This is a genomic window from Limnohabitans sp. T6-5, from assembly GCF_003063315.1.
Taxonomy (GTDB): domain Bacteria; phylum Pseudomonadota; class Gammaproteobacteria; order Burkholderiales; family Burkholderiaceae_C; genus Limnohabitans_A.
Genome location: NZ_NERV01000004.1, coordinates 1 through 55495, shown reverse-complemented (window position 1 = coordinate 55495; position 55495 = coordinate 1). Strand labels below are relative to the sequence as shown.

Here is a 55495-nt window from a genome sequence, read left to right as displayed (position 1 = left end):
CAAACCACAAACGCCAGATGCCCCGAAAGCAAATGTCGGACTCTTCGAGTGCCGACCTACGGGGACTGTTGCCGCAAGCGTCTGCACATTGCCTTCGTAGGTCGGCGGTCGAAGACCCCGACATGCGGCATGCGCCACACCACAAACCCCGGATGCCCCGAAAGCACATGTCGGACGCTTCGAGTGCCGACCTACGGGAGCCGTGTCCGCTTGCAGCAGCGCGATGACCTTGTAGGTCGGCGGTCGAAGACTCCGACATGGAGCATGCGCCACACCACAAATGCCGGATGCCCCGAAAGCAAATGTCGGACGCTTCGAGTGCCGACCTACGGGGACCGATACGAATGCGGTGCTTGTCATGGCGCGGTTCTTGTGGTTTGCGTGCTGCGCTCATGGCAGGGCTCCAGACAAGGTCGGGCGTATCCAGTCCAGGGTCAAGGCGCCTGCGCCAGACGGGCCGGGCGGCAGCGTCAGGATCAGGCGCACGCCGTCGGGCGGCGTGCTGCTGGCTGTGGCGCTATTGGCAGGGCTGCTGGTTGGTGGGGGCGTGCCGGACGTGCTGCCGGACGAACTTGTGGATGAACCGGGCGTGACCGCATCACTCGACAGCGGGTTGGTCCAGCTGCCGCCCCGGTGCACAAACAGCTGCCAGCCGCTCAAGGGGTGGATGTTGACCTCGCCTGCCTGCGAGGCGGGCGTCGGCGTTTGGCTCCATTCCCGGGCCAGGTTCCAGGCGTTTTGCCAGTCGCTGCGCAGGTGCAAGGGCGCCGATTGCCAGCGCAGCCAGTCGCCGCCACCGGGGCGCCCCGGGTTGTTGCGCCAGGTCCAGGCCACCACCTGCACCTCGGCGTCCAGGGCCGCACGGCGCGTGAGCCGCAGCACCTTGCCGTCCCAGTCCCAGCTGGGCGTGCCGCCCAACTCTGCCAGTTGGTCCAGATCGGTTTGCCACTGCGCCAGACCCGCTTGCAAGGTGCGCACCTCGTCCGAACGCACCTGCAAGCTGCTTTGCGTGCGCAGCATCCCGTCCAGGCCGCGCCAGGCCATGAGGGACATTAAAGCCATGACGCTGATGGCCACCAGCACCTCAATCAGCGTGAAGCCGCCACAGACAGATGTCGGACTCTTCGAGTGCCGACCTACGGGGGCGGTGGTCGGCTGAGCGTGTGCAGTGCCTTCGTAGGTCGGCGGTCGAAGACCCCGACATTTTTCATTGCACAGGCTGAACGCAAGCCGTGCCATCAATTGCGACCCATCACGGTGGACAGCTGCAGCACATACTGGCCCTCGTCCAGCACGCGTGCATCCACCCGCCTGAAGTTGGGGTTGGGCGTGGGGCGCACCGACAGGTCCACCACCAACAAGCGGCCCACTTGCGGGCATTCAATTTGGGTGTTGCCGGTGTCGGGTAATTGGCGCAGCAGCCGCAAGCGGATCAATTCGTTCTCGGCGCAAATTTGCCCCAGCATGCTCACGTTCTGGCGCTCGGCGTTCTGGCTGAGCGAGCCGGTGGCCTTGAGCCCTGCCAGCAAAGCCACCGCCACAATGCTCAGCGCCACCAGCACCTCGATCAAGGTGAAGCCTGTTTGCGTTCTGGCCCGCTGATGGTGTAACGGTCTATGGGCGCTCGTGGCATCGCGCTCGCCCCATGTCGGGGTCTTCAACCGCCGACCTACCAAGGCACCACACACGCCAAGCTGGTCACGGCCTTCGTAGGTCGGTACTCGAAGAGTCCGACGTGGCTCGTGAACAGAGGCATTCGCATTGTCGGCATCGCGCACGCCCCATGTCGGGGTCTTCGACTGCCGACCTACCAAGGCACCGCACACGCCAAGCTGACCACGGCCTTCGTAGGTCGGTACTCGAAGAGTCCGACGTGGCTCGTGAACAGAGGCATTTGCATTGTCGGCATCGCGCAGGCCCCATGTCGGGGTCTTTGACCGCCGACCTACCAAGGCACCACACACGCCAAGCTGGTCACGGCCTCCGTAGGTCGGTACTCGAAGAGTCCAACGTGGCTCGTGAACAGAGGCATTCGCATTGTCGGCATCGCGCACGCCCCATGTCGGGGTCTTCGACCGCCGACCTACGAAGACATTGCTCAGCGGCATCTGGTCACGGCCTTTGTATGTCGGGGTCTTCGACCGCAGACCTACCAAGGCACCGCACACGCCAAGCTGGTCACGGCCTCTGTAGGTCGGTACTCGAAGAGTCCGACGTGGCTCGACCCACCCACTGCTCATGGCGTCAGCCCTGTGCGTGTGCTTTGGACCTTGAAGGGTCGCAGGCCGTCGGTGACGACCCACACGGTGCGCGTGGCCGTGGTGGTGTTCAAGGCAATGGCTTGGGGAGCGATCAAGGGTTCGGGTCCCAGCACAATCGGCTGCTCGGTTTGGGCGCGGGTGGTGTCCGACAGCCAACGTTTGGGCAAGCCCGGTGCGGGCAGGCCTTCAAACACAAAGCCTGAACCCTCTGCCCGCCACACCACGGCCAAGCCACTGGCGCGGGCCTGAGCACGGGCGGTTTCTAGCAAGGCGGCCAAGCGGTCGGCATCGCGTTCCAGGGCGCTGTCGGCGCTGTCACGCAAGCTCAGGCTGACACCGGCTGTGGCGATGGCGATCAGGGCCACCACGACCAGCAACTCCAGCAAGGTGAAGCCGCCCGAATGCGCGTGTGCAAGGCGGCGGGGCTTATTGCCAGCTGCCGATGTCGGCATTGTTGCCTTCGCCGCCGGGCTGTCCGTCAGCGCCAAAGGACATCACATCCACCTCGCCTTTGATGCCGGGGTTCATGTATTGGTAAGCGCGGCCCCAGGGGTCGTTGGGCAGTTTGTCCAGATAAGGCTTCCAGTTGCCAGGCACGGGCTCGGTGGTGGGCTTGGCAGTCAGGGCCTTGAGGCCTTGTTCGCCGCTGGGGTAGCGTTGGTTGTCCAGCTTGTAGAGCTTGAGCGCCTGCATCAAATTGCCCACATCGGTGCGGGCGGCCGTGATGCGTGCATCGTCTGCGCGACTGAGTACATTGGGCACGATGAGCGCGGCCAGCACGCCAATGATGGCCAGCACGACCATGAGTTCGATCAGGGTGAAACCGCGTTGGCGGCGGGGCATGTGTAGTGAGTTTGTAGACATAGCGTCCATCATAATCTGAGCATGCGCACCCTCCATGACATGTCCACCACCCCTTCAGCTTCAAAGCCCTTTTCACTGAATCGTTGGCCCTGGCGCTATGGCTTGACGCTGCTGGCGTGGTCAGCAGCTGCGGCCAGTCTGGTGTATTGGTTTTTGCAGTTCCCGGTGCAAGACGGCATGCTTCCAGCGTCCGAAACACTGACGGTGAGCCAGCGCACACAAGCACCAAGCGATGCCGGTCTGGGGCGAGCCTTGGGCGTGGTCACGGCAACAGCCGCAGCGCCCACACCACAAGCCGCACGCTTTCAGCTCATGGGCGTGATCGCCGCCAGTTCAGGCCAGGGCAGCGCGCTCATTGGCACCGACGGCCTGCCGCCCAAGGCCTATCGGGTGGGGCAGGTGGTGGCTGATGGCGTGGTGCTGCAAAGTCTGGAGCCACGACTGGCCCGGCTGGGCACCGGCCCCGCCAACGGCTGGACACTTCAATTGCCTGGGTCGGACAAAGCGCCTTGATCCAGCACAACACCACCAGTCCTGTTCGCGAGTGGGATGGTGGGGGGGGCGTGGGAAATCGCTTGCAGGGCAAGGCTCCTACAAAATGCTGGGATTCAAGCCCGCAAAAACAGCCGATAAACCGGGTTATCCGTCTCTTCCGCATACGGATAACCCAGCGCTTTGAGGAACTTGTCAAACGCCTTGTCGTCCTTGGGTGGTACTTGAATGCCCACCAGAATGCGGCCGTAGTCGGCCCCCTGGTTGCGGTAGTGGAAGAGGCTGATGTTCCAGCCCGGACGCATCAGGCTGAGGAACTTGAGCAAGGCACCTGGCCGCTCGGGGAACTCAAAGCGCAGCAGGCGCTCGTCTTGTGACAGCGCCGAGTGCCCGCCCACCATGTGGCGGATGTGTTCTTTGGCCAGTTCGTCGTGCGTCAGGTCCAGGGCCTTGAACTTGTGTTTGTTGAAGTTGGCTGTGATCTTGGTGCTCTCGCCCTTGCCCTGCGTGCTCAGGCCCAAAAACACATGGGCTTGGTCTGAATCGCTCATGCGGTAGTTGAACTCGGTCACGTTGCGGGGGCCGCCCGGCAAGCTGCCGATCAGCTCCAAAAAGCGCTTGAAGCTGCCGCGCTCTTCGGGGATGGTCACGGCAAACAGGGCTTCTTTTTCTTCGCCCACATCGGCGCGCTCGGCCACAAAGCGCAGGCGGTCAAAGTTCATGTTGGCGCCGCACAAAATGGCGGCGTAGGTCTGGCCTTTGGTCTTGTGCGTGGCCACATATTGTTTGATGGCCGCCACCGCCAGCGCGCCTGCGGGCTCCACGATGGAGCGGGTGTCCACAAAAATGTCCTTGATGGCCGCGCACACCGCGTCGGTGTCCACCGTCATGAATTCGTCCACCAGGCCCCGCGCCACGCGGAAAGTTTCTTCGCCGACCAGCTTGACGGCGGTGCCGTCCGAGAACAAGCCCACATCGGCCAAAGTCACGCGTTTTTTGGCAGCCACCGACTGCATCATCGCGTTGGAGTCGTTCATCTGCACCCCAATCACCTTGACCCCGGGCCGCACCGCCTTGATGTAGTTGGCCACGCCGCTGATGAGGCCGCCGCCGCCAATGGCCACGAATACGGCATCGAGCGGCCCCGTGTGTTGGCGCAGCATCTCCATGGCGATGGTGCCCTGGCCCGCGATCACATCCGGGTCGTCAAACGGATGCACAAAGCTCAGGCCCTGCTTTTTTTCCAGCAGCACTGAGTGGTTGTAGGCGTCGGAATAGCTGTCGCCAAACAGCACCACCTCGCCGCCCAGGTTCTTGACCGCGTCAATCTTGACTTGGGGGGTGGTGGTGGGCATGACGATGACGGCGCGGGCGCCCAGCTTGCTGGCGCCCAGCGCAACGCCTTGTGCATGGTTGCCAGCAGAGGCGCAGATCACGCCTTTTTTGAGCTGCGCTGGGGTCAGGTGCGCCAGCTTGTTGTAGGCCCCACGCAGCTTGAAGCTATGCACCGGTTGCTGGTCTTCACGCTTGAGCAGCACCTGGTTGTTCAGGCGACGCGACAGGTTTTTGGCGATCTCCAGGGCCGACTCGGTGGCCACGTCGTACACGCGGGCGTTGAGGATTTTGATCAGGTAATCGGCGGGTTTGAGGTGAGGGGTGGTCATGCGCAAGCGGTCGCACAAAGGGGAGCGACGGTCAAAAGGGTGAGCACCGATGATAACGGGCCAAAAAAAATGCCCCGAGCCTTGCGGTTCGGGGCAAATCCACCTTTTCAGAGGGTGGAGGAGACAAAGGGTCCGTGCAAAAAAGCACGACTGTTCGCAATTTTAGCGATATTTTTGCTGCGGTGCAGCAACCGGGTGTATCAATTTGCAAAATCTTGTAAAGACATGGGGCGGTACATCGTCGAAGCACAAGCCAACGACGGAGCATGGTCGTTTTGCCAACGCCGTCTTTCAGCGTGTAGGGCTGCCCGGTAGGTCGGCAGCTTCAGCTCCGACGTTCGTGGCTTTGACTCAGATCCATGTCGGGGCTGAAGCCGCCGACCTACAAGAGGCGGGGTTGTCATGGGGCGCGAGGCCAGGCTTTAACATATGAGCCGCTTGAACAGCACCTCAGAACAGATTGGGAATCACACAATGGAATGCACAGTTACCTGGACCGGCGCTGCCGGCACCCGCTCGGGCATGGGCTTTTTGGCCGAAACAGGCTCGGGCCACATGATCGCCATGGACGGCGCGCCCGATGCCGCCAAGCCTGAAAACGGTGGTCAAAACCTCGCACCCCGCCCCATGGAAACCTTGCTGGCCGGCACGGGCGGCTGCACCGCTTACGACGTGGTCCTCATCTTGAAGCGTGGCCGCCATGACGTGCGCGGTTGCAGCGTCAAACTGAGCAGCGAACGCGCCGAGGTAGACCCCAAGGTGTTCACCAAAATCAATATGCATTTCACCGTCACGGGCAAAGCCATCCCGGCCAGTGCCGTTGAGCGCGCCATTGCCATGAGCCACGACAAATACTGCTCGGCCAGCATCATGCTGGGCAAAACGGCCGAGATCACGACCAGTTTTGAGTTGGTGGAAGTGGTTTAAAATTCTGAAAAAATGGAATTACTTTCCATAAATTCAGGAAGTCATGCGCCTTCGCACACTCAGTCAAACCATACACACGATCAGCCAGAGCTTTCCGGTGCTGATGGTCACGGGTCCCCGCCAGGTGGGCAAAACCACTTTGTTGGACATGTGCAGCGAAGGCGCCAGGTCCTATGTCACCTTGGACGATCTGGAAATGCGACGTTTGGCGCAGCAAGATCCGGCGCTTTTTCTGCAAACATGGCCGGCGCCTGTGACGATTGATGAAGTGCAGTACGCGCCGCAACTCTTCAGCGCCATCAAAATGGTGGTGGACAGGGACTCAAGAAACGGCTTGTTTTGGCTCACAGGGTCTCAAAAATTTCAGCTCATGCAAGGTGTGACCGAGAGCCTTGCGGGCAGAGTGGCCATTTTGGATCTGCTCGGTTTGTCTCAGGCCGAGCAACAAGACCGAGCCCTCCAAGCGGTGCCATTTGTGCCTACGCCAGAATGGATTGGTCATGCGCGCAGCGCGGCCCAAGATATGCCCCTGAAGGCGCTTTATGAACAAATCTGGATGGGCTCATATCCGCGTTTGCTAAGCCAAGGCCCTCAAAGCCGCGATATTTTTTACCGCTCTTACGTTCAAACCTATGTGCAGCGTGATGTGCGCGATCTGCTCAAAGTTTCTGATCCCCTGAGTTTTCACCTTTTTTTAAGTGTGGTGGCAGCCAGAACAGGGCAACTGCTCAACTATGCCAATCTGGCCAATGAAGTAGACATCGACACCAAAACAGCCAAGGCCTGGTTGTCGGTGCTCGAAGCGTCGGGGCTGGTGTATTTGCTGCAGCCTTATCACCGCAATTTGACCAAGCGGATGATCAAGTCGCCCAAGCTGTATTTCCTGGACACAGGTTTAGCCGCTTATTTGACGAAATGGGGCTCCCCCGAGGCGCTGGAGGCAGGCAGTATGTCTGGCGCCATGCTCGAGACTTGGGCAGTCACCGAAATCCTTAAAAGCTATTGGCACAACGGAAAAGAAGCGCCAATTTACTTTTATCGAGATACAGAACAAAAAGAAATTGACCTGCTCATTGAGGTCAATGATGTGATCTATCCAGTAGAAATCAAGAAAACGGCAGCGCCGTCTGCGCAGATAGGGAAAGCATTTTTGGCCGCCGAGAATTTGGGCAAAACCTTAGGGCCTGGCGCCGTGCTGTGCCTGACGCCGCGCGATGTGCCCTTGTCCTCCACTGTGACAGCCATTCCAATGGCCTATCTGTGAGTCTCTGGCGCACATATCCAGCCGTGATGTTCAAACCCGGGGCGCCACCGTCGTCATCACCTTGGCGGCGACTTTCATCAGCCCTTTGACGGGTGCAGGCAACTCGACGGCCCCCGCTTGTTGCGCCATGTGGGCGTGCGCGATTTCATCTGTTTTCATTTGCGCCACGATGGCCCTTGAGGCCGCATCGGCCGCTGGCAGCCGGTCCATGTGGCTTTGCAGGTGGGCTTCGACTTGCCGCTCGGTTTCAACCACAAAGCCCAGACTGACACGGTCCCCGCCCAACTTGCCTGCCGCGTATCCAATGGCAAAAGCCCCCGCATACCAAAGAGGGTTGAGCAGCGACGGGCGGTCTTTCAATTCATTCAGGCGCTGCTGCGTCCAGGCCAGATGATCTGTTTCTTCGCGGCTGGCCTGCGCCAATTGCGCCCGCAAGGCGGGGTTGGTGCAGGCCAGCGCCTGGCCGGTGTACAGCGCCTGGGCGCAGACCTCACCCACATGGTTCACCCGCATCAAGGCTGCCGCCTCGCGCCGTTCGGCGTCGCTCAGCACCCCTTCGGGTGTGGTGGCAGTGGGTGTCGGGCGGCTGGCACGGGGCTCGGCCCACAAAGTGCGCAAAGCACTGTCAGCGGCCAGGATCAAAGCGTTCAAAGTCATGAGGGGAGTTTAAACAACTGGGTTGAACCATGCGTGATGCAGATCAGGTGATGATGTGCAATGGACCAAGTTACCAGATAAGAAAGCGTCAAAAACAGCTTGTTCAGCAATCTTTAAATGAGGATTTTTTGGAGAGAACTGTGATGCTTACAGTCCTTGAATCACCGCCCATACCGGTCGGTAAGATCAAGAGCATTGGACCTTTTGGGCCTCAGTATGAAGTCGGCCATGCAGTTCGTCAGCTGAGCGATGGTGACTGGTTGGTAGAGGTCACGATGGTTGATACGGGAGAAAAGGCGGAATACCGCCTGACTCATTTGGCCGATGATCGGGAGGCGCACTGAAGTATGCAGTGGCTTTTGATTTGGTTGTGGCCGACACTGAATTGAACCATCTGAAGGGGCATGACTTATTGATTCGGCCCGATGAAGTTTGCAAGAACGCTTTTTTGTGGGAGCGGCGCCCTCGCCGCGATTGAGCCTCGCAGACCACCACCCATCGCCCCGAGGGCGGGGCTCCCACACTGATCGCTGTGCCCAAGAAAAGCCGTTGACTTCAAACTTCACAGGGCCGGATCAATAGAAAAGTTGTCGATGCGCGTGGTGGCATGGCTTCTACTGCCGAGAAGGCGCATCTTTCTCGTGAGACCCTCTACCGAACGCTATCAACCCGTGGTAACCCGACGATCAGAACTCTCAACGCCGTGCTCAAGGCCACAGGCTTGAAATTCGCAGTCACGGCACACTGAAGCCGCCGCCCTACAACACATCCCTCGTAGGTCTGAGTTTCAGCGCCGACAACGCAGCCTTCGGCACAGGCCCCACGTCGGGGGGAGAATGCATACCCTCGCAAGCAAAACCATAATTTCATCCCGACCGCACCGTTGCCAGAGGCAAGAACAGCGTCTGCGGTGATTCAGGCAGACCCATCAAACCATGATGCAAACAAAAAACCTTTGGGCCATCGTTATTTGCATCCTCCATCAAGAAACTTGCTGCTAACCCTCAACGATTGCGACGACTGAGCGGATCAGCAAGCAGTGAAATGAATCAAAAGTGAGTATTTTTGGATGTATAAACGCCATAGAAAAAGCCCGCACAAGGCGGGCTTTTCTATCTATCGTACGTCCCTAGGGGGAGGCTTTCGCCCGCAAGTCCTAGTGGCTAGTCGGACAATTATAAGACACAAATTTGCATGTCACATACAGAACCTCTACAAACGATAAAGTCAATGCTGTCAGATGCGCGTCTTGCAACTTTTGAGGCGGCAATCCATTCGCCAGGGCCAATATTGCCGCGTGCATTGGCTTTGTATGCATGGAATGCGCAAATATCAGCAGCCTTACTTGCGCCTTTGCATGTCTGTGAGGTGGTCATCCGCAATGCGGTGTCAGATGCGTTGGCCGCTGTCTATGGGAGCCAATGGCCGTGGGAGAGCGTTTTCGAAAATAGCTTACCGAGTCCAAAAGTTGGCTTCAATCCGCGCCATGAACTTGTTCGTGCTCGCGCTCGTGAGCAAAGCACCGGCAAAGTCATCGCTGAACTCAAAATGGTTTTTTGGCAAAAAATGTTCACCGGACGGTTCGATACCCGATTGTGGAATGATCATCTGTTCAGCGTGCTGCCGCATTTGGATGCAACAAAATCTGTCCAAGAACTGCGTCGACTGATTCATGGAGACTTGGAACAGTTGCGCGCTTTACGAAATCGCATTGCGCACCACGAACCCATTTTCAAACGCCCCTTGAAAGATGACTTCGTCAAGATGCAAGAATTGATTGCATTTCGATGTCCAACAACGTCTTTATGGATGGCCAACAACCAACAGGCCACCTCGTTGATGACAGCTAAACCAGTGTGAACACCACCCCCAGCGTGTCAGAAACCTAAAAGTGATGATCACAAAATTCCATTTTTGGGGTTTCGGCGCTGCAAAGCGCGGTTTTTGGACCAGATTCGTTGATTTGAACTTAACGAGTGGTCGCCTGGAAGTTTTCACGATAAGTTAGGTTGCGCACCGTGGGACGAGATTTCAAAATTCTAGTGTGACGTATCGAACAGACACTTTTCAAAGGGATAAAAAAAACCGCAATTTTTTGGGGTTCTGAGAACCGATCCGAAGCGGCGGTTATTTCAGTCAAATTGGGTATTTGCAGAAGTTCCAATGAAGGTTTGTCAGAGCGAGTAACGTTCAATGCACCTGATAAGTTGTTGATTTGAATGATTAAATCGTCAAATTTGATATTGCCCATAAGGGTAAAACCGGGTGCATGTTGCACGATTGCAACGGAAAGCCCTTTTCTTTTTCAAAAACCTTGGAGAAGGCCAAAGGCTCTGGTGCAATACATCCAACCTTCCGGATTTGGAGGTTGGCTCTGAGTTTTGAGGGGTGATATCCACCCACCGAATTCAGAGCTCTTGTTTAACCTTGGAGAAACTTGCAATGAAAAAATCTCTGATTGCTCTGGCTACATTGGCTGCCGCTACTGGCGCTTTCGCTCAATCTTCTGTGACCATCTCCGGTCAACTGGACGCTGGTATCAGTTCCACTGAAGTCGGTGCAGGCGCAACAAAGTCTACTGCAACAACCATGGGCAGCGGCATTCACGGTGCTTCGCGCCTGCGTTTTGTAGGTGTGGAAGACCTGGGCGGCGGCACAAAAGCCAATTTCTGGTTGGAAATGCAACCTAGCTTCGCAGATGGTTCAACAAGCGCTAAGCTGTTCAACCGTGGTGCTTGGTTGGGCGCTTCCGGTGGCTGGGGAGAAGTTCGTTTGGGTCGCCAAGGCACCAACACGATCGGAGCAGTGTGCACAATCGATCAGCACGGCTGCTACTCTGGCTTCTCTGGTGGCGGCATCTTGTTCTCCGGCCAAGCAACACCTGGTTTGAATAATGCTGGCTGGATGTTGGCTAACCCCACTCGCGGGAATGCACAAGCTGCTTCGACCGATGTTACAGACTCCACACGTTACGTGAAGGCCGTTCGTTACAGCCTGCCTGAATTGGTTGCAGGCTTGGCAGTTAATGCAACTTATGCATACGGTACAGCTGCTTCTGCTGGTGTTGCTGCTTCTGGCAACAGCTCTGGCGTTGATGCAACATACACATCTGGCCCATTGGCTGTTGTGTTTGCTTACCAAAAAGCTGATGCTGACGCTACAGTCCAGAGCACGGGTACCCTGACTACTATTGGTGCTACGTACGACCTCGGCGTCGTGAAATTGGGTGCTGGCGTCCAAAGCGAAAAAGCAACTGCAGCAGGTACTGCTGTTGCATTCACAAAGGGTGATTCATATGCTCTGACAGCAACTGTGCCTATGGGCGCTTTGACACCTTACGTTAAGTATGGCGAGCACAAGTATGACAACGCAACCGGCACAAACGCCAAGATCGCTAACGTTGGCGTGCGTTACGCTTTGAGCAAGCGGAGCTTGGTGTATGTGGACTACGTCACCAACAGCGCTGCTCTGGTAAACACATCCACATCTGCTAAGTCCATGACATCTTTGGGCCTGCAGCACACTTTCTGATCTGACGCTGACGCAAGTCAGCTGAAATATTAGAAAAAGAAACCCACCGTGGCAACACGGTGGGTTTCTGCTTTATGACAATTTATAAATTATCAAAAATGAAAAATACTCAACTCTTCGCGCTCTCCGCTTTGGCCTTCATTTCTTCTGCAGCTTTCGCAGAAACAGGTGTCAACATCTATGGCCGCGGTAATGTGTCGCTCGAACGTCAAACAGTTGGCTCTGCTACTGAAAACGTGTTCGTGGACAACTCTTCACGTATCGGCGTGCGTGCCACCCGTGACATCGCTGGCGGCATGACCACAGGCGTGACACTGGAAGCAGGCACCAACTTGACCACCGGTTCGACCAACTCGACCTTCTTTGCTCGTGAAGCCACAGTGTCCTTGGGCGGCTCATTCGGTCAGGTCAAACTGGGGCGTTTGGCCGGTTCTGCCGCTTACTTTGCAACTGCTGACTACGTCAGCAACCACAACCACGACACAGGCACTTCTTCTGACGCTCTGTGGGATGCCGCTTCTGCATTCCAATTTGACCGCGCAGTGGCCTACACATCGCCCAAATTCAACAATATGGTCGTGGAAGCCCAATACGGCCTGAAAAAAGGCGCTGACGGCAATGGCATCACCAGCACCAAAGTGAGCCCGCTGTCTATGGCGGCCAACTATTCAATGGATGCCCTGCAATTGGGTCTGGGCTATGAGCGTGGTGCAAATGGCGATACAACAGACACTCTGAACGCCGTGACCGCACGCGCTTACTACACCATGGGCCCACTGGGTTTCGGTGGTTATGTTCAGAAAACGTCGGGCACTGGCGTTGACCGCACAGCTTTCCGCCTGTCAGCCATGTACACCATGGGCCAGAATGAATTCCATGTGAATTTCGGTCATGCTGGCAACCGTGGCAGCGAAGCCAAATCGGGCGCCGACCAGTTTACGCTGGGTTACAACTTCATCCTGGACAAGCAGACCAAAGTGTATGCCTTGTACACCAAGCTGGATAATCAGGCCAACGCAGCTTATGACCTCGCTCGTACCTTCGCTTCGACCAACGCAGGTCAAAGTGCATCGTCTTACGGCGTAGGCATTCGCTACAACTTCTGATTTAACGCTGGCGCAAGCCAGCTGAAGATTTGAAAGTCTAAAAACCCACCGTGGCAACACGGTGGTTTTTTTCTGGGAATAATTGGGGTCAGACTCGGATCTGACCCCAATTATCCACAGTGGACAATTTTTCCAGTTTTCAGGCGGTGGTTGGAATATCGTAGATGACAACCTCGACCGACATATCTTCCAGTTCAAAGATTTCCAGCGCTTGGTTGATCAAATCGTCCAATTCTTCCAGCTGGTTGAGGGCTATCTGAAACAAGTCGCGTTGCCGTTGCAGGTCCATGGTGTACTCAGAATTCAGGCATACAAGCCCTGCATGTATAGCTTGTTTGGCATGCTCTCCGCCAAGCATGCCAACTCCAGCACCTCTGAAGTCGATGGCGTTATGAGTAACCAGTGTGAAGTCGCCTGCAACGACATGCTCAATGAGCTTCCAGTCTTTGGTTCCTGACAGGCCGCGATCTCGCACACAGGTGGACTCGTTGTGGCCAGCTTTAACCGCCATCTGCACAAGCTCAGGTGATAAGCATTCGTCGATGAGAAACCGGAGTGTCATGCGCTGACTGTGCGCTTCGCCATATGAGTGATTCGGCGTGAAATCCCTGGATTGACATCAGCCATACGACGCGGCCTACCGCGACGAGGATGTACTGCTTCATAAACCTTGGCAGACTGAACATGTGCTTCCGTGAGAAAGGGGTATGACGCCTTCAGGCGGTCCATTGAGATGCCTTCAGCCAACGAGCCCAGCACAATACCGATAGACACCCGTGTGCCTGCGAATACAGGTAATCCGTTCATGATTTCCGGGTCGGTATTCACCAGCGCGTCGGCCTGGTCCACTTCATTGGCTCGATAAAAGGCTTCTTGCAAAAACGGCAAAACATCGACTTCAACAAACTTGCGCTCAACCTTCCAGCTCATGGAATCTAGCAACGTCAAAGCCAAAATTTGGTCTTTGACTTGCAGCCGGTTGACTCGGGCACTGAGTTCGTCAAGCACTTGCTTACGGGCACTGGCAAGCAGCAAGTCCTCGGTCGCAAAGTAAAACTTGGCGAAAGCAGCGCCCAGGCGAGTGAACAGGCGACTATTGCCTTGCTGTTTAAAGAAGGGCTCTGGCACGAGGTGCTCATCCACAATCCGATTCATTTGTCGGTCGGTTAAGCCTGCGATGAATGCAGCTTCTGCACTGGGAACAAAGAGTGTTGTGGACATGGCGATAAACCTCCGGTAATTCGGAAGTGTATATGCAAGTGACATCGCAAGCAACCACTGGGCTTGTCGCCTCATACCGTGTTGCAGGCTCTTAGCAATGCCAATTTCAGAGGGTAGATCACAGCATCTTCAGATGACACGGTCATTCATGCGATTGCAAAATAATTGCGGGTAGATCCCAAATACCTTGATTCTGCGGATACCAAAAAGATTCCTCTATGTAATTTAATGTTTAAAAATCCATCTTTAAGTTGTAAAATTTAGTCTATGAATGAATTTCTAGACTTTAATTTCTCGTCTGCCGACGAAATTGGAAAGACGCTGGCACACCGGTTGAAAGTGTTGCGGGTCCAAAAAGAAATCGCTCAAGCGGACATGGCGCAGCGAATGGGCGTGTCTCGCAGCACGCTCAACACGCTCGAAAATACCGGCAAGGGTTCGGTGACCTCCTGGATCAAACTGGTGCAGTGCCTCGGTCAAGAAGCGCAATTGCAGGCACTGTTCAAACCAGTGATCACATCCATTGCCGACATGGTGCAACAGCAACAACCCGCTCGTCAGCGTGTCACCCGCAAGCGCCCTCGTACCGAGGACAAGTTTTGAAAACAGTGCAAGTTCGCTACCAAGGTTGGGGAGAAAACTGGCCACTGGGCACACTGGCCGACGATGGTCAGCAACTGCTGTTCGAATACTCACCCCAAGCCTTGAATGAGGGTCTTGCTCTTTCACCTCGGCACTTGCCTTTGCAAAAGCAGGCCATGGGCCAATTCCCGTTGCATCAGTGGCGCTTGCCGGGTTTGTTTGCAGACTCTTTGCCCGATGGCTGGGGCATGCTGCTCATGGACAGACTGTTCAGAAAGCAAGGTATTCGGCCAGAACAGGTTTCACCACTGGACCGTTTGAGCTTCATTGGCCATCGTGGAATGGGCGCGCTCACCTATGAGCCCGACACGCAGGGAGATGTCCTGGCCGACACGATGGATCTGGTCGCTTTGGCCAATGAAACTGCTTTGGTCTTGCAGGGCGAAGACACCGAAACCCTGCAACGCTTGGCCTTGTTAGGTGGTTCGCCACAAGGGGCTAGGCCGAAGGTGCTGGTGTTTTACGAGCCGAAGACGGCCCATATCAGCACCGTGCCTATGCCATCCGGTTCTGGTTGGTTGGTTAAGTTTCAGGCTTTGGGCGAACACAAAGAGGTTTGTGCCATCGAGGCGTTTTATGCACAACTAGCCAGAGAATGCGGTTTGGCGGTGCCTGATACCCATGTATTTGAGTTGGGTGCCAAACAGGCTGCACTGGGCATTGAGCGCTTCGATCTGGCACAAGGCCAGCGGGTCCCTATCCATTCTTTGGCTGGTTTTCTGCACGCTGACTTCAGAATTCCATCGGCAGTGGACTACACAACTTTTTTGCGCGCCACACGCATGATCACGCGTGATGAACGTGAAGTGCAAAAAGCATTTGAGCGTGCCGTCTTCAATGTGCTGTTTCACAACCGGGATGATCACCCTAAAAATCTGGCCTACCGCATGGATGCGCAACGGCATTGGAAGCTGGCGCCGTGCTTTGACCTCACCTATAGCCAAGGCCCAGGTGGTGAACACCAAATGGACGTTTGTGGCGAGGGTTTGAATATTCAACGCAGGCATTTGATGCAATTGGCGCAGAGCGGCGGGCTGGATGTGCGTTGGGCCGAACAACGTCTGGATGGCATGCTGGGCGTGTTGGATCGATGGGCTGATTTGATCGGTGGATTCAGCATACGGCGGTCCACAGGTCAAGCCATTCTGCAAGCGGTACAGAAACAACGATCCCTTTTGCAATGACAGCCCCTGCGTGATGACTTCAGGGTCAAGCCCCAAGGCACTGGCCACCGCGTTCTTGGCTTCGTTGATCTGAAGTTTCAAGCCTGTGTACAGTTTCCTCGAGTACGTCATCACCCGTTTGTTCCCAAGCACTGCCTGAAAATTGGGAACCCAGAATCCATCGGCCAGCAAGTCGGCTTGACCTCATGTAGTGAATGACTATACTTTGCACTACATTGCAATCAACAGACTATGAACACCATGACTGCTTCCACAGTTCCTATGTCCATCCGCCTGGATGTGACCGCACGGGAAAAGCTCAAGGCGATAGCAGTGCGCCAAAAGCGCACCCCTCATGCGCTTGCTACCGAGGCTATCAATCAGCTCATCGCGCAGAAAGAGCGTGAATACGCATGGCACGAAAGCTGTGATGCGGCCCTCAAGCATTTCGACGAAACAGGACTACACGCCACCCATGATGAAGTCATAGTGTGGATGGACTCATGGGGCACGGATAAAGAATTACCTGCGCCCGTATGCCATCTATAAAGTATTCAGCCCAAGCTATCGCAGACCTCAAACGGCTTCATGACTTCCTGGCAACGCTAGACAAAGATGTTGCCAAGCGGGCAGTTTCGGTGATTCGTGACGCGCTCCAAAAAATTGCCATCATGCCCGAACGGTTCCGTCCAGTAGAGGACAAGATGTACCATCGAGAAGTGATCATTGATTTTGGTAGTAGCGGCTACATTGCTCGGTTCCGACATGTGTCTAATGGGGATATAACAATTGCCAGAATCAAGCATCAAAAAGAAGACGATTTCAGGTAAGTCATGGCCAAGAATTTCGCCCTGAAAGTCATGCTGAACGATGCGCAACCCCAAATGCTGTCCAGGTGTCTCCATCGCATGTGGGCACTGGCCACCGCGCTCTTGACTTCATTGATCTGAAGTTTCAGGCCCGTGTAGAGTTTCCTCAGGCAGGCCATCGCCTGTTCGCCAGCTTTCTTGCTGCCACGTAGACGTTTCAGGCGACTTCACAATGGTTACACATGCTTATTTCAATAAGTTCGTTTGCAGTTCTCAAGCCATGATCTGGTACTTGTCTGCCATCGCCACAGGGCGCACACGATGGTCCAATTTCTCCATGCGGACAAGACCATAGCTGCACATTGTTTTGAGTGTGCGAGATAAGTTGCCTTGTTTGCGACCGGTCAACAACGCCAGTTCTGTGATGGATTGCGGCTTGGACTCTCGCATGGCATTGAGCAAAGCCCTGTTCTCGTCACTGAGCACTTGCGACAAAGAACGCATCGAGGTGAACCAAATCTTTGGATCGGAAGGCTTTACTTTCAACTCGCCTTTCGCAATGGCCAAAAATCTCGATCGCATTTGTTCTTGAGAGGCGATTCCGATTTTTACTGTTGTCATGTTTTCAGGGGGCACACGTACTGTGCCTTATTCAAACAGCGTAACCACTTTGGCCAGCACCTCGTCCATGATCTCCTCTGGAAGGGTGTCCACCTTACGCGCATCGCGTGCGGCCAGGTCAACTACGCGTGGTTGATCGCAGCGAATGACACCAGTCGTCTTGATTCCAGACAAAGCGACTGCGAAGCCCACCCGACGAGCAAACTCCCCACCATTGGTAATCGGCAAAACAACTGGGAGCTTGGTGGCCTCGTTGAATTCGGTCGGCGACACCACCAAAACAGGACGACTTCCGCGTTGCTCACGTCCTGCTGTTGGGTCGATGGAGACCAGATAAATGTCACCACGCCTCATATCAGCTCACCACCCACCGCAGGTGCGTCAATCCATTCGCGATCTTGCGCTGACGGCGGTTGCGAATAATCAGATGCAGCCAGTAGCTCGGCAAGGGTGTATCGTGGTCGCGGCTTGGGTTGCACGACAAGGCAACCATGTTCGACCATCATGCCGACCATGGCGCCAGTTTGCAGGTGCAATTGTTCAAGAAAAGCTGGTGGGACGGCCAACATCACTGAGCCGCCAACTTTGCGCAGACTGGTGGTATGCATGAAGCACTCCTGTGTTTTGTTATATATAAGTATAACCGCCTGCCTCAACAGCAATGACTTCAAATGCTTGAATGTGCGCGCCAGTTATTTTTGCAATGCTGTGTTCGGTGTTTGAACAGGGTTGCAGGTTCACCATCTGCACAAGCTCTGGTGGCAGGTAGGCATTCATCGGTGAGAACCCGGAACGTTTGCACTGACTGTGCGCTTCGCCACGTTGAGTGGTTCGACGTGAAATACCAGATTGACATCAGCCATACGACGCGTCATACCGCGATGAGGATGTACCGCCTCGAAAACCTTGGCGGACTGAACATGTGCTTCTGCGAGGCAGGTATCTGACGCCTTCATGCTCAAGCTCACTGTGACCACTCGCAGCGGGGCTTGAATCCGCAGGTGTGCGCCCATGCTGGGCGCACCCGAAGAAAAAACCCACCGTGTTGCCACGGTGGGTTTTTAGACTTTTAAATCTTCAGCTGGCTTGTGCCAGCGTTGGATCAGAAGTTGTGTTGCACACCAACCAAAGTGGTTTTCACACCTTTAACAGAATCGGCGGCAGTTACGTTGTCGTTCTTTTCGTCAACATAACGAGCGTAAACGCTGGTGCGCTTGCTCAACAAATATTTTGCGCCAATGGCAAAAATCGATTTGTCTTTTGTAGATTCTTTGACATCCAATTTGGCATAGTTACCCAACAGGCTCAGGTTCGCGCTCAGAGGAACAACTGCAGCAACGTTGAAGCCGTCTTGCTTGACGCCGGTAGCCAGCTTTTCGTCAACGTAACCCAGTGTCAATTTGGCCAAGCCCAGATCGTACGAAGCATACGCGTTAGTTTGGGTGTTGCTGTTCAGGTCTGCACCCGTTTTGGCAACCGAGTAGAACGAAACGCCAGCAGCCACTGGGCCGTTAGCGTAGTTCAAACCGATATCAGTATGATCTGCGACTGCAGCAATTGTGGGTGCGGGATTTGTATCGGCATTGGTTTTGAATGCGTAACCAATGGCAGCGCTAAAACCGCTGAACACTGGGGTAGCGTAAACAACGGAGTTGCTATTGCGAACGTGTTTAGTGCCCAGTACACCACCAAAACCGGAACCAATTTTGGTACCAAAAGGCTGACGGCTAGCTTGTGCAGTCAAGGAGGGAGTGTTTGCACCGCCCAATTTGATCGAACCGAAAGAGCCTTCCAAACCTGTGTACATTTCGCCGCCAGCAGCATTCCAGCTACTGTCTTTGCCTGCATCGAAATCATTTTCGATCAAGAACGATGCCTTCAAACCACCGCCCAAGTCTTCCACACCAGTGAAAGTAACTTGAGAAGTACCTTGGCTGTTGTTACGAACCAGATTTTGGGTGACGCTTTTGCCACTACCGTAAGTAGTCTGCGCGTTCGCGATCGAAGGATCGAAAGTACCGAAAATGGTCACAGAAGATTGTGCGAAAGTAGCGCCAGCGGCTGCCAATGTAGCCAGAGCAATCAGATTGTTAAATAAGCAATTTTTCGCTCGTTATGGTCAAAAAGGCCATTTCAAACGTCGGCCTGGCCAGCTAAAGAGTCAAATTTGAAATGGCGTTTTCGCTGACTCACCCATGTCGGACTCTTTGAGTGCCAACCCACAGGGAAACTGTGAAGGGACCTGATCGCTCTTGGCGGATACCGCTACATCAGGCCCACTCGTTCAGGCGTCAAATCGTCAGCAGCAGCGGTCAGCTTCAGGGGTTCTGGGTTGTGATGATGGGGCGTGGGCCATCGAGGCGGATGTCGCCATACCAAGCTCGCACGTTGGTGCGTGTGTTGTCGCTGTCGGTCATGATGGCCAGGTTGACCAAGGCGCCGGGCGGCTCGCCAAAGGCTTTTTCAAAATCTGCGCGAATGTCCCGTTCGTACAGCAGCCATTGTTTGAGCCTGCTGGCGCCTGACTCGACCACCAGCTTGCGAATGCGGTCACTGCGTGGGTTGATGATCACGGATTCTGCCGGGCGTTGGTTGCACCACACGTACATCAAGGTTGCGTAAGGCAGCGGTTCACCGGTCAGGGCTTGGGTCAATTCGCTGAGCATGGCGTTCTTGGCAGAAAAGCGGCTGCGGTCGCCGTCAAATGCCAGGATCAGGCGCACGGGGGAGTCCTCGGCCTCTCGCACGGCCATGTCAGCGCCGTCCATCAGGTTTTCAACTTGCCACTGAAATTGCAATCGCCCCAACTGATCGGGCGCGAGGTTCAGGCGCTGTCTCAACATGCTGGCAGAGGATTGAGCGTGCGCTCGAAGCGCCGGGCGACGGTCATGTTTTTCAAGCTTGAAGGCGGTGCGCAGCTTGCCCGGCAACAACACGGGTTCCCAATGGGCGCTGTCTTCGGGTTTGAAGACCAGGGCGCCATGGACGGGATGCGGCAAAGCAGCGGCGGGTGACACAGGCGCATCGGTCGTGGCGCAACCACTGAGGCCCCACAAGATGAATGCGCACCCTGCCAAGCGTAGACCCAAACACCGTAAGCTCATGAATATCCTGCTGGTTGTTGCGTGTGAAAATGACAGCCTTATGCTCTTGCATTCTGTCATGCATCAGAGATTTTGTCGATTTTGAAAGATTTGAAATGATCAAGCGCCGCGATTGGATTCAAGCCATCTCTTTCGGATTGTTCACGCTGAACGCTGCGCAAGCACAAACGAATTTTCCAGTTAAACCGCTCAAGATCGTGGTGCCATTTGGCGCAGGCGGTGTGGCTGATCTCACGGCTCGCAGCGTTGCACAAAAGTTGGCTGAAGACCTGGGTCAAGCGGTGATCATTGACAACCGTCCTGGGGCTGGAGGCATCGTCGCTGCAGAGCTGGTGGCCAAGGCAGAGCCGGATGGTTACACGCTGCTGTTGATGTCCAACGGCACGGCGGTCAGCGCTGGCTTGTTCAAAAATTTGCCCTTCAATCCGCGCACCGATTTTGCGCCGGTGTCCTTGCTTGGGCTGTTTGACATGGCGGTGGTGGTGCCAGAGTCATCACCCCACAAAACCCTGGCGGAGCTGATGGCTTATGGCCGCGCCCACCCTGGCAAGCTCAATATCGGCACGATCAACATCGGCAGCACGCAGCATTTAGCGGCCGAATTGCTGCGCACGCAGGCCAATCTGGTGGCCCAGGTGATTCCGTTCAATGGCACTCCGGCCGTGTTGAATGCCTTGCGTGGAGGCCAAATCGATGCGGCGGTTGAAATTCTCGGCCCCCTCAAGCCCCAGATCAGCGCCAAAGCCGTGCGACTGTTGGGTGTGATGGGCGAGAGTCGGCCCAAAGACATGCCCTTGGTGCCCACCGTGCGCGAGTTGCCCGGCCTGAGTCAATTCAACGTGTCCTCTTGGAACGCGCTGGCCGCACCCAGCAAAACCCCCAAAGCCATTGTGGAGCTTTTGAACCTGGCGGTGGGCAAGGTGCTCTCGCAGCCCGATTTGATTCAGCGGATGGCCAGTTTCAATGTGCAAGCCAAATCCAGCACACCTGCCCAATTGGGGCAGTTGCTGGACAGTGACATCAAGCGCTGGAGTGAAGTGATTCAAAAGGCGGGCATTGCGCCGCAGTGATCACGCGCAGGCCATTGGATGGCAGTGCCCCGGCATTCAAAGATGCCTGCATCTGGCCTGTTCAGCGGTAGGGGTTTTTCAGGCCCAAACCCGCCAAAATCTCGATTTCATAAGCTTCCATCTCTTCGGCGTCGGCGTCGCTGGTTTCGTGGTCCCAGCCTTGGGCGTGCAAGCTGCCATGCACCAGCAGGTGGGCGTAGTGCGCTGCGAGCGTCTTGCCTTGTTCTTTGGCTTCTTTGGCCACGACCGGCGCGCACAGCACCAAGTCGGCCATCACCACGGGGTTTTGCGCATAGTCAAAGGTCAGCACGTTGGTGGCGTAGTCTTTTTTGCGGTAGCTTTTGTTGAGTTCACGGCCTTCTTCATCGCCCACGATGCGTACTGTGATTTCGGCATCGTCTGCCAATGCATGGCGAATGGCGCGGGTCACCGCATGGCGGGGCAGGGCTGCGCGGTGGCGTGCAGCATCGGGGATATCGCCAAATTGCAGCGACAGTTGGAGTTGTTTCAAGGCCATGGAGCGTTTTTTAATCTGAGTTCAATCGTCGGTGGGCAAGGGCTTGCGGCGGGTGGTGATGCCCGCTCTGAGCGCGGCGCTGCCTTGGGCGTCGTAGGCGTCCACAATGCGGGCCACCAGCGGGTGGCGCACCACGTCGGCACTTGAAAAGCGTGTGAAAGCGATACCTTTGACGCGTTTGAGCACGCGCTCGGCGTCAATCAGGCCGCTGAGCTGGCCTTTGGGCAGGTCGATCTGGCTCACATCGCCGGTGACCACGGCTTTGGCACCAAAGCCAATGCGGGTCAAGAACATCTTCATTTGCTCGGTGGAGGTGTTTTGTGCTTCGTCCAGGATCACAAACGCGTTGTTCAGGGTGCGCCCACGCATGAAGGCCAGCGGCGCGATCTCGATGGCGTTGCGCTCAAAGGCTTTTTGCACCTTGTCGTAGCCCATCAAGTCGTACAGCGCGTCGTACAGGGGGCGCAGGTAGGGGTCTACTTTTTGCGACAGATCGCCTGGCAAAAAGCCCAGCCGCTCACCCGCTTCCACCGCCGGGCGCGTCAGCACAATGCGCTGCACACTGCTGCGCTCCAGCGCGTCCACAGCACAGGCCACGGCCAGGTAGGTTTTGCCCGTGCCTGCCGGTCCAATGCCGAAAGTGATGTCGTGGGTGCTGATGTTGTCCAGGTAAGCCGCCTGCACCGGTGTTCGGGCCTTCAGGTCGGCGCGGCGGGTTTGCAGGGCAGGTTGGTCAGCGCCTTCTTCACCCGAGCTGTCGCCCACCAGCATGAGCTGCACCATGTCGGGGGCAATTGGACGATCGGCACGCTCGTACATGGCTTGCAGGATTTCCATGGCCAGCTGCGCGGGCGCCTTGGGGCCGTCCACCTTGAACTGCTCATGTCTGTGTGCAATGCTCACCTGGAGTCCGGCTTCGATGGAGCGCAGATGGGCGTCCATGGGGCCGCACAGGTTGGACAGGCGGGTGTTGTTGTGTGGCGTGAAGGTGTGTCTGACGATCAAGTGGATAATCCTGTCCGTGGTGGTTTCGCTGGGTGCTTTGCAGGCCGAGGAGCCCCGATTTTCCTCCAGATCACTGCAATTCAAAGGCCCCTTTCCATGATCGGCAAACTCACAGGCATCCTGAGCGACAAGAATCCCCCCGAAGTGATCGTGGACTGCCACGGCGTGGGCTACGAAGTGAATGTGCCCATGAGCACCTTCTATAACCTGCCTGCAACGGGTGAAAAAGTCAGTTTGGTCACGCACTTTGTGGTGCGCGAAGACGCCCAGATTCTCTATGGTTTTGCAACGCTGGCCGAGCGTGAAGCCTTTCGCCAACTCATCAAAATCTCCGGGGTCGGCCCACGCACAGCGCTCAGCGTGTTGTCGGGCATGAGCGTGACCGATCTGGCCCAAGCCATCACCACCCAAGAAGTCGGTCGATTGGTCAAAGTACCCGGCATCGGCAAAAAGACCGCCGAGCGTTTGTTGCTGGAACTCAAGGGTAAGCTGGGCGGCGACATCGGCGGCTTGTTCAGCCAGCATGTGGGCGATGCCCACGGTGACATTCAGCAGGCCTTGCTCGCACTCGGTTACAACGAGAAGGAAGCCGCCGCCGCCTTGAAGCTGTTGCCTGCGGATGTGGGTGTGAGCGAGGGCATCAAGTTGTCTCTGAAGGCGCTGACCAAATAACGCCGCGATGGCAATACTTTGAATTGAATTGATCCGATGAGCATCCGCACCGACGACTTCGTTCCACAGCCCGCGCCCCGGGTCATGACGGCAGCCCCCGTGTCCAACCAAGAGGAAGCACTGGAGCGCGCCTTGCGCCCCAAGCTGTTGGACGAATACGTCGGGCAGGTGAAGGTGCGCGAACAGCTGGAAATCTTCATCAGCGCCGCCAAAATGCGCGAAGAGCCGCTGGACCATGTGCTGCTGTTTGGCCCGCCCGGCCTGGGCAAGACGACGCTGAGCCACATCATTGCCGCCGAGCTGGGTGTGAACCTGCGCCAGACCAGCGGCCCCGTGCTCGAAAAGCCCAAGGACCTGGCTGCGCTGCTCACCAATCTGGAGCGCAACGATGTGCTCTTCATCGACGAGATTCACCGCCTGTCACCCGTGGTTGAAGAAATTTTGTACCCCGCGCTGGAGGACTACCAAATCGACATCATGATCGGCGAAGGCCCGGCGGCCCGCAGCATCAAGCTCGATTTGCAGCCCTTCACCTTGGTGGGTGCCACCACCCGCGCGGGCATGTTGACCAACCCGTTGCGCGACCGCTTTGGCATTGTGTCGCGGCTGGAGTTTTACACGCCTGAAGAGCTCACCCGCATCGTGACCCGCAGCAGCGGCCTGCTCAAGGCGCCCATCGACGCTGAAGGATCGTTCGAGATCGCCCGCCGCTCGCGCGGTACGCCGCGCATTGCCAACCGCCTGCTGCGCCGGGTGCGCGACTATGCCGACGTCAAAGGTGACGGCACCATCCACAAAGCCATCGCGCAAAAAGCCCTGACCATGCTCGACGTGGACCCCGAAGGCTTCGATCTGATGGACCGCAAGCTGCTCGAAGCGGTGATTCACCGTTTTGATGGCGGCCCGGTGGGTCTGGACAACATTGCGGCCAGCATCGGCGAGGAGCGCGACACGATCGAAGATGTGATCGAGCCGTATTTGATCCAGCAAGGTTATTTGCAGCGTACGCCACGCGGGCGCATTGCTACGCTGGCGGCTTTCAAGCATTTGGGCGTCACGCCGCCCAAGAATTTTGGGCAGTGACTGTTTGCGATATCGCCCGCAAAAACTCGGCAATTCAGCAAGCAATCGTGTGAGTCTTCGACCACCGACCACCGACCACCGACCACCGATCACCGACCTGCGAATGCAAGGAGGCTTCTTGTAGGTCGGTACTCGAAGAGTCCGAGGTTGCATGCAGCCCCTTTGAGCCAGAACAAAGCCAAGCCTTCAGCAAGCCAATGTCGGGGTCTTCGACCACCGACCTGCGAATGCAAGGAGGCTTCCTGTAGGTCGGTACTCGAAGAGTCCGACGTTGCATGCAGACCCTTTGGGTCAGAATAAAGCCAAGCCTTCAGCAAGCCAATGTCGGAGTCTTCGACCACCGACCTGCGAATGCAAGGAGGCTTCCTGTAGGTCGGTACTCGAAGAGTCCGACGTTGCATGCAGACCCTTTGGGTCAGAATAAAGCCAAGCCTTCAGCAAGCCAATGTCGGGGTCTTCGACCACCGACCTGCGAATGCAAGGAGGCTTCCTGTAGGTCGGCACTCGTAGAGTCCGACGTTGCATGCAGACCTTTTGAGCCAGAACAAAGCCAAGCCTTCAGCAAGCCAATGTCGGGGTCTTTGACCACCGACCTGCGAATGCAATGTGGCTTCTTGTAGGTCGGTACTCGAAGAGTCCGACGTTGCATGCAGCCCCTTTGGGTCAGAACAAAGCCAAGCCTTCAGCAAGCCAATGTCGGGGTTTTTGACCACAGACCTATAGACGAATGGTCCAAGCTCAGGTGGTGGTTTCGTCTTGCACCTGATCATCCAAATGCGAGGTGTCGCCCCAACCGACCAGGGACAGTCCTTGCGGCGTCCACAGCAGCCGGTTAACGGCCGTGTTGGTCAGTTGCCAGGTGCGCGGCGCTTGCAATTCGAGGCGGGTGGCTGCGCGGTAGAGGATGTCCAGCACACCACCGTGGGCAACGAGCACGATTTGCTGGCCTGGGTGCTGTGCAGCCAGTTCGTCCACTGTGCCGACAATCCGTTTGCGCAGCGTGACCAGCGATTCGCCGCCACTGGGGGGCGTCCATTCGGGCGTGCGTTTGCGCCAGTGCCAGGCATGTTCGGGCAATTCGGCTTCAATTTCGGCAAAGGTGCGCCCCTGAAACTCGCCAAAATGCCGTTCGCGCAGACCGGTATGGGCCGTCACCGTTTGGCCCATGGCCTGCGCAATGGCGCTGGCCGTGGTGTGCGCACGGGACAGGTCGCTGGCATAAATCGCATCAATGGCGTCACCCTGGGCCAGCGCACGGGCCAAGTTGTTCGCTTGGCGCAGTCCTTGTTCGTTGAGCGGAATGTCCAAATGCCCCTGAATGCGGGTGTCCACGTTCCAGGCCGTTTCTCCGTGGCGAATGGCCAAAATGCGGGTGGTTTGCATGCTTGCTTTCAGCGCGGAATTTCAATGTTCACCCGGCGTGGCCCTGCGGGAGGATGGGGAAAGTTGGCCAAGGCGGCTTGGAACAGTGTGCTGAAAATTTGAACACTGTCGCTCCACGGGCCATCGTGGCTGGCCCGTGTTTCATAGACCACTTGACCAGACTTCAGGTCGCGCATGATGAGGCTGACTTCGCGCAGGTATTGCGGGGGTGGCGGCAGACGCATGCCCATGCCTATGCCCAGACCGCCATACGATCCCAAGCCTCTGCCCATAAAAATGCTGCCATAAGGCGTCCAGCCTGGGTAAAAGCCTGGTGCTATCGGGCGTCCCCAAGGATCGGCAAAATATTTTGAGCCCGAAAATCCGACCAGCACGCTCAGTTGTGCCGCCGCGTCGTTGCGTACCAGACCCACAGCAGCCATGGCCGCTTGGGCTTGCTGTTCAGCCAGGCCGACTTCGGGGTTGTTGACTTGGGAGGGAAGGCGTTCAAAGCGGTAGGTGGCGCCTTGCAAATTCATGCCAGGGGGCGCTGCCGCCACCGACACCACATCGCTGTCTACGATGCGCATTGAAGAGCAGCCCGTCAACAACATCAAAGTCAACGCACCCAGAATCCACAAATAACGCATGACAACCTCCCTTGGGTTCAAACCGAGATCACTTGAATGCCGGGCAACTTGGCCTCAGTGAACTCTTCCTCGTCAAAAGCCTTGTCACCCGCCTCGTCGGCGATGCCGGTGATTTTCAGGTCCTTGAAGCCGTGCAGCTTGGCATCCATCAAGTGCGAGGGCACCACGTTTTGCAAAGCCGCAAACATGTTTTCAATGCGGCCGGGGTGCTTCTTTTGCCACTCGCGCAGCATGTTGCCCACCTGCAGGCGTTGCAGGTTTTCCTGGCTGCCACACAGGGTGCACGGGATGATGGGGAACTGTCGGTGCTCTGCCCAACGGATCAGGTCGGTTTCGGCCACATAGGCCAGTGGGCGGATCACCATGAACTCGCCGTTGTCGCTGACCAGCTTGGGGGGCATGCCCTTGAGCTTGCCGCCAAAGAACATGTTCAAGAAGAAGGTCTGCAGCATGTCGTCACGGTGGTGTCCGAGCGCCAGTTTGTTGCACCTCAACTCACGCGCCACACGGTACAAAATGCCACGGCGCAGGCGGCTACACAAGCTGCACATGGTCTTGCCTTCGGGGATCTTGTCCTTCACGATCGAATACGTGTCTTGCGTCTCGATGTGGAACTCCACGCCCAGCTCTTTGAGGTACGCGGGCAGGATGTGGTCCGGAAATCCCGGCTGCTTTTGGTCCAGGTTGACCGCGACCAGCTCGAAGTCGACCGGGGCACGGGCCTTCATCTTGAGCAAGATGTCGAGCATGCCGTAGCTGTCTTTGCCCCCGGACATGCAGACCATGATGCGGTCGCCCGCCTCGATCAGGTTGAAGTCGGAAATCGCTTGGCCCATCTGGCGGCAAAGGCGTTTTTCGAGCTTGTGGGTTTCGCGTTCGATCTTGACGGCCTTGGCCGCTGCATCGCTGGCTTGGCTTTCAGCGTCCACCCAGGTGTTTTCAGTTGTTGTGTTCATGGAGTATTTGAAATGGACTCAAAGTGGTCCGGGTTCGGCGTTTGTGAGCAAGGACAGTTTGTTGCGCCAAGCTGTGCGTGCCACGGATTGGGTCATCATGGCGATGTCTTGGACCCAGAATAATTGCTCCGCAGGATTGCCAAGAATGCCCTGTTCGGCTTGTACGGTTGACCACATCGACACAATGTGTTCGCCGTCAATTTCGGAATATTCAAAGTTGGTGTGGTAACCGACTTTTTCTGCGCCACCAAATGTGAACTTGAAAATATCACTGATTTTCTGAACGTCTGCAGGAGCGTCTACTTTGACAAAATAGATAGTGCTGATGCGTCGGACATTGATGCCCACCCACATGCGCATTTTGAATTCGGCCAGACTGATTTCATAGTTGGCCCCATAGATGTCTTTGCGTCGACCATAAATGCCTGCTTGGCGTGTGATTTGCGCAACTGAAACCGTTTTGTTTTTTTCGACACCCGGTAGCTCGATGCGTGACAAACTGTCCAACAGATGATTGTCCAGAAAATGATCTGTTTTCTCCATCAAACGATGAGTACTCAATTGCTTTTCAGCAAACAACACAAACAGAACAATTGCAAACCCACCTGCAGCGGTTTGAGCAATCGACAAGGCAGGCAATACAGTGTCTCTCCATTCTTTTGCGAATAAAAAAACAACACCGCAAACTGTGGCACTCAAAGCCAGTGTGCCCAAAATGCCAATCACTGCCCACCGAGCCCACAGTGGCAAGAAAATGACCTGATTGGCATTCAGATAAGACGGTTTTTTTTCAGAATCTTCCATGATTTACCACTGACCGACTTCTTGTTGAATGGATACTTCGCAGTCGTCGAATATGTCGAGTTTCACGATTTTCACGCGCGCACCCAAAACATTGGGCAATTGCATCAGTGTCACGCACAGTTTGCCGGTCAGGCTTTCGAGCAGATTGATGTGCTGTTGGGTGCAGGTGTCAATGATCAGGGTGTGGACTTTGCGGTAATCCAACACATTGGTGATTTCGTCGTCATCCGGCTTCAAGGGCTGAGAGCCCATGTTCAGATCAGCATCGACTTGAATGGCTTGAGGGGCTGATTTTTCATGCGCCAGAATGCCCAGGTTCGCATTAAAGCGAAGCCCGGTCAGGCTCAGAATTTGGTTTCCTTTGGTCAACATGCGCTGGGGTCCATCAATGAAAAATCACGGTCAAATTTATGAAGGTGTTGTCCCCCATCGACCAGCAGCGTGGTGCCTGTGATCGAGTGGTTGGCACAAGCAAACACAACGGTGGCCGCAACATCTGTAGCGGTTGAAGAGCGGCCTAAGGGCGAGAGTTTGTGCATCTGTTCAAACGCTTGCTGAGACAACATGTGGCTGGTCAGTGTCAAGCCTGGCGCAACGCCCACGACGCGCACTTTGGGGGCCAAGGCTTGGGCCAACAAGGTATTGGCCGCCTCCAATGCCGCTTTGGACAGGGTGTAGCTCAAAAAGTCAGGATTGGGGTTCCACAACTTCTGATCCAGCATATTGATCACGACTCCCGAGATGTCCGGTGCATTGTGTTCCAGCAAGTGCGTATGCAAGGCTGTGGCCAACAAAATGGCCGCGCCGGTATTGCTGCGCAAATGCTTTTCCATGCGTTCGAAACTGAAATTTTCATAGGTGTCATGTTCAAACAGCGAAGCACTGTTGACGATCGCATGCACCGAGCCAAAGTGCTCGATCACCTGAGGCAACAGCTGACGTGTTTCGGACTCGATGTCCAAATCTGCGGCGAAGATGGCTGAACGGTGACCTGATCTGGCGGCGCAGTCGCGGGCAGTGGCCTGCGCATCTTCATGGGAGTTGCGGTAGTGGATGGCCACTTGCCATCCGGCGTCAGCTAGAGCCAGGGCGATTTCACGGCCCAAGCGTCGAGCGGCACCCGTCACCAAAACGGTGCGGGGCATTCCCGCAGTAGGGAGGGGGGAGGACATTGGGGGACAATCCACAGTTAATGAAAAACGCCATGAGTTTAACGAAGCCCCTGTGTGACCGCATCCATCAGGCCATCGCGCAAGCGGGCGGCTGGATCGGCTTTGACCGTTTCATGGCCATGGCCCTGTACGAGCCTGGCCTGGGCTACTACACCAACACCTTGCAAAAGTTTGGCGCCATGCCGTCTTCGGGAAGCGATTTTGTAACCGCGCCGGGGCTCTCGCCCCTGTTTGGGCAGACGCTTGCGGTGCAAGTGCGTCAGGCCTTGCAAGCCACGGGCACGCAGGATGTCTGGGAGTTTGGCGCGGGCACAGGTGCCCTGGCCTTGCAGCTGCTGGACAGCCTGGGCGATTCGGTTGAGCGTTACACCATCATCGATTTGTCTGGCACTTTGCGCGCCCGGCAGGCCGACACACTGGCTCCACACGCCCACAAAGTGCGCTGGCTCGACGCCTGGCCGGATGTGATCGAAGGCGTGGTGGTGGGCAACGAGGTGCTCGACGCCATGCCGGTGCAGTTGTTGCAGCGCACAGGTGGCGTCTGGCATGAGCGCGGCGTGATCAGCGAGGGAGAGGGGTTTGTCTGGGAAGACCGGCCGACCGACTTGCGTCCGCCTCTGGAGGTGGAGGGGGAACACGACTACCTGACCGAAATCCACCCGCAGGCCGAAGCCTTCCTTGCCAGTTTGGCTGAGCGTCTGAAGGCTGGGCAGGGCGGTGCGGCGTTTTTTCTGGATTACGGCTTTCCGGAAGGGGAGTATTTCCATCCTCAACGTCACATGGGCACCGTCATGTGCCACCAGCTGCACCAGGCAGACGCTGACCCGCTGGTGGCGGTGGGCCAAAAAGACATCACGGCCCACGTCAACTTCACCGGCGTGGCGCTTGCCGCGCAAAATGCCGGACTTGACGTGCTGGGTTACACCAGCCAAGCCTGGTTTTTGTTGAATCTGGGCATTGCTGAATGCATGGCTGCCGCCACTTTGGCCGAACGCAGTCAAGCCCAGCGCCTGGTCAACGAACACGAGATGGGCGAGCTGTTCAAAGTAATTGGCGTGGCCACCTCAAGCGACTGGGCCGCCCAGGGCTTTGAGCGGGGTGACCGCTCGCATCGGCTGTAAGCATGCTGCGCTGGATGCTCGTTGTCTTGTTGGCCCTGATCATCTTCAGCGGCTTGCACCCTTGGCTGCAAAAGCTCGGTTTTGGCCGTTTGCCGGGCGATTTCCGGTTTCGACTGTTCGGGCGTGAATGGTTTATCCCGATTACCAGCACTTTGTTGCTCAGCATGTTGGCCAGTTTGATCGCCAAATGGCTGTAAACAGGTATAAAAAAGCACCAAAACTGCGAACGTGGTACAGTGCGGCACGCCATTGGCGACTTATGCCCATCTCGCTCTTGCTGAGCCGATAGCGCATCCCGGCAGAGGGATGCCAGTCTTGTCCTCCACTGTGCTCATCGCCCGCCATGCTTTTCAAGAGCTGGGCCCAGACGATTTTTTGCTTCCTTTTTCGCTCACCTCTGCACGGTGACGTTCGGTGATCAGCCTGTTCGGGCGTTCATAGGGAAGCGTTTTTTGGCAGCAGGACATGCCAAAACCAGTGCCGCCAAGCCGTAACCAAGAGTCAGCAAAAGCGGCCAGACCTCTATTAGATAAAATCCATGTCGATTCACCATTGTTTTCACAAGCCCCTTGCGATGGGCAAGTACCGTATTGAACCTTGCTCCCGGGCGCTGCCCAATGGGGCTTTTGGCGCGCAAGTGTCGGTGGCCAGTGGCCACGGCAGCGCCAGCACCGACCGCGTGATGCGGTTTGTGCCCGAATTTGCAACGCCTGACGCAGCCACTCAGTATGCCCTCGATGAAGGCGTGCTCTGGGTGGAGCGCCAGACATCCAAACCGATTCTGTTTTGAGAAAGACGTGTTAAATGGCTAAAGAAGAACTGATTGAACTGATGGGCGTGGTCAACGAAGTGTTGCCTGACACCCGTTTCCGCGTGACTTTGGACAACGGTCACCAACTGATTGCCTACTCGGCAGGCAAGATGCGCAAAAACCACATCCGTATTCTGGCGGGTGATCGTGTGACCCTGGAATTGTCGCCCTATGACCTGAGCAAGGGCCGCATCAGCTTCCGTCATTTGGCAGGCCGCCCCCCCATGGCGCCACGCAATCGTTGATCTGAACTTGACGGTGCACAACCGTTGTATTGCTGCCTCTTGAAGCGCGGGTCATGGCCCCCAAGTGTTTCTGAACACAAGGGGAATTGATGACCGCTTCATCCGAGTCTTTGCACATTGTTTGTCCGCATTGCCACACCACCAACCGGGTAGGCGTGCCCGATTTACGCAGCGCACCCGATTGCGGAAAGTGCCACCAGGCTCTTTTTGACGGGCACCCGCTGGCGCTGGACGCTACCACTTTTGACAGCCACATTGGCCGCAACCAGATTCCCGTACTGGTGGATTTCTGGGCGCCTTGGTGCGGCCCTTGCCGCATGATGGCCCCGGCTTTCGAGCAAGCCGCTGGCTTGCTGGAGCCTCAGGTGCGCCTGGCCAAACTCAACACCGAAGAAGCTCAGGCCATTGCTGCCCGCTTCAACATCCGCAGCATCCCCACGCTGGCGCTGTTTGTCGGCGGCAAAGAAGTTGCCCGTCAGGCTGGCGCGTTCCGGTCTGCAGCTGACATTGCGCAGTGGGCGCGTTCGCACATCTGAAGTGGCTGTAGGCAGGGGTTGTCAAAACTCAGGCGCAGGTGCTTTGCAAACACATGTCGGACTCAAGCTCCTGAGCTACGGAGAAACATCGTTGGATGGAAGATGTCGGACTCTTCGAGTGCCGACCTACAAGTCACCTCGTCCCAGATGAGTCGGTGGTCAAATACCCCGACGTCAAGGGCAGATTCACCACCTCACCCAAGGCAGCCTCATGATTTCCCGCAACCGTGCGGCATTCGCAGGTTGGCACTCGAAGAGTCCGACATTTGTGCGGTGCGCCCCAACGCTCGACCACGGTCATCGACAGCAAGCGCATCATTGTCTGAGCCAAGATCACGATGATTGCCTTGTGTTTGTCGGACCTTGAGATCCGGCAAGTGCTTGAATGGACGCAGCCCTCAGACCCCGGATTGGCGAATGGCCTGCACGCGCGCTTGAGTGATCCGCTCGCCGATTTGAGGACCTTTTAGACCTTCTTGAGCGGCGAATTGAGCGATCGGTGCGGTCTCGACCGAAAGCGCGGCCTGTTGGGCGAGCAATAAACGCTGGGCTGGTGGGTACGCCGCTTCTTCAAACCCCAGCCGCCCTCGTGCATCGCATTCGCACGCTTGCAGCACGAGCACAAAACGCTGGGCCTGGCGAATCGCGTCGCAGCGCTCCAGCAGGCGCATCAGGGCTTCGGCGTTCAGCTCGGCACTGCGGTGGATGTTGCCGTGCTCGCGCGCCACCACTTCGGCCAGTTCCTTGCAGTCGGTGGGCACGCGCAGGCGCTCGCACACCTTTTGCAAAAGCTTGACGCTGCGGCCTTCGTGGCCAATGTGGCGCGGTAGCACGTCGGCGGGCGTGGTGCCTTTGCCCAGATCGTGCATCAGACAGGCCACGCGCACTGCCAGCGGCGTGTTCAGGTGGGCGGCCATGTCCATCACCAGCATCATGTGCACGCCCGTGTCCACTTCAGGATGGTATTCAGGGCGTTGGGGCACGCCCCACAGGCGGTCCAGCTCAGGCAGCAGCACGCGCAGCGCACCGCATTCGCGCAGCACTTCGAACATGCGAGAGGGCTTCTTGCTCATGAGGCCTTTGGCCAGTTCCTGCCAGACGCGCTCGGGCACCAGGTGATCCACTTCGCCGTCCTCTACCATCTGGCGCATCAGCGTCATGGTGTCGTTGGCCACGCTGAAGTCGGCAAAGCGCGCCGCAAACCGCGCCACGCGCAGGATGCGCACCGGGTCTTCGGCAAAGGCATCGGTCACATGGCGCAGCAGCTTGTTCTTCAGATCAGCTTGGCCGTCATACGGGTCCACGATCTGGCCCGCCCATGCGCTGGGCGCGGCATGGGCCAGCGCCTCGGGCACGGCCATGGCGTTCACCGTGAGGTCGCGCCGGGCCAGGTCTTCTTCGAGCGTGACGCTCGGCTCGGCGTGTACCGCAAAGCCTTTGTAGCCCCGGGCGGTTTTGCGCTCGGTGCGGGCCAGGGCGTATTCCTCGCGGGTCTGCGGGTGCAAAAACACCGGAAAGTCCTTGCCCACAGGGGCAAAGCCGAGCGCGGTCATGCCCTCGGGCGTGCTGCCCACCACCACCCAGTCGCGGTCGTTGACGCTTTGGCCCATCAAGGCATCGCGCACCGCACCGCCGACGACAAAGACTTGCATGGCCGTCGCTTGGCTCAGCGAGCCACCCGGAAGGGTTCTTCGAAGTCGATGAAGTCCTGCTCGGCCAGTGCGTCGTCGATCCAGGCTTTGACGCCGGGCAGGGCGCACACGCGGTCCATGTAGGCGGCCACATCGGCAGGCACGGGCAGGGCGTAGGTCTTCAGGCGCATCACCACCGGGGCAAAGTAGGCGTCGGCCACGCTGAAGTCGCCAAAAAGCAGGGGGCCACCGTGTTCTGCCAGCAGGCCGCTCCACAGACTGCAAATGCGCTCCAGATCGGAGCGCACGGCGGGTTTGTCACGCAGGGTCAAAGCGCCGATCTCGGGCAGGTTCGCCTCGATGTTCATGGGGCAGGCGCTGCGCAGGCCCGTAAAGCCGCTGTGCATTTCAGCGCAGATGCTGCGGGCCCGTGCGCGGGCGGTGCGCTCTTGTGGCCAGAGCTGCTTGTCGGGGAACTGTTCGGCCACATATTCCGCAATCGCCAGCGTGTCCCACACGGCCAGACCATCGTGCACCAGCACAGGCACTTTGCCCACAGGGTTCACGCCTTTCAATGCGGCCTTGAACTGCGAGTCGGGCGCAAAGCTGTCAAAGCGGACATAGACCTCTTCAAAGTCGATGCCCGCCTGGCGCAGCAGCACCCAGGGGCGCATGGACCAGGACGAGTAGTTTTTGTTGGCGATGTAGAGCTGGATCATGGTGTTCTCCCGTGGATGGAGCCCCCATGTTAGCGACCTGAGGGGCTGCCCTGCAGTTTCTGTGTGCCAATGCACCAGTCTTGTGCGCGACAGACGCTTTGGGGGAATTCCCTCTCCTGCATTCGGGCCTGAATGTTGCATAGTCTCAGGATTGAGCAACTGATAAATTCACCGATGATCCCGCAAGCCACGCAGGCCCCCAAAATGGCCTTCACATCCACCCATCGTCCACGCACCTCATTTTCATGTTCGCATTCGTTCTTCAACGCCTGATTCAGGCCGTGGTGGTGATGGTCACGGTGGCTTTCATCGCGTTTTTGTTGTTCCAGTACGTGGGCGACCCGGTGGTCTTTTTGCTGGGGCAAGACGCCAAACCCGAGCAAATCACGGAGCTGCGCCAAAGCCTGGGCCTGGATCAGCCCTTTTTCGTGCAGTTCTGGCATTTCCTGACCCATGCCCTGCAGGGCGAGTTTGGCCTGAGCTTGCGTCAAGGCGCCAAAGTTTCGCGGCTGATCGCCGAGCGTTTCCCGGCCACGCTGGAGTTGGCCTTGGTGGCCGCCTCGATGGCGCTGCTCATTGGCATTCCGATGGGGGTGTATGCGGCCCTGCGTCGCGGCACCTTCATGAGCCAGATGTTCATGACCTTGTCGCTTTTGGGCGTGTCGCTGCCGACGTTCCTGATCGGCATTTTGCTGATCCTGGTGTTTTCGGTAGGACTGGGCTGGTTCCCCAGTTTTGGGCGTGGTGATGTGGTGCATGTTGGCTGGTGGAGCACGGGATTGCTCACGGCCTCAGGCTGGCACCACATCGTGTTGCCCGCCATCACGCTGGCGGTGTTTCAGCTGACCTTGATCATGCGCCTGGTGCGCGCCGAGATGCTGGAGGTCTTGCGCACCGACTACATCAAATTTGCCCGCGCCCGGGGCTTGTCCAACCGCACCATTCACTTTGGCCATGCGCTCAAAAACACCCTGGTGCCGGTGATGACCATCACGGGCCTGCAATTGGGCGGTTTGATCGCTTTTGCCATCATCACCGAGACGGTGTTTCAGTGGCCTGGCATGGGCTTGCTCTTCATCCAGGCGGTCACGTTTGCCGACATTCCAGTGATGGCCGCTTATTTGTGCCTGATTGCGCTGATTTTTGTGGTCATCAATCTGGTAGTGGACTTGCTGTATTTTGTGGTCGATCCCCGCCTGCGCGTGGGCAAGGCCGGAGGACATTGACCATGGGCGCTTCCTTGCAATCGGTTTGGGGGCATGGCGCTGCCTTTGCGCGCATTGCCCAGTTTCACCCCGAGCTCACGGCCTTTCGGCGCGATTTGCACGCGCACCCCGAATTGGGCTTTGAAGAGGTCTACACCTCAGCCCGCGTGGCCGAGGCGCTCAAGTTGTGCGGTGTGGACAGCATCCACACCGGCCTGGGCAAAACCGGCGTGGTCGCGCTGGTGCATGGGCAGGGCCGTTCGGCCAGCAACCCCGGCCGCATGATTGGTCTGCGGGCCGACATGGACGCCCTGCCCTTGACCGAATACAACGAATGCACCTGGAAATCGTCCAAGCCCGGCCTGATGCACGGCTGCGGACACGATGGCCACACGGCCATGCTGATGGGCGCCGCCCGCTATTTGGCAGAAACCCGACGCTTTGACGGCACGGCGGTGCTGATTTTTCAGCCCGGTGAAGAAGGTTACGCCGGTGCCCGCGCCATGATGGAAGACGGTCTGTTTGAGCGCTTTCCCTGTGAAAAAGTCTTTGCCCAGCACAACTCGCCCGAAACCCCTTTGGGTGTGATTGGCGTCACGCCCGGCCCCATGCAGGCGGCAGTTGACCGCATTGAAATCCTCATCCGCGGCAAAGGCGGCCACGGTGCGCGCCCGCATCAGGCTGTTGATCCGGTGCTGGTGGCAGGCCACCTCATCACGGCGGCGCAAAGCGTGGTGTCACGCAATTTGTCGGCGTTTGACCAGGCCGTGGTCAGCATTTGCTCGATGCAAGGCGGCCACCCCGCTGCCATGAGTGTGATCCCGGGTGAGGTCACCCTGGTGGGCACGGTGCGCACCTACAGCGAATCAGTGCAAGACCAGATTGAAGACCGCCTGCGTGCTTTGTGCTCAGGCATTGCCCAGGGCTTTGGCGCCTCGGCCGAGCTGCACTACGAGCGCACCTACCCGGCCACCGTGAACACCGTGGCCGAAGCCCATTTTGTGGCCGATGTGGCGACCCAGCTGGTGGGCGAAGACAAGGTCTGGCGCAACATGATGCCCAGCATGGGCGGCGAAGATTTTTCATTCATGCTGCAAGCCAAGCCGGGCGCGTACATCCGCATTGGCCAGGGCCTGCCGCATGGCCCCGGGCCGCACCCGCTGCACAACAGCCGCTACGATTTCAACGACGAGATCTTGCCGCTCGGCGCTGCTTTGCATGCCAGCCTGATCGAGCAAGCCTTGCCCCTTTCCTGATCCCTCAAACCCATTACCTCAACCCAAGGAGACTCTCATGCGTAACCACAAGTTTTCACGCTCCCTTTGCGCGCTGGCCGTCATGTCGGCATTGGCCATGGGCAGTGCCCAGGCCGTCACCGTGCGCATTGGCAACCAGGGCGACGCCCTGTCGATGGACCCGCACTCGCTCAACGAGTCTTTGCAAATCACGGTGGTGGAAAACGTCTACGAGACGCTGGTCTCGCGTGATGCCAATTACAAGCTCACCCCGCTGCTGGCCACCAGCTGGAAGCAAACCGCCCCGACCGTGTGGCGCTTTGACTTGCGCAAAGGCGTCAAATTCCATGACGGCACACCGTTCACCGCAGACGACGTGATCTTCAGTTACGAGCGCGCCAAGGGCGAAGGCTCAGACATGAAGAGTTACGTGGGCCAGTTCAAAGAGATCAAGAAGATCAACGACCACACCATCGACATCATCACCTTTGCACCGTTTCCCATCGTGCCCGAGTTGATCACGCACTGGGCCATCATGAGCAAGAAGTGGTGTGAAGAGAACCAGGCCACCAAGCCTGTGGATCGCCGCAAAGGCATCGAAAATGCAGCCTCTTTCAAAGCCAACGGCACCGGCCCCTTCATTGTCAAAGAGCGCCAGCCCAACGTGCAGACTCGTTTTGCGCGCAACAACAACTACTGGGGCAAGATTGCTGGCAATGTCGACGAAGTCATCTTCACCGTCATTGGCAACGACGCCACCCGCGTGGCAGCCATGTTGTCGGGCGAGTTGGATGTGATGGAGCCAGTGCCCGTTCAAGACGTGGACCGCCTCAAGTCCAACGACAAGCTCAAAGTCATGCAAGGCCCCGAGCTGCGCGCCATCTTTTTGGGCATGGACCAAAAGCGTGACGAGCTGCTCTACTCCAACATCAAGGGCAAGAACCCCTTCAAGGACGTCCGTGTTCGCAAAGCCTTCTACCAGGCCATCGACATCGAGACCATCAAGAGCCGTGTCATGCGCGGTGCAGCCACGCCCCTGGCCCTGATGTTCCCGCCTCAAGTCAACGGCTTTGCGCCTGACCTGGCCAAGCGCCTGCCTTACGACGTGGAAGCGGCCAAGAAGCTGCTGACCGAAGCCGGTTACCCCAACGGTTTTGAAGTCAAGATGAACTGCCCGAACGACCGCTATGTCAACGATGCAGAAATCTGCCAGGCCGTGGCCGCCAACTTGGCCAAGATCGGCGTCAAGATCAACCTCGAAGCCGAGACCAAGGGCACCTACTTCCCCAAGATCCTGAGCCGCAACACCAGTTTTTACATGCTCGGCTGGACAGCAAGCACCGTGGACGCCCACAACGTGCTGTATCCCATCATGTCCACACCCGGTGACGGTGGTCGTGGTCAGTTCAACCTGGGCGCCTACAGCAACCCCAAGGTGGACGAGTTGACCGACAAGGTGGCCTCTGAAACCGACCAGAAAAAGCGCAACGAGATGATCCGCGAGGCCATGAAGATCCACCAGGACGATGTGGGCCACCTGCCACTGCACCAACAAGCGCTCAACTGGGCGGCCAAGAAAAACATCGAGCTGGTGCAGTTTCCGGACAACGGGATGGCCTGGAAATTCATCACCGTCAAACCTTAAGGCGTGAGCATGCAACAAGCTTGGCAGCGTTGGTGGCACAGCGATGTGGGGTACAGCTTCCGTCAATCGCCGATGGCGATGGTGGCCGCCTTCATCGCGTTCGTTTGTCTTTTTTGTGCCGTGTTTGCGGGTTGGGTGTCCCCCTCCAACCCGTTTGACCTGGCCACACTGGAGTTGAGCGACTCCCGTCTGCCCCCCGCATGGATGGCAGGCGGTACAGCCAAATACCTGCTAGGCACCGACGATCAGGGGCGCGACATTTTGTCGGCCCTGATCTACGGTTCGCGCATCTCGCTGGTAGTGGGGCTGGCTTCGGTCATGTTGTCTGTGGTGATCGGTGTCGGACTGGGCCTGCTGGCCGGCTTCAAAGGGGGTTGGATCGACTCCCTGCTCATGCGCTTGTGCGACGTGATGCTGTCTTTCCCGGCCATTTTGGTGGCCCTCATGATTGCGGGCGTCGGGCGGGCCTTGTTCCCCAATGCCAACGAGTCGCTGGCTTTTGGCGTGCTGATCATCTCGATCTCGCTCACGGGCTGGGTGCAATACGCCCGCACGGTGCGGGGCAGCACCTTGGTCGAGCGCAACAAGGAATACGTGCAGGCAGCCCGTGTCACAGGTGTGGCCCCCTTGCGCATCATGGTCAAGCATGTGCTGCCCAATGTGTTGGGGCCGGTCATGGTGCTGGCCACCATCCAGGTGGCCACCGCCATCATCACCGAAGCCACCTTGTCTTTTCTGGGAGTTGGGGCACCGGTCACCTCGCCATCGCTGGGCACCCTGATCCGTGTGGGCAATGACTTTTTATTTTCCGGCGAATGGTGGATCACCATCTTCCCCGGGCTCATGCTGGTGTTGATTGCCTTGTCGGTCAACCTGCTGGGCGACTGGTTGCGCGATGCGCTGAACCCGAGATTGCGATGAGTGCGACAACGCGTGCGGTGCCGCAAGCCGCTGTCGGGGTCTTCGACCACCGACCTACGGGAAGCCGTAGCACCTGCAAAGCCACCGCTGCGTTCTTTTGCAGGTCGGCACTCGAAGAGTCCGACATGACGCCCGAACGAGCACAGCGCTCGAACAGCATTGCGGACAAGCAAACATTTGTCGGGGTCTTCGACCACCGACCTACGGGAAGCCGTAGCACCTGCAAAATCATCTCAGCATTTTCTTGTAGGTCGGCACTCGAAGAGTCCGACAAGACGACCGAACGAGCACAGCGCGCAAACAGCATTGCGGACAAGCAAACATTTGTCGGGGTCTTCGACCACCGACCTACGGGAAGCCGTAGCACCTGCAAAGCCACCGCTGCGTTCTTTTGCAGGTCGGCACTCGAAGAGTCCGACATGACGCCCGAACGAGCACAACGCGCAAACAGCATTGCGGACAAGCAAACATTTGTCGGGATCTTCGACCACCGACCTACGGGAACCCGTAGCACCTGCAAAGCCACCGCTGCGTTCTTTTGTAGGTCGGCACTCGAAGAGTCCGACATGGCGCCTGCACCAACGGAACGAGCAAACAGCATTGCGAACAGGCAAGCAGTTGTCCGGATCTCCAGCCGCCGACCCGCGCACATTTGTTGTGTTCGCAATAATTTCCAAAGATATATCCTCTGAATGACCGCCATGAGTCTGCTTCAAGTTCAAAACCTGGTGGTCGAATTCCCCAGCCGCCATGGCACCTTGCGTGCTCTGGACGATATTTCTTTCGACATTGCTCCCGGTGAAATTCTGGGCGTGGTGGGCGAATCGGGGGCTGGCAAGTCGCTCACGGGCGCCTCCATCATCGGCTTGCTGGAGCCGCCAGGCCGTGTGGCCAGTGGGCAGATTTTGCTCGAAGGCCAACGCATCGACCAGCTCAACGCAGACCAGATGCGTCACATTCGGGGACGCAAAATCGGTGCGATTTTTCAGGACCCGCTGACTTCGCTCAACCCGCTCTACACCATCGGCCGCCAGTTGGTCGAGACCATCCAGGCGCATCTGCCGGTGAACGTGGCCGAGGCGCGCCAACGGGCCATCCAGTTGCTCAAGGACACCGGCATTTCTGCCGCCGATGAACGCATTGACCACTACCCGCACCAGTTCTCAGGCGGCATGCGCCAGCGTGTGGTGATTGCCCTGGCCTTGGCGGCCGAGCCCCAACTCATCGTGGCCGACGAGCCAACCACCGCCCTCGATGTCTCGATTCAGGCGCAAATCATTGGCTTGCTCAAAAAGGTTTGCAAAGACCGTGGTGCGGCCGTCATGCTGATCACCCATGACATGGGCGTCATCGCCGAAACCTGCGACCGCGTGGCCGTGATGTATGCCGGGCGCATTGCCGAAATCGGCCCGGTGCACCAGGTCATCAACCACCCGGCCCACCCTTACACCGCAGGCTTGATGGCCTCGATTCCCGACATGGAAAGTGACCGTGAACGACTTAACCAGATTGACGGCGCCATGCCACGCTTGAACGCCATTCCCACAGGCTGCGCCTTCAACCCGCGCTGCCCGCAGGCCTTTGACCGTTGCAGGCAGCAGCGCCCCGATTTGATGAACGCCGGGGCCAACCGCGCCGCTTGCTGGTTGCACGATGGAGGTGCCGCATGACCGCGTCATCCCACAAACAGCCCTTGGTGGTTGCGCACGATCTGGCCCGAAGCTTTGATGTGTCTGCGCCCTGGCTCAACCGCATGATTGAGCGCAAACCGCGCCAACTGCTTCACGCCGTTGACGGCGTGAGCTTTGAGATTGAAAAAGGCAAAACCCTGGCCTTGGTGGGTGAGTCCGGTTGTGGCAAAAGCACCGTGGCTCGTTTGCTGGTGGGTTTGTATGAGCCCACGCGCGGCGGCCTGACATTTGATGGACAGGACGCGCACGCCGCCTTCCAATCAGTCGATGCCCGGAAGATGCGCCAACGCATCCAGATGATTTTTCAAGACCCCTATGCCAGCCTGAACCCACGCTGGACGGTTGAAGCCATCATTGGCGAGCCCTTGCAAGAGCATGGTTTGATCCAGGATGCCGCAGAGCTGAAGGCCCGCGTGGCCGAGCTGCTGCAATCAGTGGGCTTGTCGGCGCTGGACATGGTCAAGTACCCGCACCAGTTCTCGGGCGGCCAACGTCAACGCATTTCCATTGCGCGGGCCTTGGCCACTGCGCCCGAATTTTTGGTGTGTGACGAGCCCACGTCGGCGCTCGATGTGAGCGTGCAGGCGCAAGTGCTCAACATCATGAAGGACCTGCAGCGCGAACGCGGTCTGACCTACCTGTTCATCAGCCACAACCTGGCCGTGGTGCGCCATGTGAGTGATCAGGTGGGCGTGATGTATCTGGGCCGATTGGTGGAGCTGGCCGACAAGCACACCTTGTTTGCCAACCCACAGCACCCTTACACCAAAATGCTGCTGGACGCGATTCCCAAAATGCACGACACCGGCCGCTCCCGCACGCCTGTGCAAGGCGAGGTGCCCAATCCTCTTAACCCGCCCAGTGGTTGCAGCTTTCATCCGCGTTGCCCGCAAGCCACCGATATTTGCAGATCGGAACGCCCCGCTTTGCGCGAGCTCAAAGGCATCAAGATCGCTTGTCATGCGGTGAGTTGAAAGCAAGTTTGATATGTTATTGAATTCTTTAATATTTTTTTGGTGATTTAAATAACTAAAATTGCACCACTTCAGAGGTGCATATGAATCGATTATTCAAGGCGGCGATCTCAATTCAAGCGATACAGGCGGGACTCATGGCATTGGCTTTGAGCTGTCACACCCTGCCTGCTTGGTCCAAAACTGTTCGCTGGGCAGCCGCCAGTGACATCACAACCTGGGACATTCACTCTCAAGTCAATGGATTTCAAAGTGGCGTGCACGCGGCTGTTTACGAGTCACTGGTCTATTTCAACTCGCGCACCTTCAAGCCCGAACCCATGCTGGCCACCAGCTGGAAAATGGTAACGCCACAGCAATGGCGCTTCACGCTGCGCCAAGGCGTCAAGTTTCATGATGGCTCGGACTTCAATGCCGATGATGTCGTTTTCTCATTGCGCCGCGCGATGGCCAAGACATCCACATTCACAGCGCAAGTGGCCAGCATCGCCAAGGTGGAGAAAGTCGACAACTTCACGGTCGATGTCTGGACCCAAGGCTCCGACCCCGTGCTGTTGGCACAGCTGACCGAGTTGCGCATCATGAGCAAGGCTTGGGCACAGGCCAACGACTCGCTGGAGCCAAAAGACATCAACAGCAACCAGGACACACCCTCACATCGACAAGCCAATGGCACAGGGCCTTACATGCTCAAAGATTGGGTGCCACGTCAAAAATTCATTCTGGTCAAAAATCCCAAGTGGTGGGGCAAGATGGAAGGCAATGTGACCGAGGTTGTCTACACCCCGATCCGCTCCGATACCGCCCGCATCAATGCGCTGCAGGAGCAATCAATTGACCTGCTGCAAGACCCCAATCCGCAAGATCTGTACAGAGTGCAGAAAAACGATGACCTCAAAGTGGTCACTGGCCCGGAGACCCGCACCATCATGCTGGGCATGGATCAATTCAGAAACGAGTTGGTCGGCTCCAACATCAAAGGCAGAAATCCGCTCAAAGACGTGCGTGTCAGACGAGCGCTGTACCAAGCCATTGACATCGATTCGCTGCATGAAATCATCATGCGCCAGCAATCCCAAAACACCGGTGCGTTGGTCTCACCACAGATCAATGGCTGGACGGAAAAACTGCACGCACGTTTGCCGTTTTCAACAGATGCCGCCAAAAAAATGCTGAGCCAGGCAGGCTATCCTGAAGGCTTCACCGTAGACTTTGCGTGCCCTGCGGGTCGCTATGTGAACGACAGCGAAATCTGTCAGGCCATCTCGAGCATGTGGTCTAAGGTGGGTATCAAAACCCGCTTGCGTATCGTCAATGCGCCCGTATATTTGCCCATGATGCAACGCCATGAAGCCAGCATCTACCTGATCGGCTGGGGTGTGACGACATTTGATGCCCTGTACACCTTGCAATCGCTGGTGCGCACCCCTGGAGCGGGGGGCGACGGCAACTACAACCTGGGCCGATACAGCAATCCCGCATTGGACAAGCTGATTGATCGCGCCAAAACAGAATCCGACCCCACCGCCCGCACCCGTTTACTGACAGCGGCTTTGCAATTGCAAAGCGACGAAGTGGCCATGATCCCTTTGCACAACCAACTCATCTCATGGGCCATGACCAAAAACGTTAATTTAGTCTTTCGCGCAGACAACCGCATCGATTGGCGTTTGGTGCAGGTGGATTGACTTTCCGCTGCGCGGACGTTTCTCGGTTGAACGCGATCCTGCCATCTGAGATCCCGGACTTCAAATGTGTACTTAGAAAATTTCAACATCTGCATGTTGCAGATGCCGCCAGCAAAGAAGAAGTCCGCAACGCATACCCCGAAGTCTTTGACCACAGCCCAACTCACAAGCCATTGACTCACTTGTCGATCACGATTCAAAGCGTCCGGTGGGTATGGCGCGTGAGGGTGCTCAGAGAAGACGGTTTCGTTTGATGCGCATGACGCGAGGGCCTCACGTCCCCGGCAGCCAATCAACGAAGGGGCATTGACGCACAACTGCAAGAGGATTTCGTTGGGACTGATAAAAAAAAACCCACCGTGTTGCCACGGTGGGTTTTTGACTTTCAAATCTCAAACTGTCTGACGACAGCAAGAGATTAGAAGGCGTGCTTGACGCCAGCTTCATAACCTGAAGAAGAACCGTTCGCCGTTGCGCCAGCAGGTGCACTGTTCACGTTGAACTTGGCGCCACCTTTGTTGTCCAACTTGGCATAGTTGGCGTACAGGGCTGTACGCTTGCTCAGGTTGTACACATAGCCAATCGCGAATTGAGTCGCCTTGTAACCATCGCTGGCAGTGCCTGAGCTCCTGTAGTCGCTGTAAGAGACAGGGATGTAGCCAGAACCCAGAGGAATCTGAGCACCGATCAAGTTGGTGGTGTTGTCAACTGTGTTGTCGCCAGTTTTGTTGATATTGGTATTTGCAATCAAAGTGGCAACACCCAAATCGTAGGACGCACCCAGGTTTGTCACTTTGTTATCGCCGACCAGGGCGTTTTTAGTTGTGCCAGAGGCAATAGCCACGTTCAGAGCACCCGCTTTGTAACCCAGGCGACCACCCACGTAGTTGCCATCTTTGGAGGTCGAAGAGCCAGAGGCGTTCTCGCCTTGTGCGGACATCAATTGAGCGTAGATGCCATTGGCGCTCAGAGCGTGGCTGCCTTCGTTGGCGCCAACGCCATACAGGTAAGCAATGCTGTTGGATGCGCGAACACCAGCAGAACCAGTACCAGAGAGGTTCAAGTTAGATGCTTGACCGACGCCCAGCGTGCCGAACGGATCAAAGACTGTCTTGTTCCAAAAGTCTGGTGTGTAGTCGCGACCCAGGCGAACTTCACCGAAGTTACCAGCCAAAGACACGGTGCTGCGACGGTTGAAAGTCAGACCACCGTTAGCTGCTTGTGCGCCAGAAGTTTGGTTGTTGGTGTTGGATGCTTGACCCACGCCGTTGTCAGGGTTCAAGCCTGCTTCCAACCAGAAACCAGCTTTCAAGCCGCCGCCGAGGTCTTCAGTGCCTTTGAAGCCGAGTTGGCTAGAGGACAAGTTGGAAGTAGTCATCTTGGTAGCAGTTGTGCCGTCGTTGGCTTTGTAGTTACCCATTCCAACGTCAACAACACCCCAAATAGTCACAGAAGACTGTGCGAAAGCACCAGTAACAGCTGCCACGGCAGCCAGAGCAGCTAGATTGCACACTGAAATTAAGAATGAAGAACCTAGAATGATTTTGCACAACCTATGCTTTTCTAACTTATGACTGTTCAACCACTTTTGGCTTCCTTGTGTGCCAGTTTGTCTGATTTTTTGGGAAAACCGATGGATGTCATTGGGAGTTCGGGAGAGTCAGCAGTTGCCATACTCGATCGCAATAAGCCCGTTTTTTATGTTGTCAGTCCAGAAGTTTGGGCTCAGATGACAAATAGTAGAAATTCGAGACAAATACGCACTGAAACTTCAGATTTGACCGACACCGTTTTAACGCGGGGGCCCATGCGGCTCAACCGCTTTGATGCTTTGGCGGAACAGTTGCTCGAAAAAGAAAATCAGCGCGTTCAGCGTGGGGAATTGAGTCCTTTGTCCTTGGGCATCTTGCGCAATCGTCTGGATGCGCATGTGTTGCCGTTTTTCAAGTTCATCCCGCCTTCGCAAGCGACGCCGGTCATGATGGATGGGTTTGTCAAGCGCTTGACGGACCATCAGATGAGCACGACCACCATTTCTCAGTACTTGGTGGTGGTGCGAAAGTTGTTCAAACTGGCGATCAAACACGGTTTTTTGAACGAAACGCCAGAATTGCCAGTTGTCAAAGTGGCGTCTCGCCCTCGCTCGATGTTGAGCTTGCAGGAGTACGCGGCCGTGGTGCGCACGGCTTATCGTTTGTCAAGACAGGGCAGCAAGGCGCCAGAAATCAAAGCATCCGCAGGAAACCGTGAAAGGTTTTGGGTGGCACCGCGCAATTTGACTTTGGCACCTGACATGGCGTGGGTCATCCGGTTCATGGTGAACAGCTTTATTCGCCCGGGAGACTTGCGTCAGCTCAAACACAAGCATGTGCAGGTGGTCAGAGGCGAGAGTGTGTATTTGCGGCTGAGCTCGCCGGAGACCAAAAGCCATGACACACCTATCGTGACTTTGTACCCTGCAGTGCATGTCTATGAAGCCGCGTTGGCCCATTCGCGTTCTTTGGGGTTTGGCGGACCCGATGATTACGTTTTTTTGCCCGCCGAAACCGACCGGGGTTATGCGCTGGCCGTGCTGGGCTTTTGGTTCAAATGGGTCATGCGTGAGGCGGGCGTCACCCCTGAGGATTCATTGGGAAGATTAAGGACGCTGTATTGCCTGCGTCATACGTCCATCATGTTTCGACTGCTTTTTGGGCAAGGGATTGATATGCTGACCTTGGCTCGCAATGCCCGCACGTCAGTGCAAATGATTGAACAGTTTTATGCGTCATCTTTGGATGGTGAGATGAACGTGGCCATGTTGCAAAGCCGACGGACGCAAAAAAGTGGGACCTCGTGAGCTTTGGGCAGACGTGAAACACGTGTCAGCTCATGCGAGCATTGACTTTTCTGTAGGTCGGTACTTGAAGCGTTCGACGTTTGTCTCGATGCCAGGGCGCGAATCTGTAGGTGCGCTGCCGGTTGCTGCCATGTCGGGGTCTTCGACCGCCGACCTGCAAAAAGACCGTTGGTTTTCCTGTAGGTCGGTACTCGAAGAGTCCGACGTTTGTCTCGATGCCCGAACGCGAACATTGAGATGAGTGCTTGCTTGGCAACCCCATGTCGGGGTCTTCGACCACCGACCTACAAAACGATCATGGGCATTTTTGTCGGTCGGGTCTTGAACATCACACGCTGTTTGGGCGATACCGTTTCCACAGTGGCGGCACGATCAGCAGCAGCGCCGCGATGACCATCAGGCTGCCGGACAGGGGGCGGGTGAAGAAGGTGGACCATTCGCCTTGGCTGATGGTCAGGGCTTGGCGCATGGATTGTTCGCCGAGCGGGGCCAAAATCAGGCCGACGATCAGAGGCGCTGCCGGGAAGTCAAAGCGCCGCATGGTGTAGCCGATCAGGCCGAACACGAAGAGCAAGCCGACGTTGAACACCGAGTTGCCTGCGCCGTACACGCCCGCCGTAGAGATGACGATGATGCCCGCATACAGCCAGGGCGGTGGGATTTTGAGCAGCTTGACCCACAGGCTCACCAATGGCAGGTTGAGCACCAACAAGATCACATTGCCGATGTAGAGGCTGGCGATCAGGGTCCAGACCAGGCTGCCTTGTTGACTGAACAACTGCGGGCCGGTCTGGATGCCGTAGCCTTCAAAGGCCGAGAGCATGATGGCGGCCGTGGCCGAGGTGGGGATGCCCAAGGTTAGCAGCGGCATGAGTACGCCCGCTGCGGCGGCATTGTTGGCCGCTTCCGGGCCTGCCACCCCTTCGATGGCGCCGTGGCCGAATTCTTCGGGGTGTTTGGAGAGTTTTTTCTCGGTGTAGTACGACAGCAGCGTGGGCAGCTCGGCCCCGCCCGCAGGCATGGCCCCGATGGGAAAGCCGAACAAGGCACCCCGAAACCAGGCTTTCCAGGAGCGTGCCCAGTCTTGTTTGCTCAGCCACAAGCTGCCCGACATGTTCATGACTTCGCCGGTCTTGGATTCGCGGCCTTGCCACGCCAGATACAGGGCTTCACCCACGGCAAACAGGCCCACAGCGGCCACAGTCACTTCGATGCCGTCCAGCAGTTCAGGGCGGCCAAAGGTGAAGCGGGGTTGCCCGGTTTGCAAGTCCACGCCGACCATGCCCAGCAGCAAGCCCACAGCCAGTGCGATGAGCCCGCGCAGCATGGAGTTGCCCAGCACGGCCGACACGGCCACGACCGACAGCACCATCAGGCTGAAGTATTCGGCCGGGCCAAAGGCCAGCGCCGCTTCGACCACCCAGGGGGCGACAAAGGTCAGCGCCAGGGTGCCGATGGTGCCCGCCACAAAGCTGCCGATGGCGGCAGTGGCCAAGGCCTGACCCGCACGGCCACGGCGGGCCATTTTGTTGCCTTCGAGGGCGGTGACCACAGCCGACGATTCGCCGGGGGTGTTGAGCAAAATCGAGGTGGTCGAGCCGCCATAAGCCGCACCGTAATAAATGCCTGCAAACATGACGAACATGCTGGTGGCCGGCACATGGTAGGTCAGAGGCAGCAGCAAGGCGATGGTCAGCGCCGGGCCAATGCCGGGCAGGACGCCCACCAGGGTGCCAATGAAGCAGCCGACGAAACCCCACATCAGGGTGACGGGTTGCAGGGCGTTGCCAAAGCCCTCCATCAGGGCGTTGAAAGATTGCATGGGGTGTCCGTTTTAAAGTCGTTGGGCGTTGGGCGTTGGGCGATGAGCGTTGGCGTGAAGAATTGAGGGGGGTGAGCCAGCATCAGATCAGCCAGGGCAGTGCAGGGCCCAGGCCCACGCCCAGCAACTGGGCAAACACGAACCAGAAGGTGCTGGCAATGGCGCCGCAGACCAGCGCCGACTTGAGGCCCAGCGGGGCGTCAAACGCACGCGCCACACCCATGCCGCACAAGGTGCCGGGAATGACAAACCCCAGTGGCGCAACCAGGGCGATGAAGGCCACGCCGCCCGCCAGCAGGCTCAGCATGCGGGCGTTGGCGCCGGGCAATGGCGCTTGATCCGGGGCGTGACTTTCATCGACCTGGCGACCACGCCAGGCGCTCAGGCCATACAAGAGTGCCAGCACACTCAAAGCGGTCACGATCACAGCCGGTGCCAGCACCGGACCCACAGCCATTTGCATGAGCGATTGGGGAATGACGGTGACTTGCCAGGCGGCCAGGCCGCACAGCGCCATCAGCACCAGAGCCACGCGAAAAGCGGTCATGCGAGCCCCAGTTCTTTCATCAGGACGATTTTTTCTTCGATGTCCTTGGTCAGATCGCGCTCAAACGGGCGCTCGGTCATGAAGGCGTCGGTCCATTTGCGAGTTTCCAACTCTTGGCGCCACTGTGCTGAGACGTTGAGCTTGGTCATGAAGTCGATCATGGCGTCGCGCTGTGGCGCAGAAATGCCGGGTGGCGCAAACACGCCGCGCCAGTTGGATTCGGTGACGTTCACGCCCAGCTCGGTCAGTGTGGGCACGTTCACGCCCGGAATGCGGCGCTTGCCTGAAACGGCCAGAGGGATCATGCGACCGGCCTTGATTTGCTCTTCGAATTCGGACCACCCAGAAATACCGGCGGTTACTTGGCCACCCAAAATGGCTGCGTTGGCGGGTCCGCCACCAGCAAAGGCCACATAGGCGGCCTCACGCGGGTTCTTGCCCAGGGCCTTGATGAGCATGCCCAAAATCAGGTGGTCGGTGCCGCCGGCACTGCCGCCCGCCACCGACACGGCCTTGGGATTGGCCTTGAGGGCGGATTCGAGTTCTTTCCAGGTTTTGATCTTGCCGCTGGCGGGCACCACGATCACACCGGCTTCTTCGGTCAGGCGGGCAATCGGGGTCACGTCCTTGATGGTGACGGGGCTCTTGTTGGCGATGCCTGCGCCGATCATGACCGAGCCCCCCACCATGAGGGTGTTGGCCTGGCCTTTGCGCTGGTTCACGAAGCGGGGCAAGCCGACCATGCCGCCTGCGCCACCGACGTTTTCAAACTGCATATTGCCCACCAGGCCGGCGGCTTTGGCGGCGCGCTCGATGGCGCGCGCGGTGCCGTCCCAGCCGCCTCCGGGGGCCGCAGGCACAAACATGTTGATGCTGGCAATCAGGGGTTTGTTTTGCGCCCTGGTGGGCAGGACGAGTGAAGCGCCAGCGGCGGCGCTGAAGCTCAAAAAGTCGCGTTTGGAAAGGTGCACAGAGTTCTCCTGTGTGACAATGAAAAGAGGGTGTGCAGGCCCGTGATTCATGTGCGAGGGGCTTGCCGTTCAGAACGATTGTCGGCGCCCTGCACGCGCCAAACTGTCAAAAACCTGTCAATCCAGTTCAGTGAATACCCTCAAGCCACCCATGCCGCCCAACATCTTGCTGGTGGAAGACACGCCCGATATTTCACTGTGGTTGGGCACGGCTTTGCGCCAGGGCGGCATGGCGGTCAGCTTTGCCACCGATGGCCTGCAGGCCGAGCGCTGTCTGCAGCCCGGGCATGGTTTCGATGCCGTCTTGCTCGACTTGCAATTGCCGGGCCAGGACGGCCTGAGTGTGCTGCAAGTGCTGCGCGAACGCGGTGATGAGGTGCCGGTTTTGATCCTGACGGCCCGGGCCAGCGTGCCTGATCGGGTGCTGGGCCTGAACATGGGGGCAGACGATTATTTGCCCAAACCGTTTGACCTGAGCGAGCTGGAAGCGCGTTTGCAGGTGCTGTTGCGCCGTCGAGGCCGTGTGAAGGTGGATGAACTGCGGCTCGGCCCACTGACGATGAGCCGCAGCCATGGTGTTGTGGTGCTGCACGGCCAGGCTCTGTCATTGACCCGACGTGAGACCGCTGCTTTGCGTGTGCTTCTGGAGTCCCCCCAGCGCACTGTGAGCAAGGAGCAATTGCACGAGCAGGTGTTTGAGGGCGAAGCCACTGAGCTGGATGCGGTGGAGGTGCTGATTTACCGATTGCGCAAGAAGCTGGAGGCGTCAAGCGCTGTGTCGGGGGCCTCAGGCGTGCGGGTGACCACTTTCCGGGGAATGGGGTACATGCTGACCTTGTCGCCCGAAGGCCAGGCCTGAGATGGGCGCTTTGAATAGCGGGACAACACCGGCCGCAGCGTCCATGCGCAAGCGCTTGTTGGGCTGGATTTTGGCGCCCTTGATGGCTTTGATGGCGTTCAACGCCTGGGTCAGTTACGGCAATGCGGTGCAGGCAGCCAACGAAGCTTATGACCGCTCGCTTTATCTGGCCGCCCGCACGCTGGCTGAAGAGTTGTCATGGCAGAACGGGCAGTTGCAACTGGATGTTCACAAGGCCGCGGGCTATCTGTTTGAAAACCACACGGGCTCGCGATTGTTTTACAAAGTCACCAAGCCTGACGGTCAAGCGTTGACCGGTGACGCTTCGCTGCCGGATGTGCGGGCCCAGACCCCGTCGCAGGTCAAGTATTTCGCCCTGGTGCAGTTTGACGATGGTTTTTTTCTGCATCAGCCGGTGCGTCTGGCCCAGCTCATCCACGTCATGAGCGCGCAGGGTATGCCGCAACCTATCCTTCGCATCACCGTGGCCGAAACCCTGGAGGCCAGGCAGCAATTGATCCGGCGTATTTTGTGGGACACCCTGGGCAGTCAGGGCCTGTTGCTGTGGGCTGCGGCGGGCTTGGTGGTGTGGGGTGTGCAGCGTGGAATCCGCCCACTGGAGTCCTTTCGGCAGCAACTGGCGCAGAAGTCGGGCGATGATTTTTCACCCGTCCAGGCGCAGGCTTTGCCGCGTGAACTGAGGCCTTTGCTGGCCACACTCAACGGCTACCTGGAACGCTTGGGTCGCTTGATCGAGATTCGCAAACGCTTTTTGGACAATGCCGCGCACCAATTGCGCACCCCGCTGACGGTGCTCAAAACCCAGCTGGCGCTGGCGCAGCGCAGCACAGCGCCTGAGCAGGTCCATGCCCTGATCCGGGCGGCAAGCCAAACGACCGACGATGCCGTGCGGCTGACCGAGCAATTGCTGGCCTTGACCCGTGTCGAACATGCGCAGGAGATGCACAGCCCGCAGCGAGTGGATTTGCTGGTTTTGGCGCGCCAGGTCACGCAAGAGCATGCCTCGCGGGCGCATCAGTGCGGACATGATTTGGGCTTCGAGTCCAGCTTGGCGCCTGGGGCTGTGTGTAACGTCTTGGGTGTGCCCCTGCTCTTGCATGAGGCGCTGAGCAATCTGGTGGACAACGCCATCCACCACTGCACCAAAGGCTCACACATCACCGTGCGGGTGGGGCTGCATTGGGTGGAGGTGCAAGACAACGGCCCGGGCATTGCGCAGGCACACCAGGCCCATGTGTTTGAGCGGTTTTACCGGGCGGCTGCGGCCGGTGTTTCAGGCAGTGGCTTGGGTTTGGCGATCGTGCACGAAATTGCCAGACAACACGCCATACAACTGCAGTTGCGCAGCCCGGTTCATCAGGGTGTGGGAACCATCATCCGCATGGCGTGGCCGCTGCCGGATGCAGAGCCTGCCAGCGTGCTGGTCAGGCCCTGATGGCGCAGGGTCAGTAGACGTAAGTCAGTGAGGCGTTCAGGCGCCAGTTGTTGGGGGTGGATTCGATGTTGTACTGCGTCCATGCCGAATACCCGCCCAAGCCTTTGGCCAGGGTCAGGCTGTAGCTGGCTTTTTGTACATTGCCTGACAACTGCAAACCTACCGCTTGCAGTGTGTACTTGTTCAGGGGCTCGGTGCCGTTGGTGGCTGGATTCTTCAGTTTGACCAGGCCCGCATCATAAAAGCCGCCCACCACCATGCCATTGCTCAAGCGGCGGTTGAGTTCTACCGAGGCCACAGCCCCGTCGTCACCCGTACCGTCCACCGAGGTGTAGGCTCGCACACCACCGATGCCACCCAGTGAGAGCTGGTTGTAGGAGTCCAGGCGCGCTGATGTCATTTGTCCACGGAACTTGAACACCGAGAACAGGCTGCCTTCCTGGTTCCAGGATTTTTGGTCCCGCAAGGCCAATTCGAGCTTGGCGTAAAGTCCGGGGTCGACTGGGGTTTGACCTGAAATAAGGCTGTAATTGCCCACGGTGTAGGTGAACTCAGCGCGGCTGGAGTCGCGCGTCAGTTTTTCGTTGTCGGCCGTGATGCGCAGTCGGAACTGGTTGTCGTGTACCCGGGTGGTGACCTGCCCGGTGCTCTCCAGCGTGCTGCTGCCGTGACGGGCTGCGATTTCGATGTTTTGCTTGAACACGAAATCGCGGAAACCGCCATGGATTCGGGTCAAACCTGCACCCAGTTCACCGCTGCGGCCCAGTGTGGTGGACTGGCCGCCCATGATGTTTCGGCTGTCCGAGCCTGCGGCCCACAAGCGCCAGCGTGATTGCGAACCCTCTAACGCCGATTCGTATTCACCCCTGCCGTAATTGATGCCTTGGGATTTTTGACCCACCAAGCTCAAGCTGGCTTTGGGTTCATGCCCGCCGACCAACAAAGACGCCATCACTTGAGGAATACCGTATTGGCGCAGACCGTAGTTGTTCAACTGAACCACACCATCGAGCACCTTGCCCAAACGTGAGGGGGCTTCGGCAATGCTCACGATCAAGTCGATCTGCTCAGGGCCCACTGCACGGATGGTGGCATCCAGCTCAATGGGCAGGTCATAGCTGGCCGAATCCAGGCGTTGGTCCAGTCCCAGTGTGTCCACCGGCATGTTGGCCTTGAAGTCCTGCTCGAACCGTTGGGTAATCAAGGCACCATAGGTTTGCAGCAATGCAGGGTTTTTGGCAATCACTCGCACAGCGTTGATCGTGGGCCGGAGAATTTTGACCAACAGGATGCTGCCGCCGTCTGACTTTTTGACTTCGGTTTGCGCATACGACAAAAAGCCCAAGCGGCGAGACTCTTCGAAAAGCCAGCCATTGAAGTTTTGCAACTCATCGGTGGAAACGCCCTTGCCAATGGAAGCGGCCCAGTATTTCTGGATCTCGTCTTGCAAGGCGGCACTTTGAATTTCTACCCCCAGCAAACGGTCGATGGAGTCTGCATTTTCCAGACCCAGCACGTCAATGTTGGCCAAAGGCTTGACCTTGGCCTTGGGCAGCTGGTTGATGGATTGGTTGATGTTTTGCTGAATGCCGACAGGTGATGGGGCTTGGGGGGGGGCGGTTTGCGCCCATGTGTTTGCACATGCGGCTTGAAGCACTGAAGCCAGAGTGATCAGTTTGAAAGTGGGTTTCATGGTTTATTCAAGTCTTGCAGGTTCGCACTGAGTTGCGTTAATTTGAGTTTTTAAAATCGTAAAACATTTATTAAATAACTATAGTGTGTTTGTTATCTTAATTTCCTAAAACTTTTAAAGTCGTTATAAGGGGTCAGCTGCGAGCGGGGGCCAGACACAGCTCTACACCTGAAGACCCGAGATCTTCGCAAGCGCAGTCCATGTCATTTTCAGGGGTGCAGGACAAAGCGCTGGCGTTCGTGGGCTCCTGTGGGTCTACGCTACCGGCCACAGCCGCACCGACGCCGCTTTGGTTCGAAAAGCCCGACAGGGTCAATCGGCTGATGGGGGTGACCGTTCTGGTTTGAGGAATCGTGACCGGGATGACGGCTGTGCTCAAGATGGCCGCTGCCGGATTGATGGTCAGTGCTGCGTTGGTGATTTTGATGTTGTAGTTGTTGAGCAAGGTGGCGGCGTTGGTGGGGCTCAGACTCAGATTGGAGTTGTAGGTGCCCGCTGTCGTGCCTGACGCCAAACCAGAGACATTCACGTCCTCACCCACAATGAACCCGGACTTCGTCGCTTCGGCTTGTGTTTTCAGAGTGCCATCTGCAGTAGCCGTGGTGTTGGTGCCTGTGACGGTTGCATTCACTTTGGCAATATCCAGTGAGCCTGCGACAAATCTCACATTGGCATAGTTACTGGATAAATTGGTATTGTTGCCTGTGACAGCAACGGTGTAGCTGCCTGCGTTCTTGCCAGAGGTGCCTGCGGAGATGCCTGCTACTGCGGCGGCACTGTTGGTGACGTCATCTCCCAGCAGGCCGGTCACGGCAAAGCCTGTCACGGCTTGTGTCGTGCCGTTGTAGACCTTGGTGTCACTGTTGGCGGTCAACACCACGTTGGTGCTCGTGTTCTTGCCAATCGTCAGTGTGCCACCGGCCTTGGTGATGTTGGCGTAGTTGTTTTCCAAGTTCGCATTGCTGCCAGTGATGGTGCTGGTGTAGCTGCCTGCGTTCTTGCCGGAGGTGCCTGCGGAGATGCCTGCTACTGCGGCGGCACTGTTGGTGACGTCATCTCCCAGCAGGCCGGTCACGGCAAAGCCTGTCACGGCTTGTGTCGTGCCGTTGTAGACCTTGGTGTCACTGTTGGCGGTCAGCACGACGTTGGTGCTCGTGTTCTTGCCAATCGTCAGTGTGCCACCGGCCTTGGTGATGTTGGCGTAGTTGTTTTCCAAGTTCGCATTGCTGCCAGTGATGGTGCTGGTGTAGCTGCCTGCGTTCTTGCCGG

The 55495-nt window shown here is 57.4% G+C and carries 60 protein-coding genes; 30 read left to right on the top strand and 30 right to left on the bottom strand.

The features are described 5' to 3' along the window. Positions 1-390 precede the first annotated feature (390 nt). The 4 genes from B9Z51_RS15640 to gspG form a co-directional block, all read right to left on the bottom strand. Positions 391-1077 (bottom strand): hypothetical protein, encoded by a 687-nt coding sequence (locus B9Z51_RS15640; protein WP_369959393.1) that lies wholly within the window; start codon positions 1075-1077, stop codon positions 391-393. Positions 1078-1238: 161 nt separating this feature from the next. After that, a complete protein-coding gene (gspI, locus tag B9Z51_RS15635) occupies positions 1239-1661 on the bottom strand; it encodes a type II secretion system minor pseudopilin GspI (RefSeq protein ID WP_108376108.1) in 423 nt (140 codons plus the stop codon). A 575-nt stretch (positions 1662-2236) separates the two neighbouring features. Further along, positions 2237-2713, bottom strand: coding sequence for a prepilin-type N-terminal cleavage/methylation domain-containing protein (locus B9Z51_RS15630; protein ID WP_108376107.1), 477 nt, complete (start codon positions 2711-2713; stop codon positions 2237-2239). Beyond that, entirely contained in the window at positions 2688-3104 is a 417-nt protein-coding gene (gene gspG / locus B9Z51_RS15625; RefSeq protein ID WP_233255001.1) for a type II secretion system major pseudopilin GspG, read from the bottom strand. The genes B9Z51_RS15630 and gspG overlap by 26 nt, the downstream gene beginning before the upstream one ends. Before the next feature lie 42 nt (positions 3105-3146). Here gspG and B9Z51_RS15620 point away from each other — a divergent pair, with 42 nt between their 5' ends. Then, on the top strand, positions 3147-3638 hold the full coding sequence (locus tag B9Z51_RS15620; protein WP_233255000.1) for a general secretion pathway protein C: 492 nt from the start codon (positions 3147-3149) through the stop codon (positions 3636-3638). Positions 3639-3733: 95 nt separating this feature from the next. On the opposite strand, the gene ilvA is transcribed toward B9Z51_RS15620, so the two are convergent. Continuing rightward, positions 3734-5281: a threonine ammonia-lyase, biosynthetic gene (gene ilvA / locus B9Z51_RS15615; RefSeq protein WP_108376346.1), complete on the bottom strand. Its 1548-nt coding sequence runs from the start codon at positions 5279-5281 to the stop codon at positions 3734-3736. Positions 5282-5755: 474 nt separating this feature from the next. On the opposite strand from ilvA, the gene B9Z51_RS15610 reads away from it, so the two are divergent. Continuing rightward, positions 5756-6208: an OsmC family protein gene (locus tag B9Z51_RS15610; protein WP_108376105.1), complete on the top strand. Its 453-nt coding sequence runs from the start codon at positions 5756-5758 to the stop codon at positions 6206-6208. A 43-nt stretch (positions 6209-6251) separates the two neighbouring features. Beyond that, complete coding sequence (locus tag B9Z51_RS15605; protein ID WP_108376104.1) at positions 6252-7472, top strand: ATP-binding protein; 1221 nt, start codon at positions 6252-6254, stop codon at positions 7470-7472. Positions 7473-7502: 30 nt separating this feature from the next. Here the strand turns inward: B9Z51_RS15605 and coq7 are convergent, their stop codons facing one another. Beyond that, positions 7503-8129 (bottom strand): 2-polyprenyl-3-methyl-6-methoxy-1,4-benzoquinone monooxygenase, encoded by a 627-nt coding sequence (coq7, locus tag B9Z51_RS15600; RefSeq protein ID WP_108376103.1) that lies wholly within the window; start codon positions 8127-8129, stop codon positions 7503-7505. Between the two features lie 29 nt (positions 8130-8158). Here coq7 and B9Z51_RS18695 point away from each other — a divergent pair, with 29 nt between their 5' ends. From B9Z51_RS18695 to B9Z51_RS15575, 5 genes are all read left to right on the top strand, one after another. Beyond that, entirely contained in the window at positions 8159-8473 is a 315-nt protein-coding gene (locus tag B9Z51_RS18695; protein ID WP_199227561.1) for a DUF5397 domain-containing protein, read from the top strand. A gap of 263 nt (positions 8474-8736) precedes the next feature. Continuing rightward, positions 8737-8877 (top strand): DNA-binding protein, encoded by a 141-nt coding sequence (locus B9Z51_RS19085; RefSeq protein WP_369959387.1) that lies wholly within the window; start codon positions 8737-8739, stop codon positions 8875-8877. A 446-nt stretch (positions 8878-9323) separates the two neighbouring features. Continuing rightward, complete coding sequence (locus B9Z51_RS15585) at positions 9324-9989, top strand: hypothetical protein (RefSeq protein ID WP_199227560.1); 666 nt, start codon at positions 9324-9326, stop codon at positions 9987-9989. Positions 9990-10571: 582 nt separating this feature from the next. Next, entirely contained in the window at positions 10572-11660 is a 1089-nt protein-coding gene (locus B9Z51_RS15580; RefSeq protein WP_108376102.1) for a porin, read from the top strand. Positions 11661-11758: 98 nt separating this feature from the next. Continuing rightward, entirely contained in the window at positions 11759-12766 is a 1008-nt protein-coding gene (locus B9Z51_RS15575; protein ID WP_158272911.1) for a porin, read from the top strand. Between the two features lie 139 nt (positions 12767-12905). Here the strand turns inward: B9Z51_RS15575 and B9Z51_RS15570 are convergent, their stop codons facing one another. Both B9Z51_RS15570 and B9Z51_RS15565 read right to left on the bottom strand, forming a co-directional pair. Beyond that, positions 12906-13328, bottom strand: a complete 423-nt coding sequence (locus B9Z51_RS15570) for a DUF5615 family PIN-like protein (RefSeq protein ID WP_108376100.1) — start codon at positions 13326-13328, stop codon at positions 12906-12908. Further along, complete coding sequence (locus tag B9Z51_RS15565) at positions 13325-13987, bottom strand: DUF433 domain-containing protein (protein WP_108376343.1); 663 nt, start codon at positions 13985-13987, stop codon at positions 13325-13327. Before B9Z51_RS15565 ends, B9Z51_RS15570 begins: the two co-directional genes overlap by 4 nt. A gap of 267 nt (positions 13988-14254) precedes the next feature. On the opposite strand from B9Z51_RS15565, the gene B9Z51_RS15560 reads away from it, so the two are divergent. The 4 genes from B9Z51_RS15560 (at position 14255) to B9Z51_RS15545 (ending at position 16622) form a co-directional block, all read left to right on the top strand. Next, positions 14255-14590 (top strand): helix-turn-helix transcriptional regulator, encoded by a 336-nt coding sequence (locus B9Z51_RS15560; protein WP_199227559.1) that lies wholly within the window; start codon positions 14255-14257, stop codon positions 14588-14590. Positions 14591-14595: 5 nt separating this feature from the next. Continuing rightward, a complete protein-coding gene (locus B9Z51_RS15555) occupies positions 14596-15813 on the top strand; it encodes a type II toxin-antitoxin system HipA family toxin (RefSeq protein WP_233255018.1) in 1218 nt (405 codons plus the stop codon). A gap of 231 nt (positions 15814-16044) precedes the next feature. Then, a complete protein-coding gene (locus B9Z51_RS15550) occupies positions 16045-16341 on the top strand; it encodes a CopG family ribbon-helix-helix protein (protein ID WP_108376098.1) in 297 nt (98 codons plus the stop codon). Next, positions 16329-16622 carry a type II toxin-antitoxin system RelE/ParE family toxin gene (locus B9Z51_RS15545; protein ID WP_108376097.1) on the top strand — a complete coding sequence of 98 codons (294 nt, stop codon included), beginning with the start codon at positions 16329-16331 and terminating at the stop codon, positions 16620-16622. The genes B9Z51_RS15550 and B9Z51_RS15545 overlap by 13 nt, the downstream gene beginning before the upstream one ends. Positions 16623-16874: 252 nt before the next feature. Here B9Z51_RS15545 and B9Z51_RS15535 read toward each other — a convergent pair whose 3' ends face one another. The 6 genes from B9Z51_RS15535 to B9Z51_RS15515 form a co-directional block, all read right to left on the bottom strand. Then, complete coding sequence (locus B9Z51_RS15535; RefSeq protein ID WP_108376095.1) at positions 16875-17222, bottom strand: transcriptional regulator; 348 nt, start codon at positions 17220-17222, stop codon at positions 16875-16877. 27 nt (positions 17223-17249) lie between these two features. Then, positions 17250-17576: a type II toxin-antitoxin system PemK/MazF family toxin gene (locus B9Z51_RS15530; RefSeq protein ID WP_108376094.1), complete on the bottom strand. Its 327-nt coding sequence runs from the start codon at positions 17574-17576 to the stop codon at positions 17250-17252. Further along, positions 17573-17830 (bottom strand): antitoxin, encoded by a 258-nt coding sequence (locus tag B9Z51_RS15525; RefSeq protein WP_108376093.1) that lies wholly within the window; start codon positions 17828-17830, stop codon positions 17573-17575. The genes B9Z51_RS15530 and B9Z51_RS15525 overlap by 4 nt, the downstream gene beginning before the upstream one ends. A gap of 19 nt (positions 17831-17849) precedes the next feature. After that, on the bottom strand, positions 17850-17999 hold the full coding sequence (locus B9Z51_RS18470; RefSeq protein ID WP_158272910.1) for a hypothetical protein: 150 nt from the start codon (positions 17997-17999) through the stop codon (positions 17850-17852). A 325-nt stretch (positions 18000-18324) separates the two neighbouring features. Beyond that, positions 18325-19290, bottom strand: coding sequence for a porin (locus B9Z51_RS15520; RefSeq protein WP_158272909.1), 966 nt, complete (start codon positions 19288-19290; stop codon positions 18325-18327). A gap of 250 nt (positions 19291-19540) precedes the next feature. Next, a complete protein-coding gene (locus tag B9Z51_RS15515; protein WP_108376091.1) occupies positions 19541-20326 on the bottom strand; it encodes a DUF3047 domain-containing protein in 786 nt (261 codons plus the stop codon). Between the two features lie 95 nt (positions 20327-20421). Here B9Z51_RS15515 and B9Z51_RS15510 point away from each other — a divergent pair, with 95 nt between their 5' ends. Then, positions 20422-21396, top strand: coding sequence for a tripartite tricarboxylate transporter substrate binding protein (locus B9Z51_RS15510; protein WP_108376090.1), 975 nt, complete (start codon positions 20422-20424; stop codon positions 21394-21396). A 61-nt stretch (positions 21397-21457) separates the two neighbouring features. Here the strand turns inward: B9Z51_RS15510 and ybeY are convergent, their stop codons facing one another. Continuing rightward, the gene (ybeY, locus tag B9Z51_RS15505; RefSeq protein WP_108376089.1) at positions 21458-21913 is read right to left on the bottom strand and encodes an rRNA maturation RNase YbeY; all 456 of its coding nucleotides are present in this window, start codon (positions 21911-21913) and stop codon (positions 21458-21460) included. A gap of 21 nt (positions 21914-21934) precedes the next feature. Beyond that, complete coding sequence (locus B9Z51_RS15500) at positions 21935-22918, bottom strand: PhoH family protein (protein WP_108376341.1); 984 nt, start codon at positions 22916-22918, stop codon at positions 21935-21937. 96 nt (positions 22919-23014) lie between these two features. On the opposite strand from B9Z51_RS15500, the gene ruvA reads away from it, so the two are divergent. Next, a complete protein-coding gene (gene ruvA / locus B9Z51_RS15495) occupies positions 23015-23590 on the top strand; it encodes a Holliday junction branch migration protein RuvA (RefSeq protein WP_108376088.1) in 576 nt (191 codons plus the stop codon). 36 nt (positions 23591-23626) lie between these two features. After that, a complete protein-coding gene (ruvB, locus tag B9Z51_RS15490; RefSeq protein WP_108376087.1) occupies positions 23627-24673 on the top strand; it encodes a Holliday junction branch migration DNA helicase RuvB in 1047 nt (348 codons plus the stop codon). A gap of 738 nt (positions 24674-25411) precedes the next feature. Here ruvB and B9Z51_RS15485 read toward each other — a convergent pair. Genes B9Z51_RS15485 through B9Z51_RS15460 form a run of 6 tightly spaced genes read right to left on the bottom strand, consistent with a single transcriptional unit; the run spans position 25412 to position 29617 of the window. Further along, a complete protein-coding gene (locus tag B9Z51_RS15485; RefSeq protein WP_108376086.1) occupies positions 25412-26056 on the bottom strand; it encodes a histidine phosphatase family protein in 645 nt (214 codons plus the stop codon). Between the two features lie 8 nt (positions 26057-26064). After that, on the bottom strand, positions 26065-26685 hold the full coding sequence (locus B9Z51_RS15480) for a DUF4136 domain-containing protein (RefSeq protein WP_108376085.1): 621 nt from the start codon (positions 26683-26685) through the stop codon (positions 26065-26067). Between the two features lie 17 nt (positions 26686-26702). Continuing rightward, positions 26703-27641: a tRNA 2-thiocytidine(32) synthetase TtcA gene (ttcA, locus tag B9Z51_RS15475; protein ID WP_108376084.1), complete on the bottom strand. Its 939-nt coding sequence runs from the start codon at positions 27639-27641 to the stop codon at positions 26703-26705. Between the two features lie 18 nt (positions 27642-27659). Further along, positions 27660-28445 (bottom strand): hypothetical protein, encoded by a 786-nt coding sequence (locus B9Z51_RS15470; RefSeq protein WP_108376083.1) that lies wholly within the window; start codon positions 28443-28445, stop codon positions 27660-27662. 3 nt (positions 28446-28448) lie between these two features. Then, a complete protein-coding gene (locus B9Z51_RS15465; RefSeq protein WP_108376082.1) occupies positions 28449-28817 on the bottom strand; it encodes a dihydroneopterin aldolase in 369 nt (122 codons plus the stop codon). Next, positions 28811-29617 (bottom strand): SDR family oxidoreductase, encoded by an 807-nt coding sequence (locus tag B9Z51_RS15460; protein WP_108376081.1) that lies wholly within the window; start codon positions 29615-29617, stop codon positions 28811-28813. Before B9Z51_RS15460 ends, B9Z51_RS15465 begins: the two co-directional genes overlap by 7 nt. A gap of 32 nt (positions 29618-29649) precedes the next feature. Here B9Z51_RS15460 and B9Z51_RS15455 point away from each other — a divergent pair, with 32 nt between their 5' ends. From B9Z51_RS15455 to trxC, 5 genes are all read left to right on the top strand, one after another. After that, positions 29650-30738: a class I SAM-dependent methyltransferase gene (locus tag B9Z51_RS15455; protein WP_233254998.1), complete on the top strand. Its 1089-nt coding sequence runs from the start codon at positions 29650-29652 to the stop codon at positions 30736-30738. A 2-nt stretch (positions 30739-30740) separates the two neighbouring features. Further along, entirely contained in the window at positions 30741-30935 is a 195-nt protein-coding gene (locus B9Z51_RS15450) for a DUF2905 domain-containing protein (protein ID WP_108376079.1), read from the top strand. A gap of 341 nt (positions 30936-31276) precedes the next feature. Then, on the top strand, positions 31277-31528 hold the full coding sequence (locus B9Z51_RS15445; protein WP_233254997.1) for a hypothetical protein: 252 nt from the start codon (positions 31277-31279) through the stop codon (positions 31526-31528). Positions 31529-31542: 14 nt separating this feature from the next. Continuing rightward, positions 31543-31794: a translation initiation factor IF-1 gene (infA, locus tag B9Z51_RS15440; RefSeq protein ID WP_108376078.1), complete on the top strand. Its 252-nt coding sequence runs from the start codon at positions 31543-31545 to the stop codon at positions 31792-31794. A gap of 89 nt (positions 31795-31883) precedes the next feature. After that, positions 31884-32330 (top strand): thioredoxin TrxC, encoded by a 447-nt coding sequence (gene trxC / locus B9Z51_RS15435; protein WP_108376077.1) that lies wholly within the window; start codon positions 31884-31886, stop codon positions 32328-32330. 398 nt (positions 32331-32728) lie between these two features. Here trxC and B9Z51_RS15430 read toward each other — a convergent pair whose 3' ends face one another. Together B9Z51_RS15430 and B9Z51_RS15425 are read right to left on the bottom strand one after the other, a co-directional pair. After that, a complete protein-coding gene (locus B9Z51_RS15430; RefSeq protein ID WP_108376076.1) occupies positions 32729-33982 on the bottom strand; it encodes a multifunctional CCA addition/repair protein in 1254 nt (417 codons plus the stop codon). A 14-nt stretch (positions 33983-33996) separates the two neighbouring features. Continuing rightward, positions 33997-34680: a glutathione S-transferase family protein gene (locus tag B9Z51_RS15425; protein ID WP_108376075.1), complete on the bottom strand. Its 684-nt coding sequence runs from the start codon at positions 34678-34680 to the stop codon at positions 33997-33999. A 245-nt stretch (positions 34681-34925) separates the two neighbouring features. Between B9Z51_RS15425 and B9Z51_RS15420 the strand changes: the two genes are divergently transcribed. From B9Z51_RS15420 to B9Z51_RS15385, 7 genes are all read left to right on the top strand, one after another. Next, positions 34926-35906 (top strand): ABC transporter permease, encoded by a 981-nt coding sequence (locus B9Z51_RS15420; RefSeq protein ID WP_108376074.1) that lies wholly within the window; start codon positions 34926-34928, stop codon positions 35904-35906. A 2-nt stretch (positions 35907-35908) separates the two neighbouring features. Beyond that, positions 35909-37141 (top strand): M20 aminoacylase family protein, encoded by a 1233-nt coding sequence (locus B9Z51_RS15415; RefSeq protein ID WP_108376073.1) that lies wholly within the window; start codon positions 35909-35911, stop codon positions 37139-37141. 37 nt (positions 37142-37178) lie between these two features. Beyond that, positions 37179-38765, top strand: a complete 1587-nt coding sequence (locus B9Z51_RS15410) for an ABC transporter substrate-binding protein (RefSeq protein ID WP_108376072.1) — start codon at positions 37179-37181, stop codon at positions 38763-38765. Between the two features lie 9 nt (positions 38766-38774). Beyond that, the gene (locus B9Z51_RS15405; protein ID WP_108376071.1) at positions 38775-39686 is read left to right on the top strand and encodes an ABC transporter permease; all 912 of its coding nucleotides are present in this window, start codon (positions 38775-38777) and stop codon (positions 39684-39686) included. 701 nt (positions 39687-40387) lie between these two features. Beyond that, positions 40388-41356 (top strand): ABC transporter ATP-binding protein, encoded by a 969-nt coding sequence (locus B9Z51_RS15395; protein ID WP_108376339.1) that lies wholly within the window; start codon positions 40388-40390, stop codon positions 41354-41356. After that, the gene (locus tag B9Z51_RS15390; RefSeq protein WP_108376069.1) at positions 41353-42351 is read left to right on the top strand and encodes an ABC transporter ATP-binding protein; all 999 of its coding nucleotides are present in this window, start codon (positions 41353-41355) and stop codon (positions 42349-42351) included. The genes B9Z51_RS15395 and B9Z51_RS15390 overlap by 4 nt, the downstream gene beginning before the upstream one ends. A 137-nt stretch (positions 42352-42488) precedes the next feature. Beyond that, positions 42489-44039 (top strand): ABC transporter substrate-binding protein, encoded by a 1551-nt coding sequence (locus tag B9Z51_RS15385; RefSeq protein WP_233254996.1) that lies wholly within the window; start codon positions 42489-42491, stop codon positions 44037-44039. A 418-nt stretch (positions 44040-44457) separates the two neighbouring features. On the opposite strand, the gene B9Z51_RS15380 is transcribed toward B9Z51_RS15385, so the two are convergent. Continuing rightward, positions 44458-45525 carry a porin gene (locus B9Z51_RS15380; protein WP_369959498.1) on the bottom strand — a complete coding sequence of 356 codons (1068 nt, stop codon included), beginning with the start codon at positions 45523-45525 and terminating at the stop codon, positions 44458-44460. A 123-nt stretch (positions 45526-45648) separates the two neighbouring features. On the opposite strand from B9Z51_RS15380, the gene B9Z51_RS15375 reads away from it, so the two are divergent. Further along, entirely contained in the window at positions 45649-46878 is a 1230-nt protein-coding gene (locus B9Z51_RS15375) for a phage integrase SAM-like domain-containing protein (RefSeq protein ID WP_233254995.1), read from the top strand. Between the two features lie 328 nt (positions 46879-47206). Here B9Z51_RS15375 and B9Z51_RS15370 read toward each other — a convergent pair whose 3' ends face one another. The 3 genes from B9Z51_RS15370 to B9Z51_RS15360 form a co-directional block, all read right to left on the bottom strand. Further along, a complete protein-coding gene (locus B9Z51_RS15370; RefSeq protein WP_108376065.1) occupies positions 47207-48700 on the bottom strand; it encodes a tripartite tricarboxylate transporter permease in 1494 nt (497 codons plus the stop codon). 82 nt (positions 48701-48782) lie between these two features. After that, a complete protein-coding gene (locus B9Z51_RS15365; protein ID WP_108376064.1) occupies positions 48783-49247 on the bottom strand; it encodes a tripartite tricarboxylate transporter TctB family protein in 465 nt (154 codons plus the stop codon). Next, positions 49244-50218, bottom strand: coding sequence for a tripartite tricarboxylate transporter substrate binding protein (locus tag B9Z51_RS15360; RefSeq protein WP_108376338.1), 975 nt, complete (start codon positions 50216-50218; stop codon positions 49244-49246). Before B9Z51_RS15360 ends, B9Z51_RS15365 begins: the two co-directional genes overlap by 4 nt. A gap of 130 nt (positions 50219-50348) precedes the next feature. Between B9Z51_RS15360 and B9Z51_RS15355 the strand changes: the two genes are divergently transcribed. Together B9Z51_RS15355 and B9Z51_RS15350 are read left to right on the top strand one after the other, a co-directional pair. Then, entirely contained in the window at positions 50349-51077 is a 729-nt protein-coding gene (locus tag B9Z51_RS15355; protein ID WP_369959374.1) for a response regulator transcription factor, read from the top strand. A gap of 1 nt (position 51078) precedes the next feature. Further along, positions 51079-52533: a sensor histidine kinase gene (locus B9Z51_RS15350; protein WP_108376062.1), complete on the top strand. Its 1455-nt coding sequence runs from the start codon at positions 51079-51081 to the stop codon at positions 52531-52533. Positions 52534-52543: 10 nt separating this feature from the next. On the opposite strand, the gene B9Z51_RS15345 is transcribed toward B9Z51_RS15350, so the two are convergent. Then, positions 52544-54226, bottom strand: a complete 1683-nt coding sequence (locus tag B9Z51_RS15345; protein ID WP_108376061.1) for a ShlB/FhaC/HecB family hemolysin secretion/activation protein — start codon at positions 54224-54226, stop codon at positions 52544-52546. Positions 54227-54359: 133 nt separating this feature from the next. Continuing rightward, the coding region (locus B9Z51_RS18465; RefSeq protein ID WP_199227558.1) for a hypothetical protein at positions 54360-55495 on the bottom strand (1136 nt) is incomplete at its 5' end.

Coding starts and splice junctions, on each gene's coding strand:
- B9Z51_RS15630 (WP_108376107.1), bottom strand. CDS start 2,713: ATGCCGACATCGGCAGCTGGCAATAAGCCCCGCCGCCTTGCACACGCG.
- gspG (WP_233255001.1), bottom strand. CDS start 3,104: ATGCCCCGCCGCCAACGCGGTTTCACCCTGATCGAACTCATGGTCGTG.
- B9Z51_RS15620 (WP_233255000.1), top strand. CDS start 3,147: ATGCGCACCCTCCATGACATGTCCACCACCCCTTCAGCTTCAAAGCCC.
- ilvA (WP_108376346.1), bottom strand. CDS start 5,281: ATGACCACCCCTCACCTCAAACCCGCCGATTACCTGATCAAAATCCTC.
- B9Z51_RS15610 (WP_108376105.1), top strand. CDS start 5,756: ATGGAATGCACAGTTACCTGGACCGGCGCTGCCGGCACCCGCTCGGGC.
- B9Z51_RS15605 (WP_108376104.1), top strand. CDS start 6,252: ATGCGCCTTCGCACACTCAGTCAAACCATACACACGATCAGCCAGAGC.
- coq7 (WP_108376103.1), bottom strand. CDS start 8,129: ATGACTTTGAACGCTTTGATCCTGGCCGCTGACAGTGCTTTGCGCACT.
- B9Z51_RS18695 (WP_199227561.1), top strand. CDS start 8,159: ATGCGTGATGCAGATCAGGTGATGATGTGCAATGGACCAAGTTACCAG.
- B9Z51_RS19085 (WP_369959387.1), top strand. CDS start 8,737: ATGGCTTCTACTGCCGAGAAGGCGCATCTTTCTCGTGAGACCCTCTAC.
- B9Z51_RS15585 (WP_199227560.1), top strand. CDS start 9,324: ATGTCACATACAGAACCTCTACAAACGATAAAGTCAATGCTGTCAGAT.
- B9Z51_RS15580 (WP_108376102.1), top strand. CDS start 10,572: ATGAAAAAATCTCTGATTGCTCTGGCTACATTGGCTGCCGCTACTGGC.
- B9Z51_RS15575 (WP_158272911.1), top strand. CDS start 11,759: ATGAAAAATACTCAACTCTTCGCGCTCTCCGCTTTGGCCTTCATTTCT.
- B9Z51_RS15570 (WP_108376100.1), bottom strand. CDS start 13,328: ATGACACTCCGGTTTCTCATCGACGAATGCTTATCACCTGAGCTTGTG.
- B9Z51_RS15565 (WP_108376343.1), bottom strand. CDS start 13,987: ATGTCCACAACACTCTTTGTTCCCAGTGCAGAAGCTGCATTCATCGCA.
- B9Z51_RS15560 (WP_199227559.1), top strand. CDS start 14,255: ATGAATGAATTTCTAGACTTTAATTTCTCGTCTGCCGACGAAATTGGA.
- B9Z51_RS15550 (WP_108376098.1), top strand. CDS start 16,045: ATGAACACCATGACTGCTTCCACAGTTCCTATGTCCATCCGCCTGGAT.
- B9Z51_RS15545 (WP_108376097.1), top strand. CDS start 16,329: ATGCCATCTATAAAGTATTCAGCCCAAGCTATCGCAGACCTCAAACGG.
- B9Z51_RS15535 (WP_108376095.1), bottom strand. CDS start 17,222: ATGACAACAGTAAAAATCGGAATCGCCTCTCAAGAACAAATGCGATCG.
- B9Z51_RS15530 (WP_108376094.1), bottom strand. CDS start 17,576: ATGAGGCGTGGTGACATTTATCTGGTCTCCATCGACCCAACAGCAGGA.
- B9Z51_RS15525 (WP_108376093.1), bottom strand. CDS start 17,830: ATGCATACCACCAGTCTGCGCAAAGTTGGCGGCTCAGTGATGTTGGCC.
- B9Z51_RS18470 (WP_158272910.1), bottom strand. CDS start 17,999: ATGAATGCCTACCTGCCACCAGAGCTTGTGCAGATGGTGAACCTGCAA.
- B9Z51_RS15515 (WP_108376091.1), bottom strand. CDS start 20,326: ATGAGCTTACGGTGTTTGGGTCTACGCTTGGCAGGGTGCGCATTCATC.
- B9Z51_RS15510 (WP_108376090.1), top strand. CDS start 20,422: ATGATCAAGCGCCGCGATTGGATTCAAGCCATCTCTTTCGGATTGTTC.
- ybeY (WP_108376089.1), bottom strand. CDS start 21,913: ATGGCCTTGAAACAACTCCAACTGTCGCTGCAATTTGGCGATATCCCC.
- ruvA (WP_108376088.1), top strand. CDS start 23,015: ATGATCGGCAAACTCACAGGCATCCTGAGCGACAAGAATCCCCCCGAA.
- ruvB (WP_108376087.1), top strand. CDS start 23,627: ATGAGCATCCGCACCGACGACTTCGTTCCACAGCCCGCGCCCCGGGTC.
- B9Z51_RS15485 (WP_108376086.1), bottom strand. CDS start 26,056: ATGCAAACCACCCGCATTTTGGCCATTCGCCACGGAGAAACGGCCTGG.
- B9Z51_RS15480 (WP_108376085.1), bottom strand. CDS start 26,685: ATGCGTTATTTGTGGATTCTGGGTGCGTTGACTTTGATGTTGTTGACG.
- ttcA (WP_108376084.1), bottom strand. CDS start 27,641: ATGAACACAACAACTGAAAACACCTGGGTGGACGCTGAAAGCCAAGCC.
- B9Z51_RS15470 (WP_108376083.1), bottom strand. CDS start 28,445: ATGGAAGATTCTGAAAAAAAACCGTCTTATCTGAATGCCAATCAGGTC.
- B9Z51_RS15465 (WP_108376082.1), bottom strand. CDS start 28,817: ATGTTGACCAAAGGAAACCAAATTCTGAGCCTGACCGGGCTTCGCTTT.
- B9Z51_RS15460 (WP_108376081.1), bottom strand. CDS start 29,617: ATGTCCTCCCCCCTCCCTACTGCGGGAATGCCCCGCACCGTTTTGGTG.
- B9Z51_RS15455 (WP_233254998.1), top strand. CDS start 29,650: ATGAGTTTAACGAAGCCCCTGTGTGACCGCATCCATCAGGCCATCGCG.
- B9Z51_RS15450 (WP_108376079.1), top strand. CDS start 30,741: ATGCTGCGCTGGATGCTCGTTGTCTTGTTGGCCCTGATCATCTTCAGC.
- B9Z51_RS15445 (WP_233254997.1), top strand. CDS start 31,277: ATGTCGATTCACCATTGTTTTCACAAGCCCCTTGCGATGGGCAAGTAC.
- infA (WP_108376078.1), top strand. CDS start 31,543: ATGGCTAAAGAAGAACTGATTGAACTGATGGGCGTGGTCAACGAAGTG.
- trxC (WP_108376077.1), top strand. CDS start 31,884: ATGACCGCTTCATCCGAGTCTTTGCACATTGTTTGTCCGCATTGCCAC.
- B9Z51_RS15430 (WP_108376076.1), bottom strand. CDS start 33,982: ATGCAAGTCTTTGTCGTCGGCGGTGCGGTGCGCGATGCCTTGATGGGC.
- B9Z51_RS15425 (WP_108376075.1), bottom strand. CDS start 34,680: ATGATCCAGCTCTACATCGCCAACAAAAACTACTCGTCCTGGTCCATG.
- B9Z51_RS15420 (WP_108376074.1), top strand. CDS start 34,926: ATGTTCGCATTCGTTCTTCAACGCCTGATTCAGGCCGTGGTGGTGATG.
- B9Z51_RS15415 (WP_108376073.1), top strand. CDS start 35,909: ATGGGCGCTTCCTTGCAATCGGTTTGGGGGCATGGCGCTGCCTTTGCG.
- B9Z51_RS15410 (WP_108376072.1), top strand. CDS start 37,179: ATGCGTAACCACAAGTTTTCACGCTCCCTTTGCGCGCTGGCCGTCATG.
- B9Z51_RS15405 (WP_108376071.1), top strand. CDS start 38,775: ATGCAACAAGCTTGGCAGCGTTGGTGGCACAGCGATGTGGGGTACAGC.
- B9Z51_RS15395 (WP_108376339.1), top strand. CDS start 40,388: ATGAGTCTGCTTCAAGTTCAAAACCTGGTGGTCGAATTCCCCAGCCGC.
- B9Z51_RS15390 (WP_108376069.1), top strand. CDS start 41,353: ATGACCGCGTCATCCCACAAACAGCCCTTGGTGGTTGCGCACGATCTG.
- B9Z51_RS15385 (WP_233254996.1), top strand. CDS start 42,489: ATGGCATTGGCTTTGAGCTGTCACACCCTGCCTGCTTGGTCCAAAACT.
- B9Z51_RS15370 (WP_108376065.1), bottom strand. CDS start 48,700: ATGCAATCTTTCAACGCCCTGATGGAGGGCTTTGGCAACGCCCTGCAA.
- B9Z51_RS15365 (WP_108376064.1), bottom strand. CDS start 49,247: ATGACCGCTTTTCGCGTGGCTCTGGTGCTGATGGCGCTGTGCGGCCTG.
- B9Z51_RS15350 (WP_108376062.1), top strand. CDS start 51,079: ATGGGCGCTTTGAATAGCGGGACAACACCGGCCGCAGCGTCCATGCGC.
- B9Z51_RS15345 (WP_108376061.1), bottom strand. CDS start 54,226: ATGAAACCCACTTTCAAACTGATCACTCTGGCTTCAGTGCTTCAAGCC.